55 protein-coding genes, 2 pseudogenes and 1 other annotated feature (1 of these 58 running past the window's edge) are annotated in these 57,671 nt (G+C 41.8%); of the genes and pseudogenes, 46 read left to right on the top strand and 11 right to left on the bottom strand.

Annotated features, from left to right (window positions below):
- The 10 genes and pseudogenes from NAF01_RS15980 to NAF01_RS15935 all read left to right on the top strand — a co-directional run.
- On the top strand, nt 1-384 hold the final stretch of the coding sequence (locus NAF01_RS15980) for an L-lactate permease (RefSeq protein WP_048011051.1). Its footprint begins 1,407 nt before the window's first position; only the last 384 of its 1,791 coding nucleotides appear in the window; the start codon falls outside the window, past its left edge; it ends in the stop codon at nt 382-384.
- Between the two features lie 160 nt (nt 385-544).
- A complete protein-coding gene (locus NAF01_RS15975) occupies nt 545-943 on the top strand; it encodes a GntR family transcriptional regulator (RefSeq protein WP_163144393.1) in 399 nt (132 codons plus the stop codon).
- Nucleotides 927-1,823 (top strand): ABC transporter ATP-binding protein, encoded by an 897-nt coding sequence (locus NAF01_RS15970; protein ID WP_250800792.1) that lies wholly within the window; start codon nt 927-929, stop codon nt 1,821-1,823. The genes NAF01_RS15975 and NAF01_RS15970 overlap by 17 nt, the downstream gene beginning before the upstream one ends.
- On the top strand, nt 1,777-3,753 hold the full coding sequence (locus NAF01_RS15965) for a DUF6449 domain-containing protein (RefSeq protein WP_197249374.1): 1,977 nt from the start codon (nt 1,777-1,779) through the stop codon (nt 3,751-3,753). The genes NAF01_RS15970 and NAF01_RS15965 overlap by 47 nt, the downstream gene beginning before the upstream one ends.
- Before the next feature lie 33 nt (nt 3,754-3,786).
- Nucleotides 3,787-4,308, top strand: coding sequence for an RNA polymerase sigma factor (locus NAF01_RS15960; RefSeq protein WP_226617545.1), 522 nt, complete (start codon nt 3,787-3,789; stop codon nt 4,306-4,308).
- Nucleotides 4,309-4,445: 137 nt separating this feature from the next.
- Nucleotides 4,446-5,212: pseudogene (locus NAF01_RS15955) on the top strand (3-hydroxyacyl-CoA dehydrogenase).
- Between the two features lie 162 nt (nt 5,213-5,374).
- The gene (locus NAF01_RS15950) at nt 5,375-6,520 is read left to right on the top strand and encodes an acyl-CoA dehydrogenase family protein (protein WP_048011070.1); all 1,146 of its coding nucleotides are present in this window, start codon (nt 5,375-5,377) and stop codon (nt 6,518-6,520) included.
- A 12-nt stretch (nt 6,521-6,532) separates the two neighbouring features.
- Nucleotides 6,533-7,684, top strand: coding sequence for a thiolase family protein (locus NAF01_RS15945; protein WP_048011055.1), 1,152 nt, complete (start codon nt 6,533-6,535; stop codon nt 7,682-7,684).
- A 19-nt stretch (nt 7,685-7,703) separates the two neighbouring features.
- The gene (locus NAF01_RS15940) at nt 7,704-9,272 is read left to right on the top strand and encodes a fatty acid--CoA ligase (RefSeq protein WP_250800791.1); all 1,569 of its coding nucleotides are present in this window, start codon (nt 7,704-7,706) and stop codon (nt 9,270-9,272) included.
- A 20-nt stretch (nt 9,273-9,292) separates the two neighbouring features.
- Nucleotides 9,293-10,390 carry a CaiB/BaiF CoA transferase family protein gene (locus NAF01_RS15935; RefSeq protein ID WP_250800790.1) on the top strand — a complete coding sequence of 366 codons (1,098 nt, stop codon included), beginning with the start codon at nt 9,293-9,295 and terminating at the stop codon, nt 10,388-10,390.
- Nucleotides 10,391-10,443: 53 nt separating this feature from the next.
- Here the strand turns inward: NAF01_RS15935 and NAF01_RS15930 are convergent, their stop codons facing one another.
- Entirely contained in the window at nt 10,444-10,935 is a 492-nt protein-coding gene (locus NAF01_RS15930; RefSeq protein WP_197216883.1) for a complement C1q domain-containing protein, read from the bottom strand.
- Nucleotides 10,936-11,118: 183 nt separating this feature from the next.
- On the opposite strand from NAF01_RS15930, the gene pssA reads away from it, so the two are divergent.
- Nucleotides 11,119-11,814, top strand: a complete 696-nt coding sequence (gene pssA / locus NAF01_RS15925) for a CDP-diacylglycerol--serine O-phosphatidyltransferase (RefSeq protein WP_197216881.1) — start codon at nt 11,119-11,121, stop codon at nt 11,812-11,814.
- 28 nt (nt 11,815-11,842) lie between these two features.
- Here the strand turns inward: pssA and NAF01_RS15920 are convergent, their stop codons facing one another.
- Complete coding sequence (locus NAF01_RS15920) at nt 11,843-12,217, bottom strand: nucleotide excision repair endonuclease (RefSeq protein WP_048011059.1); 375 nt, start codon at nt 12,215-12,217, stop codon at nt 11,843-11,845.
- Nucleotides 12,218-12,388: 171 nt separating this feature from the next.
- Nucleotides 12,389-12,853: a hypothetical protein gene (locus NAF01_RS15915; protein WP_048011060.1), complete on the bottom strand. Its 465-nt coding sequence runs from the start codon at nt 12,851-12,853 to the stop codon at nt 12,389-12,391.
- A 527-nt stretch (nt 12,854-13,380) separates the two neighbouring features.
- On the opposite strand from NAF01_RS15915, the gene NAF01_RS15910 reads away from it, so the two are divergent.
- The 7 genes from NAF01_RS15910 to NAF01_RS15880 all read left to right on the top strand — a co-directional run bounded on the left by NAF01_RS15910 (nt 13,381) and on the right by NAF01_RS15880 (nt 21,514).
- On the top strand, nt 13,381-14,151 hold the full coding sequence (locus NAF01_RS15910; protein ID WP_048011061.1) for an ABC transporter ATP-binding protein: 771 nt from the start codon (nt 13,381-13,383) through the stop codon (nt 14,149-14,151).
- Between the two features lie 53 nt (nt 14,152-14,204).
- Nucleotides 14,205-16,112: an AMP-binding protein gene (locus tag NAF01_RS15905; protein WP_048011062.1), complete on the top strand. Its 1,908-nt coding sequence runs from the start codon at nt 14,205-14,207 to the stop codon at nt 16,110-16,112.
- Nucleotides 16,112-16,996 carry a branched-chain amino acid ABC transporter permease gene (locus tag NAF01_RS15900; RefSeq protein ID WP_048011063.1) on the top strand — a complete coding sequence of 295 codons (885 nt, stop codon included), beginning with the start codon at nt 16,112-16,114 and terminating at the stop codon, nt 16,994-16,996. The genes NAF01_RS15905 and NAF01_RS15900 overlap by 1 nt, the downstream gene beginning before the upstream one ends.
- A 3-nt stretch (nt 16,997-16,999) precedes the next feature.
- Nucleotides 17,000-18,061 (top strand): branched-chain amino acid ABC transporter permease, encoded by a 1,062-nt coding sequence (locus tag NAF01_RS15895; protein ID WP_250800789.1) that lies wholly within the window; start codon nt 17,000-17,002, stop codon nt 18,059-18,061.
- A gap of 82 nt (nt 18,062-18,143) precedes the next feature.
- Nucleotides 18,144-19,325: an ABC transporter substrate-binding protein gene (locus NAF01_RS15890; RefSeq protein ID WP_048011065.1), complete on the top strand. Its 1,182-nt coding sequence runs from the start codon at nt 18,144-18,146 to the stop codon at nt 19,323-19,325.
- Between the two features lie 228 nt (nt 19,326-19,553).
- Nucleotides 19,554-20,342 carry an ABC transporter ATP-binding protein gene (locus NAF01_RS15885; RefSeq protein ID WP_035329545.1) on the top strand — a complete coding sequence of 263 codons (789 nt, stop codon included), beginning with the start codon at nt 19,554-19,556 and terminating at the stop codon, nt 20,340-20,342.
- Complete coding sequence (locus NAF01_RS15880; RefSeq protein ID WP_250800788.1) at nt 20,342-21,514, top strand: phenylacetate--CoA ligase family protein; 1,173 nt, start codon at nt 20,342-20,344, stop codon at nt 21,512-21,514. The genes NAF01_RS15885 and NAF01_RS15880 overlap by 1 nt, the downstream gene beginning before the upstream one ends.
- A 600-nt stretch (nt 21,515-22,114) precedes the next feature.
- Here NAF01_RS15880 and NAF01_RS15875 read toward each other — a convergent pair.
- Both NAF01_RS15875 and NAF01_RS15870 read right to left on the bottom strand, forming a co-directional pair.
- Nucleotides 22,115-22,717 (bottom strand): class I SAM-dependent methyltransferase, encoded by a 603-nt coding sequence (locus NAF01_RS15875; protein ID WP_250800787.1) that lies wholly within the window; start codon nt 22,715-22,717, stop codon nt 22,115-22,117.
- A 356-nt stretch (nt 22,718-23,073) separates the two neighbouring features.
- On the bottom strand, nt 23,074-23,871 hold the full coding sequence (locus NAF01_RS15870) for a DUF169 domain-containing protein (protein WP_197216869.1): 798 nt from the start codon (nt 23,869-23,871) through the stop codon (nt 23,074-23,076).
- Between the two features lie 169 nt (nt 23,872-24,040).
- Here NAF01_RS15870 and NAF01_RS15865 point away from each other — a divergent pair, with 169 nt between their 5' ends.
- The 7 genes from NAF01_RS15865 (at nt 24,041) to NAF01_RS15835 (ending at nt 30,871) form a co-directional block, all read left to right on the top strand.
- Nucleotides 24,041-24,457, top strand: a complete 417-nt coding sequence (locus tag NAF01_RS15865) for an SRPBCC family protein (protein WP_222499729.1) — start codon at nt 24,041-24,043, stop codon at nt 24,455-24,457.
- A complete protein-coding gene (locus tag NAF01_RS15860) occupies nt 24,457-24,780 on the top strand; it encodes an ArsR/SmtB family transcription factor (protein ID WP_197216865.1) in 324 nt (107 codons plus the stop codon). Before NAF01_RS15865 ends, NAF01_RS15860 begins: the two co-directional genes overlap by 1 nt.
- 118 nt (nt 24,781-24,898) lie before the next feature.
- A complete protein-coding gene (locus NAF01_RS15855; RefSeq protein WP_048009925.1) occupies nt 24,899-26,269 on the top strand; it encodes an MATE family efflux transporter in 1,371 nt (456 codons plus the stop codon).
- Between the two features lie 138 nt (nt 26,270-26,407).
- Entirely contained in the window at nt 26,408-27,421 is a 1,014-nt protein-coding gene (locus tag NAF01_RS15850; protein ID WP_250800786.1) for a hypothetical protein, read from the top strand.
- A 72-nt stretch (nt 27,422-27,493) separates the two neighbouring features.
- The gene (locus NAF01_RS15845; protein ID WP_048009926.1) at nt 27,494-28,180 is read left to right on the top strand and encodes a response regulator transcription factor; all 687 of its coding nucleotides are present in this window, start codon (nt 27,494-27,496) and stop codon (nt 28,178-28,180) included.
- Complete coding sequence (locus NAF01_RS15840; RefSeq protein WP_222499725.1) at nt 28,164-29,585, top strand: sensor histidine kinase; 1,422 nt, start codon at nt 28,164-28,166, stop codon at nt 29,583-29,585. Before NAF01_RS15845 ends, NAF01_RS15840 begins: the two co-directional genes overlap by 17 nt.
- 254 nt (nt 29,586-29,839) lie before the next feature.
- Complete coding sequence (locus NAF01_RS15835; protein ID WP_197216856.1) at nt 29,840-30,871, top strand: STAS domain-containing protein; 1,032 nt, start codon at nt 29,840-29,842, stop codon at nt 30,869-30,871.
- Nucleotides 30,872-30,928: 57 nt separating this feature from the next.
- On the opposite strand, the gene NAF01_RS15830 is transcribed toward NAF01_RS15835, so the two are convergent.
- On the bottom strand, nt 30,929-31,558 hold the full coding sequence (locus NAF01_RS15830) for a flavodoxin family protein (RefSeq protein WP_284709486.1): 630 nt from the start codon (nt 31,556-31,558) through the stop codon (nt 30,929-30,931).
- 132 nt (nt 31,559-31,690) lie between these two features.
- On the opposite strand from NAF01_RS15830, the gene NAF01_RS15825 reads away from it, so the two are divergent.
- The 6 genes from NAF01_RS15825 (at nt 31,691) to NAF01_RS15800 (ending at nt 35,769) form a co-directional block, all read left to right on the top strand.
- A complete protein-coding gene (locus tag NAF01_RS15825; protein WP_048009930.1) occupies nt 31,691-32,092 on the top strand; it encodes a VOC family protein in 402 nt (133 codons plus the stop codon).
- Nucleotides 32,093-32,161: 69 nt separating this feature from the next.
- Complete coding sequence (locus NAF01_RS15820; protein ID WP_222499723.1) at nt 32,162-32,617, top strand: GNAT family N-acetyltransferase; 456 nt, start codon at nt 32,162-32,164, stop codon at nt 32,615-32,617.
- Nucleotides 32,618-32,736: 119 nt separating this feature from the next.
- On the top strand, nt 32,737-33,414 hold the full coding sequence (locus NAF01_RS15815) for an NAD(P)H-dependent oxidoreductase (protein ID WP_222499721.1): 678 nt from the start codon (nt 32,737-32,739) through the stop codon (nt 33,412-33,414).
- 112 nt (nt 33,415-33,526) lie between these two features.
- Entirely contained in the window at nt 33,527-34,480 is a 954-nt protein-coding gene (locus tag NAF01_RS15810) for a hypothetical protein (RefSeq protein ID WP_222499719.1), read from the top strand.
- 6 nt (nt 34,481-34,486) lie between these two features.
- A complete protein-coding gene (locus NAF01_RS15805) occupies nt 34,487-35,296 on the top strand; it encodes a GNAT family N-acetyltransferase (RefSeq protein WP_250800785.1) in 810 nt (269 codons plus the stop codon).
- A gap of 29 nt (nt 35,297-35,325) precedes the next feature.
- Nucleotides 35,326-35,769 (top strand): GNAT family N-acetyltransferase, encoded by a 444-nt coding sequence (locus NAF01_RS15800; protein ID WP_222499715.1) that lies wholly within the window; start codon nt 35,326-35,328, stop codon nt 35,767-35,769.
- Nucleotides 35,770-35,862: 93 nt separating this feature from the next.
- Here NAF01_RS15800 and brnQ read toward each other — a convergent pair whose 3' ends face one another.
- Nucleotides 35,863-37,200, bottom strand: coding sequence for a branched-chain amino acid transport system II carrier protein (gene brnQ, locus NAF01_RS15795; RefSeq protein WP_226617551.1), 1,338 nt, complete (start codon nt 37,198-37,200; stop codon nt 35,863-35,865).
- Between the two features lie 46 nt (nt 37,201-37,246).
- Nucleotides 37,247-37,489 (bottom strand) — a binding site (T-box leader).
- Nucleotides 37,490-37,741: 252 nt separating this feature from the next.
- Here brnQ and corA point away from each other — a divergent pair.
- On the top strand, nt 37,742-38,698 hold the full coding sequence (corA, locus tag NAF01_RS15790; protein ID WP_222499711.1) for a magnesium/cobalt transporter CorA: 957 nt from the start codon (nt 37,742-37,744) through the stop codon (nt 38,696-38,698).
- Between the two features lie 104 nt (nt 38,699-38,802).
- On the opposite strand, the gene NAF01_RS15785 is transcribed toward corA, so the two are convergent.
- Nucleotides 38,803-40,002, bottom strand: coding sequence for an iron-containing alcohol dehydrogenase (locus NAF01_RS15785; RefSeq protein WP_226617552.1), 1,200 nt, complete (start codon nt 40,000-40,002; stop codon nt 38,803-38,805).
- 297 nt (nt 40,003-40,299) lie between these two features.
- On the opposite strand from NAF01_RS15785, the gene NAF01_RS15780 reads away from it, so the two are divergent.
- The 6 genes from NAF01_RS15780 (at nt 40,300) to zupT (ending at nt 46,193) form a co-directional block, all read left to right on the top strand.
- Complete coding sequence (locus NAF01_RS15780) at nt 40,300-41,238, top strand: ring-cleaving dioxygenase (RefSeq protein ID WP_250800784.1); 939 nt, start codon at nt 40,300-40,302, stop codon at nt 41,236-41,238.
- Between the two features lie 171 nt (nt 41,239-41,409).
- Nucleotides 41,410-42,012 (top strand): alpha/beta hydrolase, encoded by a 603-nt coding sequence (locus NAF01_RS15775; RefSeq protein WP_048009940.1) that lies wholly within the window; start codon nt 41,410-41,412, stop codon nt 42,010-42,012.
- A gap of 109 nt (nt 42,013-42,121) precedes the next feature.
- Nucleotides 42,122-42,733 (top strand): NAD(P)H:quinone oxidoreductase, encoded by a 612-nt coding sequence (gene wrbA, locus NAF01_RS15770; protein WP_048009941.1) that lies wholly within the window; start codon nt 42,122-42,124, stop codon nt 42,731-42,733.
- Between the two features lie 61 nt (nt 42,734-42,794).
- Nucleotides 42,795-43,640, top strand: a complete 846-nt coding sequence (locus tag NAF01_RS15765) for a pirin family protein (protein WP_250800783.1) — start codon at nt 42,795-42,797, stop codon at nt 43,638-43,640.
- 135 nt (nt 43,641-43,775) lie between these two features.
- A complete protein-coding gene (locus tag NAF01_RS15760; RefSeq protein ID WP_048009943.1) occupies nt 43,776-45,128 on the top strand; it encodes a glycosyltransferase family 2 protein in 1,353 nt (450 codons plus the stop codon).
- 255 nt (nt 45,129-45,383) lie between these two features.
- Nucleotides 45,384-46,193 carry a zinc transporter ZupT gene (gene zupT, locus NAF01_RS15755; protein WP_048009944.1) on the top strand — a complete coding sequence of 270 codons (810 nt, stop codon included), beginning with the start codon at nt 45,384-45,386 and terminating at the stop codon, nt 46,191-46,193.
- 431 nt (nt 46,194-46,624) lie between these two features.
- Here the strand turns inward: zupT and NAF01_RS15750 are convergent, their stop codons facing one another.
- The gene (locus NAF01_RS15750; RefSeq protein ID WP_250800782.1) at nt 46,625-47,491 is read right to left on the bottom strand and encodes a YitT family protein; all 867 of its coding nucleotides are present in this window, start codon (nt 47,489-47,491) and stop codon (nt 46,625-46,627) included.
- 149 nt (nt 47,492-47,640) lie between these two features.
- Here NAF01_RS15750 and NAF01_RS15745 point away from each other — a divergent pair, with 149 nt between their 5' ends.
- Nucleotides 47,641-48,174 carry a P-loop NTPase family protein gene (locus tag NAF01_RS15745; RefSeq protein ID WP_250800781.1) on the top strand — a complete coding sequence of 178 codons (534 nt, stop codon included), beginning with the start codon at nt 47,641-47,643 and terminating at the stop codon, nt 48,172-48,174.
- Nucleotides 48,175-48,204: 30 nt separating this feature from the next.
- Here the strand turns inward: NAF01_RS15745 and NAF01_RS15740 are convergent, their stop codons facing one another.
- Complete coding sequence (locus NAF01_RS15740; RefSeq protein WP_250800780.1) at nt 48,205-50,253, bottom strand: molybdopterin-containing oxidoreductase family protein; 2,049 nt, start codon at nt 50,251-50,253, stop codon at nt 48,205-48,207.
- Nucleotides 50,254-50,450: 197 nt separating this feature from the next.
- On the opposite strand from NAF01_RS15740, the gene NAF01_RS15735 reads away from it, so the two are divergent.
- The 7 genes and pseudogenes from NAF01_RS15735 (at nt 50,451) to NAF01_RS15705 (ending at nt 56,449) form a co-directional block, all read left to right on the top strand.
- A complete protein-coding gene (locus tag NAF01_RS15735; protein WP_048009949.1) occupies nt 50,451-51,131 on the top strand; it encodes a response regulator in 681 nt (226 codons plus the stop codon).
- Nucleotides 51,132-51,283: 152 nt separating this feature from the next.
- Nucleotides 51,284-52,798 (top strand): AcpB/EbpR/MafR family transcriptional regulator, encoded by a 1,515-nt coding sequence (locus tag NAF01_RS15730; protein ID WP_197249401.1) that lies wholly within the window; start codon nt 51,284-51,286, stop codon nt 52,796-52,798.
- Between the two features lie 74 nt (nt 52,799-52,872).
- Nucleotides 52,873-53,067, top strand: a pseudogene (locus NAF01_RS15725) (NADH-dependent flavin oxidoreductase); the annotation flags it as partial.
- A gap of 370 nt (nt 53,068-53,437) precedes the next feature.
- Entirely contained in the window at nt 53,438-53,719 is a 282-nt protein-coding gene (locus NAF01_RS15720) for a DUF3219 family protein (RefSeq protein ID WP_048009952.1), read from the top strand.
- 22 nt (nt 53,720-53,741) lie between these two features.
- Complete coding sequence (locus tag NAF01_RS15715; RefSeq protein WP_048009953.1) at nt 53,742-54,722, top strand: LLM class flavin-dependent oxidoreductase; 981 nt, start codon at nt 53,742-53,744, stop codon at nt 54,720-54,722.
- A 181-nt stretch (nt 54,723-54,903) separates the two neighbouring features.
- A complete protein-coding gene (locus NAF01_RS15710; RefSeq protein WP_206701441.1) occupies nt 54,904-55,050 on the top strand; it encodes a hypothetical protein in 147 nt (48 codons plus the stop codon).
- Between the two features lie 337 nt (nt 55,051-55,387).
- Nucleotides 55,388-56,449 carry an SDR family oxidoreductase gene (locus NAF01_RS15705; protein WP_250800779.1) on the top strand — a complete coding sequence of 354 codons (1,062 nt, stop codon included), beginning with the start codon at nt 55,388-55,390 and terminating at the stop codon, nt 56,447-56,449.
- Nucleotides 56,450-56,486: 37 nt separating this feature from the next.
- Here NAF01_RS15705 and NAF01_RS15700 read toward each other — a convergent pair whose 3' ends face one another.
- Nucleotides 56,487-57,596, bottom strand: coding sequence for an aromatic acid exporter family protein (locus NAF01_RS15700; protein WP_048009956.1), 1,110 nt, complete (start codon nt 57,594-57,596; stop codon nt 56,487-56,489).
- Nucleotides 57,597-57,671 lie beyond the last annotated feature (75 nt).

The raw sequence follows: 57,671 nt of genomic DNA, 5'->3' as shown, positions 1-57,671 counted from the left end.
ATGATGTTTGCATTATTCCAATATGACGTCGGCTCACAGATCGGGGTGGATGCAACCTGGATTGTAGCCCTTCAGGCAGTCGGAGGAGCAGCTGGAAACATGATTTGTGTGCATAACGTCGTTGCTGCATCAGCTGTTGTGGGACTTGTTGGAAAAGAAGGCGCTGTCATCCGCAAAACGTTATTCCCATTCTTCTACTATGCCCTGCTGGCAGGATCTGTAGGTTACTCGATTGTCTGGTATTCGCAAAAAGGGATTTTCAATATCGGTTCCTTCATTGCAGTTGCCATCGCAGTCGCAGCTGTTTATATAATTGCAACAAATAACAGGCGTTCCAACATGATTTTGCCTCCGCCACCGGTGAATGTGAAATCTGCTAAATAAGAACACTTTTGACTGGTTTAGCCCTTTGGCTGAACCAGTTTTTTTCTTTTTATAAAAAGTTTAATTTTCCCCTTCTCTTTTCCAATTACTTGTAATATAATCTAACTGTGTCAACTGTACTAGGAATCATAGTACACTGCATACAGATGGGAGGGCAAGCATGTTTGAATTGGATGTAAGGAGCCGAAAACCTATATATGAACAGCTGGTTGAGCGGCTTAAAGAGCTGATCATCACAGAGGTCTTAACAGCAGATGAACAGCTGCCTTCCGTTCGAACGCTGGCCCAGCAGCTGACGATCAATCCTAATACCATTCAGAAGGCATATAGGGAGCTTGAGTCCCAGGGCTATATTTATTCCATAAAAGGGAAAGGCAGTTTTGTCAGTGCAGCGACACCCAATCTGAACAGCGAAAAAATAGAAAAAGTGAAAAATGAACTTTCAAAGCTTTTATCAGAGGCTTTATACCTTGGAATCACAAAAAATGAATTATACAAGCTCATACAGGAAATAGAAGCAGCTATAGGGGGAGGGATAGAAGATGATCAAAATCCGTAATGTGCGCAAATCTTTCGAGGAGATGGATGCTGTCGAAAATGTCTGCATTGAAGTGAATAAAGGGTCCATATACGGCTTGCTTGGTTCCAATGGAGCCGGAAAAACAACACTTTTAAAGCTGTTGGCAGGCATCTATGCAGAGGATGAAGGAAGCATTGCCATTGACGGCCAGCCGGTGTTCGAGAACCCGCAAATGAAAGATAAGATCTTTTTTATTCAGGATCATCCCTATTTTCTGCCTCAATATACAGTTAAGCAGATGGCGCAATTCTATAAAAATATTTACAGCATGTGGGATGAAGAACGATTTGAAGAACTGGCTGCTATTTTTGAAATGGATATACATAAAAAGATTCATAGATTCTCCAAAGGCATTCAGAGGCAGGCTGCTTTTATCCTTGCTTTGTCTGCCAGGCCGGAAGTGTTAATTTTGGATGAGCCTATGGACGGGCTTGATCCCGTAATGAGGAAGAAAGTGAAAAGCCTGCTGATCGATGAGGTTGCTGAAAGAGAAATGACAATTCTTATTTCCTCTCATAATCTGCGCGAAGTGGAAGACCTATGTGATTTTATAGGCATTATGCATAATGGGCGCATGATTCTTGAAAAAGATCTTGATGACCTTAAAACAGATACACATAAAATTCAGGTTGCCTTTAAAGGATCTGTACCAGCCATTTTCGATTCGCTGAAGATCCTTCATAAAGAAAAAAGAGGCAGCATTGTGATCTGCATTGTAAAAGGAGATGCAAAGGGAATATCGTCATATGTAGAACAATTTAAACCTGTGATTTTCGATATGCTTCCCCTGACATTAGAGGAGATTTTCATTTATGAAATGGGGGACATTGGATATGCAGTCCAAAACATCCTTGATTAAAAGGGAAATTTTAAAAACGATTTTCAGAAGTGTCGGCTGGGTCTCCATTGTGTATTTTCTCGGCCTGTTCTTTGCCATTCCTCTTGATATCATAATGAATTCTTCAGAGGAACAGCGGAAATTCCTGGACATTGACAATCTGTTTCAATACAACTTCCAGCTCCAATTTATTTTTAGTATATCAGTACCGGTGGCCTTGTCTGTGTTCTTATTCAGGTATACACAGGTAAAGCAATATAGCGATTTAATGCACAGCCTCCCGGTTAAAAGGAAATCCATTTTCCATCAATATGCTTTAACAGGAATCATGCTATTAATTTTGCCGGTTTTACTCATTGCTTTGATTATCCTGGTTCTTTACCAGCCCATGAATTTGCAGGATTTTTATTCAATGGGGGAGATCCTCAATTGGGTGGGCATCACGCTTTTATTTAATATTGTAATTTACCTGACAGGTGTTTCTGTAGGAATGCTGTCGGGATTATCGGCGGTACAGGGTGTGTTAACTTATATTTTTCTCCTGCTCCCTGTAGGTCTGATCATTTTAGTTTCTATTAATTTGCCTTTCTATTTATTCGGTTTTCCAGGCCAATACTATATGACAAGCAAATTTGAAAAGTTCTCTCCTTTGATTGCATTTACTCAGATGAATATGCGTACACCGTCAAGTGTGGAGGCTGCCGTTTATCTCTTACTTATTGTATCTCTGTATTTTCTTGGCTTGCAGATCTATAAAAGGAGAAGAATGGAGGCAGTCTCCCACGCGCTTGTTTTTCCGATAACAAAGCCCATTTTTAAATTTGGTGTGACGTTTTGCACGATGCTTCTTGGAGGGGGTTATTTCGGTGAGATGCAGGGCGGCACGAGCTGGATTATCGCGGGATATGTTTTTGGAGCACTAATTGGATATGCGGCGGCCGAAATGGTTCTCCAGAAATCATGGCGAGTGACTATTCATGTAAAAGGATTGATGGTCTATACAGCCATAATGGCGGCTTTATTCCTCTTATTCCAAATTGACTTGACTCAGTATGAAAAAAGCATACCGCAGAGCAATGAAATTGAGCGGGTCCATTTCAGCGAGAGTTTTCACCTTTATAATGATATTGATCATGAGGAACCGCTATATTTAAAAGAATACGAGAATATTGACTTGGTCAGAAGGTTTCATGAAAAGATTGTAAAGGATGAAAACAGAAAGGCTCAGGATTCAGGCCGCGGTTCCGTTTTTATTGTGTATGAACTAAAGAATGGCGAAAAGCTGGTCCGCGATTACAGCATTAACAAAAGGGAATATAAGCCATATCTTAAGCTGATTTATGAATCGAATGAATATAAAATGGCAACAAATGAAATCTATCAGGTACCGGAAGATGAAACTACGAAAATCACGATTACCCCATCAGGGCCAGTTACAAAGCGGGCGGTCATTACAGACAAAGAAGAACTTAAAGAAGCTGTTCAGATATTGACTGAGGAAGTGGATACTGCTTCATATGAGGAGCTTCAGGGAATTGATGAGCCATATGCTCATATTGAGATTTATTATAATGACAGCAAAAAAGCCTATATGACCTGGAATCCTTCTTATACGAGGTTTGAGGAATGGCTGAAAGAAAAGTCTTTGCTGAATGATGCAAAAGTGAATAGCAATGATATTTCTTATGCACTGGCTGCAAAAGCGGAGGATATCGATATTAACTTTGCGGCAGGGTACTCTTATGAGGAAGTTTTTGAAAAGATGAGTGACAGTAAATCATCAATCAAAATTACAGATAAAGAACAAATAGAAAGCAGTTTGAGTAATTCAAATGGGTACATTGAAGAAGAATATATAATTGCATTCTATTTTGATGAACAAAGGACAATGGATATTAAGAGCTTTACTGAAAAAACAGTGCCTGAATTTATAAAGGAACGGCTTCAATAATACGGGAGAAATTTACAGGAGAGGGGGATTACAGTGATAAAACCTTCAATGGATATGAGAGAAATCTGCAGACTATACAATAAGCGGCTCTATCATATTGCTTACAGCATTACCCGGGATCATTATCTTGCGCAGGATGTTGTTCAGGAAACACTGATCAAGGCTTATAAAAAAATGGACAGCATAGATGATCAGGATAAGCTGGGAGCATGGTTATCATCAATTGCGACCAGAACTGCAATTGATTTTGTGCGAAAAGAAAGAAGGACTAATGAGAGGATACAGGATTCCGTTGATTTTGAAAACTGCATGGAAAGCAGGTACAGCGATACCGGGCAGGAAGCAGAGATTAATATGCTTCAGGAGCAGATATACGCATATGTGGATTCCCTCTCCTATGAACAGAAAAGGGTGTTCCTGCTTAAAACAAAGCATGGACTGAAGGAAAGAGAAATAGCGGACATTCTTCATCTCAACCCAAACACTGTCAAAACAAAATTATATCGGGTCAGACAGCATCTGAGAGAAATCCTTGCTGACAGGAATTTGGCATAGAAAAACAGCTTCTGAAAAGGAGCTGTTTTTTTGTGCAATAACAAGAATTGATAATTAATCAGCCATTCAGCAGGAAAATCACCTTTTCAAATGGAAATGACTTCATAGAAAACCTGATTAATAAAAGGAGGATCATTATGGAAGTGAAAGAATGCAGAGCCATAATCACAGGCGGTGCATCAGGGCTTGGAGAGGCGACAGTGAGAAAAATAGCCGGATGCGGAGGGAAGATCCTAATTGCAGATTTGGCGGAAGATCGGGCAGCTCACCTTATCAGGGAACTGGGTGAAAATGTTCTTTTTATGAAAACGGATGTTACAAAAGAAGAAGACGTACAGAGGGCAGTGGGATTTGCTTCTGAACAATTTGGCAGCATCAATACTGCAGTTAACTGCGCCGGCATCGGAATTGCCGCGAAGCTTTTAGGCCGAAAAGGCGTCCATTCTCTGGACATGTTCCAAAAGGTCATAATGATAAATCTGGCGGGACTTTTAATGTCATTCGTCTGGCTGCTGAACAAATGGCAAAGAATGATCCGAATGATCAAGGTGAAAGAGGTGTGATTATTAATACGGCTTCAGTCGCAGCCTTTGAAGGACAAATTGGCCAGGCAGCATATAGTGCATCCAAAGGCGGAGTGGTTGGCATGACCCTGCCGATCGCCAGAGAGCTGGCGGGTTATGGGATTCGTGTAATGACAATTGCCCCCGGGTTGTTTAACACTCCAATGTTTGAATCACTGCCTCAGGAGGCAAGGGATTCATTGGGGAAAATGGTGCCTTTTCCTTCAAGACTGGGTTATCCTGAGGAGTATGCCAGGCTGGCTGAAAGTATTTTAGTGAATCCGATGCTGAATGGAGAAACGATCCGTCTGGATGGCGGTATCCGCATGCAGCCGAAGTAAATGAGAGAACCGTCCTTTTTAGATATATATTTTTAAAAAATGAATTTTAAATGTTCTTAAAATATAGATAATTATTGTACAATATAATTGTAAGCCTTTACAAAGACAGTATATATCACTTTGTATTATGCCAAAAAAATTTTAGTTTCGGAGGTTCATATTATGGCTGCGTCATACCTGCAGGAAGAGCATGAAATTTTTAGAGAATCTCTGCGTAAGTTCTTAGAGAAAGAAGCCTATCCTAACTATGAAAAATGGGAAGAGGATAGAATCATACCCCGTGAATTTTGGCGCAAGATGGGGGAGCAGGGTTTTTTATGCCCTGATATAGACGAAAAGTATGGCGGAAGCAATGTCGATTGGGGCTTCTCAGTCATAATTAATGAAGAACTTGAACGGGTTGGGTCCGGCATGGTGGGAATTGGGCTCCACAATGATATCGTCGTCCCATACATTACTGCTTATGGAACCGATGAACAAAAGGAAAAATGGCTGCCAAAGTGTGCAGCGGGTGAAATCATTACGGCGATAGCCATGACTGAACCTGGAGCCGGCTCTGACTTAGCAGGCATCAGAACGACAGCAAGGCTTGATGGGGACCATTACATAGTGAATGGCGAAAAGACCTTTATTACCAACGGAATTCATTCCGATTTAATCATCATAGCCTGTAAAACAGATCCCCATGCCGTCCCACGGCATAAAGGCGTAAGCCTGCTTGCGGTCGAGAGGGGAACTGAGGGGTTTTCAAGAGGGAGGAAATTAAACAAGGTCGGTCTTCATTGTCAGGATACGGCAGAGTTAATTTTTGAAGATTGCAGAGTTCCGAAAGAAAACCTGATCGGCGAAGAAGGAAAAGGTTTTCTATATTTAATGGAAAAGCTGCAGCAGGAAAGGCTTGTCGTGGCAATTGCTGCCCAGGTGGCTGCAGAGGAAATGCTTAATTTAACAATAAATTATGTGAAGAATCGCGAGGCATTCGGAAAACCGGTTAGCCAGTTTCAGAACACTCAATTTAAAATTGCCGAAATGGCAACAGATATTGAAATGGGAAGGGTGTTCCTTAATCAACTGATCACAGAGCATATGGCAGGAATAAATGTAGTTACAAAGGTCTCCATGGCGAAATGGAAGCTGACAGAAAATGCCCGTAAAATTGCAGCTGAATGCATGCAGCTTCATGGCGGCTATGGCTATATGGAAGAATACGAGATTGCAAGGAGGTTCAGAGATATACCAGTCGCCAGCATATATGCAGGCACAAATGAAATCATGAAAACGATTATTGCGAAAAACATGGGTTTATAGGGAGGAGTATATATGCGTGAAGCTGTTATTGTCGAAGGGGTCAGAACACCAGTAGGAAGAAAAAACGGCTTACTAAAGGACATCAGGGCGGATGATTTGGCTGCAGAAGCGTTAAAGGCACTTGTGAAACGTGCAGGCCTGAAGCCGGAAATGATTGATGATGTCATTCTTGGCTGTGTCTCGCAAATAGGCGAGCAAACAGGCGATATTGCAAGGGTAGCTGCATTGATCGCAGGGTTTCCAATCGAAGTGCCAGGTACAACCATTGACCGCCAATGCGGATCCAGCCAGCAGGCTGTTCACTTTGCAGCTCAGGCTATTTTAGCAGGGGATATGGATATTGTGATCGCAGGAGGGGTCGAAAGCATGTCCCGTGTTCCTATCGGCTCCAGCTATCAGGGGGTCGGGTTCAGTGAAAAACTGACAGACAGACATGAAATCATCCACCAGGGCTTATCTGCTGAACGCATTGCTGAAAAATATGGATTTACAAGAGAAGAGCTGGACCGCTATTCATTTGAGAGTCATCAGAAGGCTTTAAATGCCCAGGCTGAAGGCCGGTTTGAGAGAGAGATTGAACCATTGGATGTGACAATGTCTGATGGACAGCTTTTGACGGTAGCAGAAGACGCTGGACCGAGAAAGGAAACCTCTCTGGAAGCATTGGCAAGCTTAAAAACTGTTTTTAAAGAGAATGGAGTGATTCATGCAGGAAATTCCAGTCAAATCAGCGATGGAGCAGCAGCACTACTTATTATGTCACGTGAAAAGGCAGAGGAGCTTGGAATGAAACCCAGGTTCAGAATACTGGCGCGTACAGCAGTGGGCTCCGATCCTGCTTTAATGCTGACTGGACCAATACCAGCAACAGAGAACGTGTTAAAGAAAGCTGGACTGGCTATAGAGGACATTGATGTGTTCGAAGTGAACGAAGCATTCGCTCCTGTACCGCTTGCCTGGCTGAAAGAAACAGGAGCGGATCCGGCAAAGCTTAATCCAAATGGGGGTGCCATTGCACTTGGCCATCCTTTAGGCGGAAGCGGTGCAAGGCTGATGGTCACCATGATGCATGAACTCGAAAGAACAGGGGGGCGCTATGGACTGCAGACCATGTGTGAAGGTCTTGGTATGGCGAATGCGACTATTATTGAACGATTAGATTGAAAAATGGGGAGGAATGAAAATGACTACTACTATAGGAAGAATTTTTGATCTCACGGCCGGAAAGTTTCCGGATAAAGAAGCTTTGTATGATGTCAGAAAAAATCTGCGTTTTACTTATAAGGAATGGAGTTTTGAGATCAATAAATTGGCCAATGCCTTAATAAATGCAGGCGTCAGGAAGGGTGACAGGGTTTCAACCTGCCTTTTTAACACCGAGGAACTTGCTACAGCATTCTTTGCCTGTGCAAAAATCGGCGCCGTATTTAATCCGATCAACTTTAGGCTGATGTCAGAAGAAATTGCTTATATTCTCCAGGATGCAGAGCCAAAAGTAGTGTTATTTGAACAAATGCTGGAATCCGGCATCACCCCCATCGCTAAGCGTTTTCCGCATACAGAGTTCTGGTACATTGATGACAATGCTCCTCCATACGCTTCATCCTATCACGAAAAGGTGGATGCAGCATCGAATGATGAAATTGATATTGAGATAAATGAAAATGATTTGTACGCAATAATGTACACAAGCGGCACTACGGGAAGGCCAAAGGGTGTAGTCCACAGACACAGGGATATGGCTGAACAAAGTCTGATTGTTATAGGAGCGACAAAGCTTGAAAGTAATGACAACGGACTCGTGACTGCACCTATGTTCCACTGCGCAGAGCTTCATTGTGCCTTTTTGCCAAGGGTGCATGTGGGTGCTGCCAATACCATCCTGCATCACTTTGATGCAAAGGAAGTATTGCGGTTAATATCTGAAGAGAAAATTACAAAGTTTTTTGCAGCTCCGACCATGTGGAATATGCTGCTTCAGGAAAACTTAAGCCATTATAATCTGGAAAGCCTTAAGCTGGGATTGTATGGAGCGGCACCGATGGCTCCTGCTCTTGTTTATGCGTGCCGTGAAAAATTAGGCATCTCCCTGGTACAGGCATATGGAATGACCGAGATGGGTCCTGCGATTACGTTTTTATCGGAAGATGACCAAATCAGGAAGGCCGGGTCTGCAGGACAGGCCTGTTTAAACCATGAAATCAGGATTGTAAGGCCGAATGAGAATGGTCCATCAGATCCTAATGATGTGATGCCTTCTGGAGAAACGGGTGAAATCATCGTAAAAGGCCCATGCATGATGAGTGGTTATTTCAATCGGGACGCGGCAACCGATCATGCCATGCATGGAGGCTGGTATCACTCTGGTGACATCGGATATCTGGATGACGAAGGCTTTTTGTACGTCAAAGACAGAGTCGACGATATGATCATTAGCGGCGGAGAAAATATTTATCCCCGTGAAGTGGAGGATCTTTTATATACACATAAGGGCGTACTGGATGTGGCAGTAATTGGCCAGCCTGATGACCGCTGGGGTGAAACCGTCACAGCTTTCGTTGTCAAAAAAGATCCGGCACTGTCTGAAGAAGAACTCGATGAATTGTGCCGGAATAGTGATGAACTCGCCAATTATAAGCGTCCTAGAAAATATGTATTCTGTGAAGCTCTTCCAAGAAACGCGAGCGGCAAAATTCAAAAGTTCATGCTCCGAAAACAGCTGGAGGATCTGTTCGCTGAAGGAAAAATCTAGCCGGAAGAAGGGAATGCAAGATGTTAAAAGGCATAAGAGTGATTGATTTTTCCAACTATCTCCCTGGTCCGTTTGCTTCCCAGAGGCTTGCAGAGCTTGGTGCAGAAGTGATAAAAGTGGAACCGGAATCCGGTGACCCCGGAAGGCATCTCGATATTAAAATAGAGGGTACAGGTGCAGTGTTTGCCGCCAATAACCGCGGCAAAAAAAGCATTACACTTAACCTGAAGAGCGAAGAAGGAAGAAATGCTGCCCTTATGCTGATTTCAGAAAGTGATGCGGTGCTTGAAAGTTTTCGGCCTGGGGTAATGAAAAAGCTGGGCCTGGATTATGAGACTGTGAAAAAGCATAAACCAAATATCGTTTATTGCTCTCTTACAGGCTACGGTGAGAATGAAGACTATCAACATTTAGGAAGCCATGATTTAAATTATTTGGCTGTAAGCGGGGTCCTTGCCCAGCTGAAGGACCGCAGCGGCCGTCCTGTTCACCCGTCCAACACAATAGCGGACTTCATGGGAGGAATGGCAGCCAGTGAAAGGATACTGGCTGCCCTGCTTTCCAGCAAAATGTCCGGCCAAGGCGGGCATCACTGCATTTCCATTGCGGATGTGATGGCTTCCACCATGGGGAACCATTTGCTGATTGAGAATAAGACAGGATATCCTAAAGGACTTTCGGTATTGAACGGTGAAGTCGTTGCCTATTCTATTTACGAAACAAAGGATAGCCGGTTTGCTGCACTTGCCGCTCTGGAGCCGAAGTTCTGGATAAACTTCTGTAAGAGTGCAGGAAGAGAGGATTGGATTGATTATCATCTTTCCACTGCCTCTGCTGATAATCCTGTCTTTATGGAGATAACCGAATTCTTTAAAAGCAGGACATTAAAAGAGTGGACTGAATTTGGCCAAAGAGCAGATTGCTGTCTGACTCCTGTATTGGAGGCCGGCGAATTGCAAGACTTTCCGCTATTTAATGGAATTTTAAATACTGCCCAAAATTACCCTTTGGTAAAAATGCATGGCGGAATAGAATCAGCAATGGGAGGTCCTCCAAAATTAGGAGAACATAATGAGGAATTTCTAAGCAATATTGCAAAGAGAAATATTAAAATATGACCGTATGATTAAAGAGTCCCTAATCATGAGGATGATTAGGGATTCTTCATTTATTATGCCTCAAAAATGGTGACACTGGCGAAATCCAGGCGAGTCACTCTTCCTTGAGGGAAAGGCGAAGGGCCGGATAGTACAAGACGGATCTTATCTCCCTTCTCCAGCTCCTCGAGCAATAAAGTGGATGTTGCATAGTCAACGTCAAAATTATTGTTATTAAAAGAGGTTTGGGAGTTGATGAGAGTTCCGCCATTCCGCTGAAGCTCAAATTTTAACGGCAGATTCGCCTGTCCTGCAGCAGCAAATACTTGTACGCTGAACTGAAGAAAATAAAAGCCTCTCTCCTTAACTGTAATCGTATTGTTCACCGGGTCAAAGTGAAAATGGGATTTCCCTTTAGCGCTGTTTAGATTGACTGTGGATGGAATGGATGTGTTTTGGTCAAAAAATTGGGGAATGAAGTCATTGGTGACATAAATCTTACCTGGAGCTTTTGAATATTCTTCTTTACCCGAGCAGTAGTGGTCCTGGGAATAAAAAGATAACAAATGAATCACCTCCTACTATATTTAATGATAAGTTTTAAAATTGGTATAGGACAAGTACCTAACACAATGGATTTTTGCCTTGGAATTTTCGAAAGGGAAGGATGCAGCTGAGATTAAATGGTATAATGAAAGGGAATATATATTAAAATAATCTTTACAATTTTTGGAGTGTGATGGTCACTAGTGCGTTTTATTAAAACAATCCCCAATATGGTCACTTTGGGTAATTTATATTGCGGTTTTCTTTCAATCGGCATGGCTGCCAATGGAGAATTTAAAAATGCAGCCATATTAATTTTAATTGGCATGATGCTTGACAGCATGGACGGCAGGCTGGCCAGAATGCTGAAAGCGGATAGTATACTGGGAAAAGAACTTGATTCACTGGCAGATATTGTTACATTTGGTGTAGCCCCTTCATTTTTGGTCTTTTATACATACTTTTTTCAATTTGGAATTCTTGGATTAGCTGTTTCAGGCCTTTTTCCTTTATTTGGGGCATATCGGCTTGCCCGATTCAATATCAGTCCGCCAAAATCCTCTTTGAACTATTTTATTGGAGTTCCGATAACAGCAGCAGGCGGGATCATGGCCATACTGACCCTTTTTGGTGAGCATATACCCAATATCATTACAACGGTTGTATTCACCGCACTCTGCTTTCTTATGGTAAGCAGGATCCGGATTCCCAGCTTTAAAGAAGTTCCCCTTCCGAAATACGGAACGATTGTTACCGTTTTTCTGGGAAGTGTCCTTTACGTCATTTATAAGGGTTCGTATGGGCCGTTTCCCGATTTGATTTATATTGCAATACCGCTTTACATTGCGTATTTGACATACCGATTCATAAAAGGCAAAAACAAAAAAGAAATTGATTAAATAAAAAAAAGGCCCCGATGGCCTTTTTTTATTTGTAAAATACTTTGTCGATATTATATTTTGCCTGAAGGGCATTGATGATATAGGTCTCATAAATCTCGCGCTCCATGCTGTCTTCCACGTAAATGACCGCAATTTTATGGACATCATCACGATGATTTTTTATAGGAGAAACATTGTCTTCAAAATGCTTTTTAACCCGCTGTCTTAATTTGCGGGCCTTTCCTACAAAGAGCAGATCTTCTTTCGCATCAAAAAACAGAATCATGCCGCCCTTGTCTCTTGGTATCTTATGGTAATCTGTGAAACCATAGACACTGCTAAGGTCACTTTCTGCTGCCTGTCCCGTTTGCCTGCTTCGTGTAATGACGAGATTAGGCTCTGGTATTTCAATTTTTATCAATATCATCACTTCCTATTCTAAGATTATAGAGTACCATAAATTTCATATGTAATCCACATTAAAAGTATCATTGGATCCTGCCTGGCCACATACACACCGTGAATTGCGGGTTACCCGCCACTCTTCGGAACATTAAGCACTAAGATATTTTGAAATGCTTGCATCTGCTCCTTATATGAAGTGTAATTGTTTTTGTCTTTCCTTTGTCATATTCAGCAGCACTTCATTGTTGAGCGAGTGTGCCATTTTAAGGGTGAGATCCAAAATTTTTTTGATTCCTTCCTCCTGGCCGTAATCAATAGCTATCCGATCACATTGAACTTCAGTATCTGTACAGATTATATTCTTTCCAGCCGGAAAGGTAATATGTCCAATTTCATGCCATATTATGGCTTCTTTTATTTCTATGTCTGAACAAAACTTTTCATAGTCATAGACGACAATAAACCAGTCGTATTTCGCATCCAGGGATTGATAAAGCATAGTCAGGAGTCTGGAGTCAATATTCCAAAAGCTCAGCCAGTTTCCATCGTTTAGTCCAAAGTTTTTTAAAACTGTATGTTTATCTTCTAAAATGGCGATTTTTCCGTCCAGGCCGCATCGGGATAAGGAAAGCTCTTCACACAAACAGATCAAGTCAGATTCTCCTTTTAATTTGGTTTTACTAGCATTGTTATGTAAGTAGCATTTTTTTAATCACCATCCAATAAGAAAATTAAGATATTAATGGATTAGATTGCAAAACTGCCATATGGATTCCAAATGCAAAGAAGTAGCAGCAGATACATTTAAGGAAAAAAGCGAGCTGGAAAGGGATTTAGGTGTGGAATTAACTAGTAATCCAAAAGAGGGACTTCAGCAGCCTTCTTGCAGGGTGAAGCTGGAACGGGACTAAACTTAGCTCGGCACATTTGTGTTCAGCTTTTTTTTTCTATTTGCATAAAGAGTTTGCATAATATTTATCACTTAGCTCATAGTGAAAAATACTTACACATAAGGATTTTGTCATATCAATATTTCCATTCACATAAAAATGAAAAATAGCTCAGGAGTGAAAAATATTTTAAATACTAAAAGGAGAAAATAAATATATAAAGAATATTTAAATTATTCATAATTTTGTAAAAAATATTTTGCCAATCGAAATATAGGGGGTTGGAAGATTGGGAATTTTGGAGATTAAGGATGCAACTTTAAGGTTTGGAGGTGTAACAGCTCTAGACCATGTCTCCTATGAAGTGCAGGAGGGTGAGATTTTTTCGCTGATTGGTCCAAATGGTGCAGGTAAAACTAGTATGCTGAATTGCATAAGCGGGCTGTACAAACCATCATCTGGATCGATTTATTTTAAGGGTGAAGATATAACCCGGTATAAACCTCACAAAAGAGCCAGTATGGGCATTGCCCGTGCATTCCAGAATATCGAGCTTTTCCCGCATTTGTCTGTCTTGGACAATCTGATGCTTGGCAGGCATGTGAGAATGAAAACCGGACTGCTTGCAGGAGGGCTCTATTGGGGGAAAGCGCAGAGAGAGGAAATTGAACATCGGAAAAAAGTTGAGCAGGTGATCGACTTTCTTGAAATCGAGGATATCCGTAATACCCCCGTGGGAACTCTTTCATATGGGCTGCAGAAAAGGGTCGAAACCGGCAGGGCTCTGGCACTGGAACCTGAAATTCTCCTTCTTGATGAGCCGATGGCAGGCATGAACAGTGAGGAAAAAGAGGACATGGCCAGATACATTATTGATATTCACGAAGAAATGAACACAACCATTATATTAATTGAACACGATATGGGGGTTGTAATGGACTTATCCGATCACATTGCAGTTCTTGATTTCGGGAAGCTGATTGGCTATGGGACACCGGAAGAGATTCAAAATAATCCTAAAGTCATAGAGGCCTATCTTGGAGAAGAGAATGCCGTATAAAAGATATACCGGCTAAAGTGATTTTCATATTTTTAGGAGGGGGGAGCGATTCTATGAGCAAGACGTTTCCGCAGCTGCTGATTGAAAGGGCTTACAGGAATGGGTCACAAGTTGCTTTAAGAGAAAAGGAATTTGGAATTTGGAATGAAATCACTTATGAAGCGTTCTTGGACAATGTAAAGAACTTCAGCTTGGGTTTAGCATCGCTGGGTCTGAAAAGAGAAGATAAGCTTGCTATTATTGGCGATAACAGGCCCGAATGGGTAATCAGTGAGCTTGCTGCGCAAAGCTTAGGCGGCATTTCAGTAGGAATTTATCAGGAATCCCTGTCTGCTGAACTAAGTTATATTATCGATAATTGTGACGCAACCATAATCGTTGCGGAGGACCAGGAGCAAGTCGATAAACTGCTGGAAATTAAAGAATCCATTCCGAAAGTCAGAACAATTATTTATTATGATTCACGCGGCATGAGGGGTTACCGGGAGGACTTTCTGCTGGAATTTAACGAAGTTCTTGAAATGGGACGAAGTTTTCACTCAGGGCAGCCTGGCTTATTCTCAGAGGAAGTTGATAAGGGGTCTGCAGATGACGTGGCGATTTTATCCTATACTTCAGGAACAACAGGCAATCCAAAAGGAACGATGCTTACTTACCGAAATCTGATCGATATGGCTAAAAATCTGTCAGACATTGATCCGCTGACAGATAAGGATGAATATGTTTCATTCCTTCCGCTTGCCTGGATCGGGGAACAGATGATGACCCTTGCCATGGGCTTATATAATGGGATGACGATAAATTTCCCTGAAGAGCCGGCAACCGTATTGGAAGACCTGCGTGAAATTGGACCACAGGTTATGTTTTCGCCACCCAGAATCTATGAAGATATGGTATCGCGTTTTCAGGTCAGAATTCAGGACAGCGGCTGGCTGAAACGAAAGATTTATAACTGGTGCAAGCCAATCGGCGAGAAGGTAGCAAAGGCCCATTTTGAAAATAAACCAGTCAGTACGGGTACGAAGGTTCTTTATAAAATGGCCGATTACCTGATGTTCAGTGCCATCCGCGATCACTTTGGACTCTTGAAGATCAAGCGTGCCTATACAGGCGGTGCACCTTTAGGACCTGATGTATTTGAATTTTTTCATAGCATAGGAGTTAATGTGAAAAGCATTTACGGGCAGACAGAGGTAGCCGGCATATCCATTGTGCACAGGGACGGCGATATTAAGCTTGATAGTGTTGGAATTCCAATACCGGGTACAGAAGTGAAAATTTCTGAAGAAGGGGAAATTCTCATCAAAAGCTCCAGTGTCTGCAAGGGGTATTACAAAAATGAGAAAAGCACAACGGAAACCATTCAGGATGGGTGGCTTCATACCGGGGATGCAGGGAGGCTGGATGAGGGAGGACATTTGTATATCATTGACCGGATTAAGGATGTTATTCGCCTTGATACAGGGGAAATGTTCTCTCCGCAATTTATTGAAAACAAGCTGAAGTTCAGTTCGTTCATACAGGAAGCGGTAGCTATCGGGAAGGACCGTCCATATGTGGTTGCCATGATTAATATCGATATGAAAAATGTAGGGCGCTGGGCAGAGAAAAATCAAATTAGCTATACCACTTATACCGATTTATCTTCCAAGCCGCAAGTGCTGGAGCTGATTGAAAAACAGGTGCAGGAAATCAATCAGACTCTGCCTGAAAAGGCCCGGGTGAAAAAATTTGTTCTGCTTTATAAAGAACTGGATGCAGATGATGAAGAGCTTACAAGAACTAAGAAGGTCCGCAGGCAGTTTGTTGCTAAAAAATATCAGGCCTTAATTGATGGACTTTATACAGAAGACAAAAAAATACGTGTCAATGGCACCATCAAGTATCGTGATGGCATGGAACAAACCATCCAGACAACGCTTCAGGTGATTTTTATGGATGAAGGAGAGGGGGCAGCTTAATGACATTTTTCTTGCAAATGCTTGTAACAGGCATCGTGGTAGGAAGCGTTTATGCACTTGTCGCACTGGGTTTTGTGCTTATTTATAAATCCAGTGATGCTATCAACTTTGCACAGGGTGAGTTCCTTTTAATTGGAACATATGTCTGTTTAACGCTTATCACAGCCTATAACATTCCATTTATAGCAGCACTGTTAATTGCACTGATGTTCAGTGCTGTTTTAGGATTTGTCATTGAACGGATCGTTCTAAGGCCGTTTATTGGAGAGCCCGTCATATCCATGATTATGGCGACGATCGGATTATCGAGCGTTCTTGCCGGGATTGTTCATATTATTTGGGGCCATGAAACACGTGTATTTCCTAAGATTTTCTCTGAGCAGCCTGTTAACCTTGGTGAGATCGTCATTGCGCCGGTCTATTTATGGTCACTGTTAATCGTTGTGGTGATGCTTGTCATTTTCACCCTCTTTTTCAAATATTCCAAGCTCGGAATTGCGATGAGAGCAACCGCAGATGATCAGCAGGCGGCAATGTCAATGGGAATCAGCGTAAAAATGATTTTCGCAGTTGCCTGGGCGATTGCAGCCATTGTTTCAGCCGTTGGGGGAATCCTTCTTGGAAACATTAACGGTGTGAATGCATCCCTTTCAGCGATCGGCTTAAAGGTGCTTCCGGTTGCCATTCTTGGAGGACTCGACAGTATTCCCGGTGCCATCATCGGCGGGCTGATCATCGGTATTCTTGAGAGCCTGACCGGCGGGTATCTGGATCCTTTGGTTGGCGGGGGTCTGAAAGAGGTTATGCCGTTTGTCATCCTCGTATTTATCCTGATGTTCAAGCCATATGGCTTGTTCGGAAAAAAAGAAATCGAGAGGGTGTAACCGATGAGAAATCCTTTTGTAATGGATTGTGGAGAGTTCCATGTGAATTATAAACAAGATATGGCGATCTGGAAGATCACCAGAGTAAGGATGCGCATGTTCATTCTTCTGGCTGTATTTGCAGTCTTCCCAATGTTTGCATCCGATTATATCATTGGACTGGCTACACTTTGCGGAATTGCCGCTATTGGTGCGATCGGTCTGAACATCCTGACTGGCTTTACTGGACAGATTTCCATAGGGGTAGGCGCGTTTCTCGGGGTAGGCGGGTATACATCGGCTATTCTGACAGCAAAGCTGGGATTGAGCTTCTGGATTGCCATGCCGACAGCCGGTATAGTAACGGCGATTGTCGGTGGACTATTCGGGCTTCCATCCTTAAGGCTTAAAGGTTTATATTTGGCGATTGCCACCCTTGCAGCACAGGTAATCATTTTATTTGTTATTTCCCGCTGGGATGCGCTGACTGGCGGAACAGCTGGAATGGTCCTATCCAGGCCTGAACTTGGCAGTTTTGCCTTTTACAGTGAACGGAGCTATTACTACCTTATGTTTGCTGTGCTGGTTATTACGGCCCTCTTCACCCTGAACCTTTTCAGGTCGCGGGTCGGCAGGGCATTCATAGCAGTCCGTGACCGTGATGTGGCAGCAGAGGTTATGGGGATCGATTTGTTTAAATATAAAGTATTGGCATTTATTGTAAGCTCCTTCTTTGTGGGCATTGCCGGTGCTTTACTGGGCCATTATACAATGGTTGTCAGTCCTGAGCTTTACAGCATTACAGTGTCGATCGAATACTTAGCAATCATACTGGTCGGTGGCCTGGGAAGCGTATTCGGGTCAATTTACGGAGCTGTATTTATTACGTTGCTTCCAGTTGTACTAAGATCAGGGGTTGAAATGATGAGCGGGGTATTCCCTGACTTATCAGCTGTCTTAATCGGGATGAAAGAGGTAGTATTCGGCCTTGTGATTATCTTATTCCTGATCTATGAACCGCAGGGTCTCGCGAAAATATGGAAAAATATCAAAGACTATTTTAAGCTCTGGCCATTTTCCTATTAATTCCCGGGTAATAATATCTGAAAATTTTGAAAGTAAATCTTTCAAATTTTTATAAAAAAGAGGAAAAATGAGGGGGAACATTATGAAGAAGGTTTGGAAGGGTTTATTGGCAGCAACATTAATGGCTGGAATGCTGGCAGGCTGTTCTGGAGGCAGCGAGGAAGCATCAGCTGACAAGAAAGGCGGCACAGTTAAAATTGGCGGTATCTTTGACCTTACGGGAGGTACCGGTGATGTTGGAACACCATATGCAGAGGGTGAAAAAGCATTTTTTGAATCCATTGCAGGCGAGGAGATTAACGGCTATAAGCTCGAATTAATTGGTGATGACTATGCTTATAAAATCCCGGAAGCCCAAAAGCTTTATCAGAAATTAAAATCAAAAGATAAAGTATCAGCCATTTTGGGATGGGGAACAGGGGACACTGAAGCCCTTCGCCAGCAGGTGGCAGCCGACAAGCTTCCATTCATCTCTGCTTCATACTCAGAGAACCTGAAAAATATTGACGAAAGCCCATATAACTTCCTGGCTGCGGCTTCTTACTCCGACCAGGCAAGATCCGTACTGAAATGGATAAAAGACAATCACACTGGCGGCACACCGACTGTAGCATTAATTTACAATGATACGGCCTTTGGAAAATCGCCAATTGAAGATGCCAAAAAATTTGCCAAGGAAAATGGCATTGAAATTGTAGATGAACAAATTGTTGATCTGAAAACACTTGATGCAACATCCCAATTGCTGAACATGGAAAAGAAAAACCCTGATTATGCAATTATTAACCAAACTTGGGGTGCAACAGCAACTATACTAAAAGATGCTAAAAAGCTTGGTTTGGATACACAATTCATCGGATTAAACTGGGCTACCGGAGAAGGCTTGCTTCCTATTGCAGGTGATGCGGCTGAAGGATTTATCGGAGTCGTCACACATGCCTTCCCATATGAAGATCTGCCTGGAATGGAAGAAATCAAGAAGTTCGTAGAAAGCAAGGGTGAAAAGCTGGAAGACAAGAACCAGAAGTTTATCCAGGGATGGGTGTCAGCCAAAATCATGGTTGAAGGCATGAAGCTTGCTGAAGACCCGACTTCAGGCGAAGGCATCCGAGCCGGCCTGGAGAAGATTTCAAATCTTGACCTCGGCGGTTTAGCCGCTCCGGTTACTTTTTCACCTGACAATCATGCCGGTACAAACCAAGTTCGATTGGCAGAAGTGAAGAACGGCCAGTTTGAAGTGTTCACTGATTATATCGGCTACTAACAAAATGGGGGGCGAGGTTTTATACCCGCCTCCTGTTCACTTTTAAAGTCTTGGTACTTATGAATTAGCAAATAAACTCGAAACTTGGCAAATAAACCCGAAAATTGCAAACAAACGCTTGAATTTGCAAACAAATTTTTGTTTGTGGAAATAAACAGAGAAGACCACGAATGATTCAGGACATGACCTGGGAACGAAAAAAAGGGAAATAGCGGGGAGGAAAGATGCATGCTGACAATAAACAATGTCGAAGTGATGTACGACAAGGTCATCCTTGTATTAAAAGGGATGTCAATGGTGGTGCCAAAAGGGAAAATTGTCGCTTTGCTCGGCAGCAATGGCGCCGGGAAAACGACCACTCTTAAGGCGATTTCCGGCCTGCTGAAAAGCGAAAACGGTGAAGTGACAGATGGCTTTATCGAGCTTTATGGCGAGCGCATTGATGTAAGCGATGCTGAAACCATCGTAAAGAAAGGCATTTTTCAGTGCATGGAAGGAAGACGCGTGTTCAAGCATCTTTCTGTTGAAGATAACCTGATCGCAGGCGCACATACCAGGAAAGACCGGAAGAATATTAAAGGCGATATCCAAAAAGTCTATCATTACTTTCCGAAGCTTGAAATGCTGAAGCACAGACAGGCCGGATATCTGTCAGGCGGAGAGCAGCAGATGCTTGCCATTGGAAGAGGAATCATGGCAAAGCCAAAGGTGCTGCTTCTCGATGAACCTTCATTAGGGCTGGCGCCGCTTTTAGTCAAAGAAATCTTCGGCATTATAAAGAAAATCAATGAAGAAGAGGGAACCACGATACTGGTAGTGGAGCAAAATGCCAATGTTGCCTTATCGATTGCCGATTATGGATACATCATGGAAAACGGCCGGATTGTCATGGATGGAACGGTGGACCGGCTCCTTTCCAATCAGGATGTGCGTGAATTCTATCTTGGAATGGGAGATAAGGGCCGGAAAAGCTATAAAGATATTAAATCTTATAAAAGAAGAAAGAGGTGGCTATAGTGGAAAAGCTGAAGAAAGTAATTTACCATGCATATAAAAATGCAAGCGGATTTAAAAAGCGCCTTGATGATGCCTGTATTTCTCCAGGTGACATACAAACTTTAAAAGACCTGGAGAAAATCCCAGTGCTTAAAAAAGATCGATTGCCGGAATTGCAATCTGCAGACCAGCCTTTTGGAGGCTTTGCAGCTGTAAAGCCAAATGAGATGGAACGAATTTTTATGTCGCCAGGTCCGATTTACGATCCGCAAACGACAGGGAAAGATTTCTGGCGTTTCTCAGAAGCTCTCAAGAAGGCAGGCTTTGGGGAAGGGGATATCGTACAAAATACATTTTCCTATCATCTCTCACCGGCAGGCTTTATGTTTGACTCCGCACTTCGTGAATTAGGAGCAACTGTTATCCCTGCCGGAACCGGGAATCGGGAGCTGCAGATTCAGATTATGAAGGATGTCAGGGTAACCGGCTACGTGGGAACTCCGAGCTTCTTTAACCTTTTGCTCCATTCCATTGAAGAGAAAGGATGGAAGATTGGTAACGAAATAGCGGTTAACAAAGTATTCTTCACTGCTGAAATGCTGACTGAACAAATGCGGAAAAGGTGTGAAGATAATGGGATTTCGGTATATGAAGGCTATGGAACTGCCGATTGCGGGTGCATTGCTTTTGAAGACAAGCAGGGCCCTGGACTGAGAATCACAGATTCTGCCATTGTTCAAATCTGTGACCCGCAGACTGGATCGGAAGTTACAGATGGAGAAGGAGAAGTGGTTGTCACTTTATTTGATAAAAGCTACCCGCTTATCCGCTTTGGCACAGGCGACCTTTCCCGCTGGGTTAAAGGGAATGAGGGGAAAAGGATTGCAGGAGTGCTGGGGCGTGTCAGTGATGGGATAAAGGTAAAAGGAATGTTTGTAAGAGAAAAACAGCTGGCGCGGGTATTAAATGAAGCAGGGTTTCCGGTATTCCAGGCTGTGGTAACAAATGAGCAGGGGCAGGACCAGATTAAGATTTTCATAGAATCGGAAGAAGGATTAAATTCTGAGCTTGCCTCAAAAATCCAGAATGTGATCAGGGTTAAGCCGATTCTTGAATTAACAGCGTCAGGATCTATTAAAAAAGATGAAAAGAAGCTGGTGGATAAGCGCAACTACGAATTAAAGAGGGTGTAGTCTAAGGGGGCTGATTGAATCGGCCTTCTTTTTTTATGAGGATTTGAAATAGTTAACTTTGATTAACGCCGAAAAGGAGTGAAGGAGAGGGAAATGGTAGCTAATCAGGAGGATTAACGCCGAAAAAGGAGTGAGGGAGAGGGAAATGGTAGCTAATCAGGAGGATTAACGCCGAAAAAAGGGCGAGGAAGAGGAAAATGGAAGTTAATCAGCTGGATTAATGCCGAAAAAGAGATGAGGAAGCGAAAAATGGTAGTTAATCATATGGATTAACGCCGAAAAAGAGGTGAGGGAGAGGGAAATGGTAGCTAATCAGGAGGATTAACGCCGAAAAAGAGGTGAGGGAAAGGAAAATGGTAGCTAATCAGGAGGATTAACGCCGAAAATAGGGCGAGGAAGAGGAAAATGGAAGTTAATCAGCTGGATTAATGCCGAAAAAGAGATCAGGAAGCGAAAAATGGTAGTTAATCATATGGATTAACGCCGAAAAAGAGATGGTGAAGAGAAAATGGCAGATAATCATACGGAGTCATTCAGCGACTGCCAAAAATATCAGGCAAAAATCCTCAATATAATCACCAGTGGCGCCGCTAATGAAAATTAACGGCCGACATCCGGATTCACACACTCCACCACTAGAAACAATCCTTTATAATAGGGAGTCACCTTCGTTATCTTCATTCCTGAATCCCTTATAGCCTGAAGTGTGTCTCGGTTCAGGTGGCAGCCGTCGCATATCCTTTTCCATAGTGGGTTGAGGGCTTCCTGGGCAAATGCGAGAGCGGGCTGCTCCATTTTCACATGTTCAAAGAATAGTATTTTTGCCTGTGGCTTGCAGACTCGTTTGATCTCTGTGAGTGCTTGTTCAGGATTTGGGATTGTGCAGAACACCAGAGTGGCAACTGCCGAATCAAATGTATTGTCCGCAAATTCAAGTTCTTCAGCAGACTGCTGGTGAATGAGAATAGGAACTGAAGCCACATTTTTCCGGGAAAGTGATTTTTCAATCATCGCCTGATTCGGTTCAATGGCATCAACCCGGTCAGCCTTTTTATATAAGGGGAAGTTAATGCCTGTACCGGCTCCAATCTCGAGAACACGGCCACAAGCCATGGTAAGAATCTCTCTTCTGATTCTCTGGAATTTTCTTTTCTCAAGAGGCTGCATGGCCAGATCATATAGCGAAGGGAATAAGCTGCTCAATTATTTCACTCAATTCTTAATAGCTGTTTATCGCAGTCTAACGGGCAGTATGACCCCCCACTTCAAGACTCAGAGGAATCAAAGGAGGATAAGTGGGGGTCAAACTGCCCGTAAAGGCCCGATTGGTGAGATACAGTGAAACTTGCCGACGCGCAGGCAGAGGCTTAGTTGAACCAATCGGGTTCGTAGTGTCGATTGATCGAAGCGCTAGCGGAGATCTTAGCGACACTAGAACGCGACTAACAATCAGTAGGGGATAAGGAAAACCCCCACTGATTGAAGTTTCACTTTATTCTATTTTACCCTTTTCCCAAAACGAAACAAGCCGGCACCTCGATTGGAGACGCCAGCTTTAATCAGGGCATGCTGTCGAACATCTCGTTCAGCTTCTCATATGTGTCAGGATATTTTGCCTCATATTGAAGATAGGCTGGAACAGGGTAACGCACTCCCCCTTTGTGGGTTTGCTTTAATCCATCTGCAAATTCATCTGCCATGGAAAAAGGAATGGTGAAGGCCATTTCGTGATCATGCGTCTGGCCGAAAACCCGGTCTCCATAGCATGGGAGGATTACCTGCGGCTTACCGGTTTGAATGGTCTTTATAACTATATCGGCGCAATCTGCCCGGGCTGTAAAAGTGGAAGTAATTTCGCCGCCCGTGTGATAAAGTGCGCCCGCCACCATTCTCATGACTTGTGCTGAATTTCCATATACTGTGATTACATCAGGTTCAAATGATGCTCTTCCCAGAGGAGACATCAGCACTGTACCGGCTTCCTCTTTTGTAAACTTGGGTACGGCCGCTTCGGTTAAGGCCCCAAGATCACAGGTTTTGGTGTACATCCCATCTGTTAAGTTCCCCTCTGAGTAATAATCGAGTTCCTCTTCAAACCCGAAAGCAATCTTGGCAATTGGGCATGACAAGTCTTCTTTGCCCATGGCAATCGACCAGCCATATCTTCTTGACATTGTTACCCCCTGGCAGATACTGAAAGTTTTGTTAAAGTCTCTTGCCGGCCGCTTGACCCTGTCAGGCATAGAATCTTCCTTTTTCATAACCCTAATGGCAAGCGGAAAGGTGTCAGGACGCACATATGTATGTATCGCAGTTTCCAGATCAGATAGCTTTTGAGTGTGAATGGCTCCCTGCATTAAAATCCCTCCTTAAGATATAATAAGTATTCTATAGATTATATGGATCAACCTGCATAGTTAGGCGTTTATTTTTTTGTAAATATCAGTTGACATGAAACCAAAAGGTTATATATTATTTGAAATGAAACCAAAAGGTTTTATTTTAATTGAAAAGGAGTTTTATTAAATGGAAACAATTCAGGATATTAAACAAACCGTAATACTGAATGCGCCTATCGAAAAAGTCTGGAAGAAAGTTTCTACATCAGAAGGAATCGAAGCGTGGTTTATGCCAAATGATTTTAAGGCTGAACTTGGCTATGAATTTCATATTCAGTCCCCATTTGGCCCGTCTCCTTGTAAGGTGACAGAATTGGATGAGCCAAACCGGCTATCTTTTAGATGGGATACGGATGGATGGTTTGTATCTTTCATTTTAAAAGATTTGGGCGGCAAAACTGAATTTACGCTTATACATGGCGGCTGGAAACAGCCTGATGAATTGGTTGAGAAAGCTGGACAAGAGAGTGCAGTAATCCGTGAAAGAATGTCTCAGGGATGGACTGGTATTCTCGCGAAGCTTGGCAAGGCTGTTGAGGTATAATGGGTGCTTCTGCCAGGAAACATGATGTGTTTCAGGCAATCGCCGACCCTACGAGAAGAGAGGTTTTAAGGCTGCTGGCTGAAAAAGAACGCCCGATCTCAGAGATAAGTGCTCATTTTCCCATAAGCCGGACCGCTATATCAAAACATCTTCATATTCTCTCGGAAGCCCAATTAGTAAAAGGGGAAAAGGCGGGGAGAGAAAGAATCTATCAGCTCCAGCCTGAGCCGCTGACAGAATTGAAGCAATGGCTGTCCTTTTATGAGCAATTCTGGAACAATAAGCTGCAAAAACTTAAATATCTAGTTGAAGAAGATGAATGATTTTCTGAAAAAAGAGCTTCCGCAGCTCTTTTTTCTTTTGAACGAAAATGAGGTCTTTCTTATAAAAGATATAATATAATAATGTTTGTGTTTACTATTTTGTGAAGGAGTCTCAAGGATGTATCAGACATTTACTCTACAGGAGAAGATCAGGCAAATAACAATCATGTTAATTCCTATATTAATCACTCAGTTTGGCATGTTTGCGATGGTCTTTTTTAATACGATCATGTCGGGAAGATATAATGCTTCAGACCTTGCTGGCGTAGCGATTGGCTCCTCCATTTGGAATCCTGTCTTTACCGGGCTTAGCGGAATATTAATGGCTGTATCCCCAATTGCGGCTCAAGCGATTGGAGAAAAAAAGAACAAAGAAGTTTCATCTATTGTAAAAAATGGAATCTTATTGGGTTTTATCATTGCCTTTGCAGTCATTCTATTGGGTTCAGTTTTGCTTGACCCTCTGCTTAATAACATGAATCTGCCTGATGATGTGGAAGCAACAGCCCGTGGCTATCTTGTAGGCCTCAGCTTTGGAATCATCCCTTTGTTCATATTTAATGTTTTAAGATCTTTCATATATGCACTCGGCAAAACAAGAGTTGTGATGGTGATTTTATTTTGTTCACTTCCCATCAATTTCTTCCTGAATTATGTCCTTATTTTTGGCTATTGGGGATTTCCTGAATTGGGGGGTGCAGGAGGAGGGTATGCAACTTCTTTTACTTATTGGTTCATCCTTGTTATGACTGCACTTATAATCAAAACGAAGGATCCTTTTTCAAGCTATGCCATTTTCAGCGGCCTTAAGGAATTTTCGTGGAATAAATGCAAAGAAATCTTAAAGATAGGCGTACCCATGGGACTGTCCATCTTTTTTGAAACGAGTATGTTTGCCGCGGTGACCATCTTAATCAGTAAGTTTAATGTAACAACTATTGCTGCATATCAGTCTGCATTAAACATAGTTTCCTTCCTGTATATGATCCCAATCAGCATTTCCATGGCACAAACGGTGTTAGTCGGATTTGAAGTGGGGGCTGGCAGGTATAAGGATGCAAAATCATACAGCTGGCTGGGTGTCTATCTGTCTATTTTAATTGCGCTGTTCACAGGCCTCCTGGTTGTATTTTTCCGCTATGAGGTTGCAGGCTTTTACTCTACTGATCAAGCGGTTATTGCCCTGACTGCCCATTTCCTGATTTATGCGCTGTTTTTCCAGATTTCCGATGCCATCCAGGCTACTGCACAAGCGGCTTTAAGAGGATATAAAGATGTGAATATATCTTTTGTTATCACACTGGTTTCTTATTGGCTGATCTGTCTGCCTGCTGGTTATGTTCTTGCACACTATACAGACCTTGGCGCAACTGGTTACTGGCTTGGCCTTACGTTTGGGCTTCTTGCTGCAGGAGTTTGTCTTTCAATCAGGCTTGTTTATATCCAGAAGAGAAAATTTATCATCGAAGAAATCAGGGAAGCAGGCTAAAGCCGTCTATCCGCTTATTGCGGCATGGGCGGTTTTTTTTGTTGACTTTTTTTTTGACATATTCCTGACATATTGCACCGTTATAGTAAAGTCGAGGTTAAGGATGCTTGGCCTTCAAAATGATCAGGAGGTATAGTAATGAAAAAAACAATCATTGGTTTTAGCCTTGCAGGTTTATTACTTGCAGGGGGATATGCAACAACATCTTTTGCAGCAGATACAGAAGCTTATGCAGAAAAAGGCGAGTTAAGCTGGAAATTTAAAAGCAGGGGGTTTGGCCATCATGGCAGAGGGGTTACCAATGACTCTGAATCTATCCTTCAAAGGGCTGGAGAGCTCGGCATTCAAACAGAAGGAAAAGATGCCGAAACTTTAATTGGGGAAATCCGGGAAGCTGAAATTCTGAAAGAAGCGAAGGAGCTTGGGATAAAAACGGATGGAAAAGACACTGAAGACCTTATGGAGGAAGTAATGCTTGCTAAGCTGAAAAAGGAAGCTGCAGAATTGGGCATCAAGACAGAAGGAAAAGATGCAGAAGCTCTCCATGAAGAAATCGGTACAGCAAAACTGAAAGAGGAGGCCAATGAACTGGGAGTGACGACTGAAAACAAAGATTTGGAGACCTTAAAGAAGGAGATTCAGACAGCTTCTTTGAACAAGCAGGCAAAAGAGCTTGGAATTTCTGCTGATGGCAAAGACCTGCAGACTCTAAAACAAGAGATATTCACAGCATCTGTAAAAAAAGAGGCTGAAAAGCTTGGAATCTCCATAGAAGGCAAAGATATCAGGGAAGCTGCACAAGAGGTCTTTTCCGTGAAGGTCAAAAAAGAGGCGAAGGAACTGGGCATATCAATAGATGGGAAATTCATTCAGCAAATTGCTCAAGAGGTTAGGGAGAAAAAAGTGGCTAATCTCGCTAAGGACTTAGGTATTTCCACAAAGGATAAATCAACAGCAGATCTTCTAGCAGAAATAGAAGAGAAGGACAATGCTAAATTACAGGACGTTCTCGGAGAAACTTTTATGGGGATCAAAGGATTTGGCAAAAAGGAAATGAAAGGCAATCAGGGGCATGGAAAAGATAGCAGCATGGAACAGCGGGCATCTAAAGAAGATCCAGCTGATATAAGTACGGATTCAGGCTCTATGTAATAAGTTTTAAAAAATCCCCGTGTACAAATTCGGGGATTTTTCTGTATAGTTAACTTATTGGAGGAAGGTAATATGAAAAAAATCCTTGTGGCAGAAGATGAATTGGCTATATCCAAAGTTTTAAGCGCCTATTTGCATCGAGAAGGGTTTGAGGTTCTAACAGCATATGACGGCAGCAATGCCCTTGAGCAATTTTTCAATCACTCCCCTCACCTTGTGATCCTGGATATCATGATGCCTGGCATGGATGGCTGGAGTGTGCTCGAAAAAATTCGTGAAAAAAGCGCATGTCCTGTCATCATGCTTACAGCGCTGGGGGATATTGATTATAAGTTGAAGGGCTTGAATACAGGTGCAGATGATTATATTTCAAAGCCTTTTATCGGGGATGAGGTAATTGCACGTGTGAATGCCGTATTACGGCGAACAGCAAATGTGTATACGGATGAACATATAAAGCATTATGGAAGCTTAACGATAAATTTTGATGCACATACCATTTTTCTGAATGGCAAGGAAGTAAGTTTGACTCCGCGAGATTTATCTTTGCTGATGTTTTTGGCTGAAAGGCCTAACAGAACTTTCACCAGGGACCAGTTGATTGAACATGTCTGGGGAATGGATTATGACGGAAGCGACCGTGCTGTCGATTTGGCCGTAAAGAGGATACGGCAGGCATTAACAGACTGGCCGGAAACAGAAGGTGAAATAAGGACGCTCAGAGGAATGGGGTACCAATTCCATGTTTATGAAAAATAACAAAAGAACAACCCTGCTCCGCTATTGGACAACCCGCTATCTTTTTACACTTGTCATCGGACTTATCATACTAGCAGCAGGATCTATGTGGTGGATTAGGCAGACAACTCTTGAAAACAGACTGAATTTGCTCCAGTACGTTGCTGTCGAAACAGCAGATCGTGTCGTGCAGCAGGACGGCGGCATCGAATTTGATCCTTTTTTTAACAGAATGCTGGAGGAAAGAGCGAAGCTGCTGGAATTTAAGTTTGAACCCCAAGTCTTTATAAGCGATTTAAATGGCCAAATATTATATAAGAAAACCGGACGGATGCAGAGAAATAACCAGACTGGCCCTGATCTTGGAACTCTGCCTGCAGATTTGCTTGAGAACCAAAAGAATGTTCAAAAACTGGATACACAGGATGGGCAAGCCGTGTATGCAGTCAAGTCGGATATAACATTCGATAATAACCAGGTGGGATGGGTCGTAGTGGTCCAAAGCGCAGATGATTTGACGAACGTAAATCAGGAATATACCCTGTTATTTATCATGCTCACAGGATTGGGTCTTCTTGGATGGAGTGTCATTTACTTTCTTTCCAGGAAAATTTCGAGGCCCATTCAGGAAGTTGCCCAGGCTGCCTCGAAAGTCAGCGAAGGTGACTATAAAATCGATCTGAAAGCCAGGGCCAATGAGGAAGAGATTCATAATTTAATCATATCGTTTAAAGAAATGACAGAGCGGCTTATGCACCTTGAAAAACTTAGGGCAGAATTGCTGGCCGGGGTCACACATGATTTGAAAACACCTGTCACATCTATAAGCGGTTTAATTCAGGCGGTGCGTGATGATGTTGTAAGCGGTGAAGAAAAAGAGGAATTTCTTGATATTTCTTTAAAAGAAGTCAGCCGTTTGCAGAAAATGATTGAGGATTTACTCGATTTCAATTCACTTTCGGCTGGTGCCTTTTCAATTAGGCCTGAAAACTGTGATATGAATAAGCTCGTTAATGATATTGTGAGGCAATGGGCACTAGCACAGAAAGGCAATTTTCACTATAGTGTGGAAGCGCCAGCTGAAACCATCTGCAGATCAACAGACCCGTACCGTCTGCAGCAGATTATGATTAATTTGTTGAATAATGCTTATCATGCCATTGATGAAAATGGCAGCATTACTGTTATTTTGAGTGAGGGATTTATTGAGGTTCATGATAATGGATCGGGAATAGCCGAAGAGGAGCAGCCTTATATTTTTGAACGTTTTTACAGGGGGAAACAGAAGAAGCTGAAAGTAAGAGGGCTCGGCTTGGGGCTTCCATTCAGCAAACTGCTGGCCAATGCTCTGAACGCAAATTTATTTTTAAAAGAAAGTTCGGCAAAAGGTACTGCATTTGCGATTAAGTGGAATGAAGAAGGGTAGGTATAAGCGGGGAGGATTTGCATGCCTATTCTTTTTTGGGGGTGAATAAAAACGGTGCATGCGAAAAATTAGATAGATTTTGTCTGTTTCGAAGCAATTTTCAGCAGCTATACTATATGGATTTTATTATCTTCGATAAGGTTTTCCCACCAGCATATACATTTTTGACTCCGAACTAACCTCGAGGTTAGAATATTATTGTTCTTTAAATAGATGACTAGACAGCAATGATTTATTAGATAAGGAGGACATTTATGGAGACTAATTCTTCTAAGTATGAAATAAATGTGAATGGATCTCTGTTTGATTGGGATCTGGATAATGCAACGTTTAAATTCGAAAATGACGAAGTGGTAGTGTTTTGGGTAAACACAGCTTTTAAGACTCTCCTGGACTCCATTGAGGAAATCTCTGGTGAAAAATCAGCCGAGCTTGTTCTTGAAACCGCTGGCTACAGGACAGGAAAAATTGTCAGCAAATTTTATTTGGAATCGAATAAAGAAAAAGAAGACATTATTAATCATTTACCCAATATGTATTTAACTGCCGGTTGGGGGAAAACAGATATTGCATCCTTTAGCCTCGAAGAAAAGAAGGCGATCATTCGTGTTAAAAATGGGTGGGAGTATAAGATTAATGTGGAACAAAAAAAAGAAGCAGAAGGCACTTTTTTGCCTGGACATTGGGCAGGGGTGCTCAGCGGCCTGTTTGAAACAAATATATGGTATAAAGTGAAACAAAGCCAGGTTAAGGGAGATTATTATTCCGAATACGAATTTTTTGAGTCCGACATTACGCCCTCCCAGAATATCAGTGCCTTGATTAAAGAGCAGAATCAAAGCGCCCAGAAAAAGCTGGAAAAGGAAATTGCTGAGCAGACCAAAGTAATGTCTGAAATAATTAAAGAGATATCTTCTCCTATAATTCCAGTGATCGATTCCATTCTGGTCATTCCTTTAGTGGGAAGATATGAAGAGCTGAGGGCGGAGGAACTGCTGAACAGAACCTTACTGAATCTTCCCCGGTATAAAGCAGAGTATTTAATATTGGACTTAACTGCTTTAAAGGGTGTTGATCAATATACTTTAGATTTTCTGCAGAAATTCGTAAAAGCAGCTTCCCTATTGGGCACAAACTGCATATTTGTCGGGATTTCACCCGAACTTAGCCTGCAAATCATCGAGAGCGGAAACAAGGAAACACAAATTCCATGTTTTTCAGTTCTGCAGCAGGGAATCACCCACGCGTTAGATCAGGTAGGATTACAAATTTCTCCAAAAAAATAAAGAGTAAAAAACCAGCATTTAGGGCTTATGCTGGTTTTTTACTGCATATTAATGTAACTAGCCTTTGACAACATTACCTTCGGCTGGTATCGGATGAGCTTTTAATATTCTAGCAAAATGGAGTAAATTATAGGCCATTATTTTGGCATGCTCTCTTGTGAAGTCATTGTCATAGCCCTTTGCTTCAATAAAGGATGGTCCGGGGCCAGCCTCACCAACCCAATAGGTGTCAACGTTTGGAGGGATGGTGAATCCCATATGGGAAAGTGAATATAGCACGGAGCGGGAAACTTGTTTGGCCCCATCTTCATTGCCGGTCACCACAACACCGCCAACCTTGTTGTAAAAAATATACTGTCCTTTTTCATTTGTCAGACTGCTTCCTCCATATAATCTTTCGATTACTTTTGTGGTGATGCTGCTCTGCTCGCCAAGCCAGATGGGAGAACCAACGATAAGGATATCTGCCTCTTCAACCTTCTTAAAAATATCCGGCCATTCATCCTCCTGATCTACAGCTTCAGAAGTAATACCGGAACCAATTTTAAAGTCTGCAGCTGTAACAACCTCTGTTTTCACTTCCGTTTTATCAAAAAATTTAACAACCTCATCTATAAGTGCACCGGTATTGGAAGGTTCACTGCTTTTTTTTAGTGTACAGTTTAAAACTAAAGCCTTAATTGACATGTTTCATACAACTCCCTTTCTATTATTCACTACTCTTAATTCCCTGTGCTCAGGAGCAAAAACAATCTAAATGAAGGAAATGTGATAAATTCAACGAATTACATAATTTTGTGCGAGATTGGAGGGACTGAAATGATCTATGAAATGACGGTTCAATTCCGGGTACTGGATATGAAAGAGGGACTGTTGTGGTATGAAACATTGCTTAATAAAAAACCTGATCTCATTCCGCATGAAGGATTTGCAGAATGGGAACTCATCACAGGGTGCTGGCTTCAGATAGCTGAGGGTTCACCCAGTATAGGAAGCGGTCCAATTAGGCTTGGGGTGCCTGATCTTGAGCAGGAACGTGAAAGACTAATCACAGAATTAAAAATAACACCATTTGAAATCCATACGAGAAAAGAAGTTCCTGTTAAGTGGGCTACATTTGCTGATCCATGGGGAAATAGAATTGGATATTTTGAATATATCGATATGCATGAGAAAGAAATCCAAATAAAAAAGGTAAACAAAGAAGACTGGGGGAGATGACTGCTATGGATCATCGTTATACAGAAAGAGAAGGTTATTTTGGAAGCTTGACATAAAAAGGAGGACATAATGAAGATACGAAAAATGGACCATTCAGAGCCCCCTCCAATGAATCTGCTATTATTGGCAGATCCTTCAATTGAATTTATTAAAGGTTATGTAAATCGAGGGGAAACATATTTTGCTGAAATAAACGGAGAAGCAGTCGGCGTTTATATCCTTCTAGCCACAAGACCAGGAACTTGTGAGATTATAAATATTGCCGTTAGTGAAAAATATCAGGGTGAGGGCATCGGCAGAAAACTTCTTGAGCATGCAATAGAGCTTGCGTTTCAAGGTGGATATAAGACCCTTGAAATTGGAACGGGGAATTCAAGTATTGGGCAGCTGGCTTTTTACCAAAAATGCGGTTTTAGAATCACAGGGGTCGACAGAGATTTTTTTGTGAGGCATTACAAAGAAGATATCATTGAAAATGGAATCCATTGCCGGGATATGATCAGGCTGTCTATGGATTTGCAATGAAATTGCCCCAAATGATTAGGAACAGCAGTGAAAAGGGCAGACTAAAAGCTGATTTCATGAATGTTATGATGTAATATGTTACGTTAAAGTTAGAACAGTCAGAAAAGGAGTGTTTGGTTTTGCGTGAAAAGGAAGTTTTAAAGGAAGAAATCCTGAATGCCTATCAATTCAGGCATGCGACAAAGGAATTTGATCCAAATAAAGAAATCCCCGAGGAAGATTTCCGGTTTATATTGGAGACAGGCCGTCTGTCACCAAGTTCATTTGGTTTTGAACCATGGCGTTTTGTGGTTGTTCAGAACCAGGAGCTCCGTGAGAAAATTAAGAATGCCTCCTGGGGCGCATACGGGAAACTGCCTGAAGCTAGCCACTTTGTTTTAATCCTGGCAAGAACGAGAAAAGATACAAAATATGATTCCCGCTATCTGCAGGATCATTTTAGAAATACCCTGGGCATGCCGGAAGAAATGATGGACAAATATCTGCAGCGGATTGAGGAATTCCAGAAGTCCGATTTTGATCTGCTGGAAGGAGATCGCCCACTCTTTGATTGGGCCTGCAAGCAAAGCTACATTGCACTTGGGAATATGATGACCGCCGCTGCACAAATTGGTATAGATTCCTGTCCCATTGAGGGGTTTGACATTGAAAAAATGAATAAACTCCTGAATGAGGAAGGCTTGCTTGAAGAAGGAAGCTTCGGATTGTCGGTAATGTGTGCCTTTGGATACAGAGTGAAAGACCCAAGACCAAAAGCGCGCAGACCATTCGATGATATTGTAAAGTGGATTGATTAGGAAAAGAGCATTGGCTCTTTTCCTTTTTTTATTGTTTAAAAAAGGAAATTGGTATTATAGCTAGAAAAACTAATAAGAAATCAAAGCTCCTAATTAAGAAAGGATTTTATATATGAAGATAACGAAAGAAAAATTTCAGAACACAAGCAGATGGATAAAAAGAAATGCAAGACCGCTTGAATCTGCTTTATGGTCGTACCATTTTGAGGATCGTAATGATGAAGGGGTAATAAAATGTATAGAAGCGTTTCAGAATGAAGACGGGGGATTTGGCCATGGCATTGAACCTGATTTCTGGTCACCTTACTCGTCACCGATGGCTTCCTGGGCTGCCGGTCAAATCTTAATGGAAATTGAAGCAAAACCCGAGTTGAAAGTTGTACAAAAACTAGTAAATTATCTAGAACACAGCTATATCCATGAGAATAAAATGTGGCCATCTGTGATGACTTCAAACAATGAGTACCCACATGCTCCTTGGTGGCATTGGACAGAGAATATCCAGGATAATTGGGCTTATAATCCAAGTGCAGAGCTTGCAGGGTTCTTATTGCATTGGTCGCCATCTGGAAGCAGTGCTGCTGAAATAGGATGGAAAACCGTAAAGAATGCAATTGCATATTTAATGGAAGTTGATGAAATGGATAGACATGAAATAAACAATTTTCAGCAGTTGGTAAAGCTAATGTCCAAGCAGGAATCTGAATTTGATTCAAGACTTAATTACCCGCTCAAGGAGACGGCTGAAAAAGTGAATGCTCTTGCTTACAAAGCTGCCGGGAAGAATAAATCAGTATGGGCAGAAGGCTATGTAGCCACTCCCTTGGATTTCGCTGAGCAGCCAGAAGATTCTCTTTCTATGAGATTTGGAACGTCAATAGATGATAATCTTGATTTCTATATTGAGCAGCTCTCAAATGAAGGAACTTGGGACATTCCCTGGAGCTGGGGACAATATGAAAATGAATTCCAGGTTGCAAGCAATCATTGGAAAGGAATACTTACTGTTAAGCGGTACAAAATATTGGATTCTTTTGGAAGGCTTGACGTTAAATATATGAGGTGAAAAATTATGAATCTAGTGATGAAAAGTGACTTAGCTGAGAGATTGGACAAGACAGAGACAAGTGTGCTGCTCTCCAGATTGACGGCAATTAAAAATCGGGATGGAAACCCAATGGGCGTGGAAATTAAAAGGATTGGCGGGACAACCGCTTTCGCTGCCAGGAATATTCCGGGTCCATCCTTCAATCTTGTAAAAGGATTTAACGCAGCAGATGCCGAAGCTCTGGATCAAATTATTGATTTCTATCAGGGAAAAAGAATTCCCATACGATTGGAGATTACACCTTCAAACGGATCATCAGATTTACTGAGGATCCTTCATCAAAAAGGGTTCTATCAATGTGATTTCCATACCACTTTGTTTGCGGAACCTTCAGATCTTGTGGACATTCCCATTAATGCCGATATTGATATACGCAGGATGCAAAGAAGCGACTTTGATCTTTTCGGTGAGCTATATACAAAGGGGTTTGGAATGCCTGGATTCCTTAGCCAAGGAATAGCTGAAAATAATGAGGTTCTTTATGACAATAGAAACTGGTCCTTTTATCTTGCCTTTGTAAACAATGAACCAGCTGGAATAGGTGTTATTTATATCATAGAAAAGGCAGCGAATCTTGCGGCTGCGGCTGTTTTGCCTGCCTTCAGAAACAGAGGGGTCCACAGCGCGCTTATTCAAGCCCGAATCTATCAGGCGATTACACAAAATTCAGAGCTTGTGACAGGTCAGGCAAGGTTTGGTTCGGCAAGCCAGAATAATATGGAAAAAGCAGGTTTGAAAATTGGATATACAAAAGCAATCTGGGTAAGGGAATAAAACTATGCATAAAGGCAGGATGGTGCCAAATGGAGCTTAAAATACATACCAGGAAAGCAGCTATCGGGGATATTCCCCAGCTTGCAAGCTTAATGGGGGATCTGGGCTATCCAGTGTCGAAAGAGCTGATGGAAAAGAGGCTTAATAACATCGGTGCACATCCTGATTACTATTCATTAGTGGCTTGTCTAGAAGATAAAGTAATTGGAATGGCTGGATTCCATACAGGTCTTTTATATAATACTGACGGCATTCATATCCGAGTTATTGCTTTCGTTACTGATAAAAATTACAGAGGGATGGGTGCAGGTAAGAAGCTGATGCAGGCTGTTGAAAATTTTGCAGAACAATTGGGGGCTGCCGGAATTGTACTAAATAGCGGAAACAGGACTGAACGCGAAGACGCTCATCAATTTTATATTAGTTTAGGCTATCAGGCAAAGAGTACCGGGTTTGTGAAAACCCTCCATTAGAAAGCGGAATCCATATTAAGTATTTATTGGAGCCGTCTTATAATGAAGTGAAGGAATAGGAAAACCAGGCTGTTTAAGCAGCCTGGCTTTTTATCAAGAAGCTTTTACATCCATCTGTTTTGCCGAATCCGGCTGTTGCCTGTCAGTTTTGCTTAGAAGGATTCCCAGTGCAGTACCTGCTGCAGCTGGTACAACCCATTCCATTCCAACCGATGCGAAAGGCAATACTTCCCTAAGGGATTGAAGGGCTCCGAGATCAAAGCCAAATGTGCTTAAAGCTCCCAGCGCTGCAAATACTCCAGTGAATAATAGCGCACTCCCGTAAACTTTTCGCGGATTTCGGAAAAAGCCATTAAAGAAGCTCAGCGTAATCAGCACAATGGTTAAAGGATAAGCTGTTACCAGGAAAGGAACAGATACTTTGAGAATTTGATTTAACCCAAGATTTGATAAGGTAAAACCAATCAAGGTTACGGCACTGATGACTAATTTATAGCTTACCTTTGGCAGCAACTTTGAGAAATATTGTCCGCAGGCTGATGTTAAGCCTACTACAGTCGTAAAACAGGCAAGAGTGAAAATTGCACCTATGAATGCCGTTCCAGCTCTTCCGAATAACAGGGTAGCGGCAGATGATAAAATGGCTGTCCCGTTTTCAAAAGTGCCGTTCGCAGCTATTTTAGCTCCTAATAAACCAAGGGAAATATAAACGGCTGCCAGCAGCACGCCAGCTATTACTGCAGCTCTTAGTGTATAGAGGGATAATTGCTTTTCGTCATGTACACCTTTTTTCTGGATGGCAGTAAGAATGACAATTCCAAAGGCAAGGGCGGCAAGGGCATCCATTGTGTTATAGCCTTCAAGGAAACCCTTAAAGAATGCGCCGCTGTCATAACCGCCAGATGGAGCCAGCTGCTTTGTGCCGAAATTCATGATTGCAGCTGTACAAAGGATAACAACCGACAGCAGCAGAACAGGAGTAAGCCAGCGGCCCATAAATCTTTCCATTTTGGCCGGATTTAAACTGACAACATATACAAGCAAGAAAAAGACTGCTGAATACGTAAACAATATTAGTGATAGGTTCCATGAATCATTAATAAATGGCATGACACCCATCTCGAAAGCAACACCTGCATTTCTGGGAATAGCCAGGAAAGGACCAATGGACAGGTAGATGATAACCATAAATAAAGTGCCGAAAAGAGGATGAACCCGGCTGGCAATCGCTTCAATTCCACCCTTTGCCATGGAGATGGAAAGCAGTACAATAAATGGCAAGCCTACAGCAGTCAGAATAAAACCTGTAATCGCAAGCCAAAAGGAGGTACCTGATAAAGCACCAAGGTAGGGAGGGAATATTAAATTACCTGCTCCAAAAAACATTGAGAATAACATGAGACCGATAAAAAAGCTGTCAAATTTCTTCATAAGCTGCTCAAACTCCTTTTTTTAAAAATAAAAAGACCCGTCCCCAGAAAGGGACGAGTCTATACTCGCGATACCACCCTAATTCCGCAGTTCAAAAAACTGCAGCACTCAGCTGCGTACAATCATACGCGTTCCATTGTAACGGCGGAAAACCCGTCAAAGCTTACTGTATTTCAGCTTTGCATCTCAGAGATGATCTTCGGATCAGGTACTGAACACCGGATTTCACCATATGCCGGCTCTCTTTGGAACAGCATTCCTGTCTTACTCTTCTCTTCAGCGATTTATTATTTGAAAATAATTTATCAGATAAGTTTAGATTAGTCAATATTTTTTGTTAATTAAAATTACTTTTCGCGGTAAAAGCGTTAAAGCAGCCGGTTACTGAGTGTATATTTTTTATAATTACCGAGAAAAGTAAATTCTTGTTTAACAGAGCAAGAAAAAGAGGTAGATAATAAATACACCAATGGAGAGTTAGGATATCATTATTAAAAATGGAAAAAATATGTTTTAAGATTGGAAAGACTAGGAGACATTCATGATAAGAATACAAGCTGTTAACAAGAAAAATGAACTCAAACAGGATATTACTCTAGAGAGGCTGAAAGCTGAGTGGGAAAGCTATAAGTGGTTTTGGGTTGATTTTGATCAGCCAACCGAGGAGGAAACTGCTGAACTCGACAAGACTTTTCACTTTCACCCCCTGGCAATAGAGGATTGTGTTGTCAAACTCCAGCGCCCCAAAATGGACTATTATGAAGACTATAGCTTTTTTGTCACCCATAGCCTAAATCATATTAACGAAGATAAACAGGAAATTAACTTTTTTATTGGCTCAAATTATATAGTATCCTACCATCATGAACTCTCCAGGGAAATGAATGATGTTTGGGAAAGGCTTAGCTTAAGTAAGAAGATTAGTAAATGGGACCCTTACCTGGTCATGTACCACATCATTGATAAAATAGTGGATAATTACTTTCCTATCGTTTATCAGCTGGAAGATCGTTTGAGTCTCATTGAAGATAACCCAAATGATGAAACGATGGAAGAATTATTGGAGAAGTTATTTGATATCCGCCATCATTTATTGCAGATAAGATATACTGTGATTCCGATGCGTGATTTAATATACCGTGTCATTAATTCCCATAGACTTAAAGGTGTAAAGGAAAGATACGAATACTTTGCTGATATTCATGACCACTTATTGAAATTGACTGAAATGATTGATGGAAACAGGGAATTGACGAACGATATCCGTGACAGTTATTTATCGATCAACTCCCATCAGACGAATCGGGTAATGAGAGTCCTTACCGTGATAACAACCATTTTCATGCCCTTAACTTTTATAGCGGGCATATATGGGATGAATTTTGAAAACATGCCGGAATTATCGTGGAAATATGGATATTTTGAAACACTGTTATTAATGTTTATTATTGCCTTAGGCATGTTTTGGTGGTTTATGAAGAAGGGCTGGTTCAGATAAAGCGTTAAAGGCAGAATGCATTTAAATGTGCATCTGCCTTTTATTGGTGTGAGCCACTGAAATTTTTAGCGGAAAGCCATGAGTTCAAAAGGTGTGCCAGAATATTATTCCTTTATAATCTGATACAGTTTTAACATATCATTTCTGCCGAAGATTTTCGGCACAGGATACAAGGGATTGGCTTCCTTTAAGGCACGTTCAGCCATTACGGGAATGTCACTGTCTATTATTCCACTCACCTTTTGGGGGATCCCCATTTTATGGTTGAGGGATTTTATGCTGCTTATAAAGCTCTTTGAATTTTCTTCAGCCGAAGCTCCCGGATCACCTATGCCCGCCGCCATTGCGAGTTCATCTAGGGGTGCCCAGACTGCCTCGCCGTAATGCTCCAGTACATATGGAAGAATGATAGCATTAGCCAAACCATGAGGAACAGAGTAAAATCCTCCCAGCGTATGGGCGATAGCATGAACATTGCCTACATAGGACCTGGTAAAAGCCAGTCCTGCCAGATAAGCAGCTTTTTGCATACGGGCTCTTGCCTCCAGATTTTCGCCATTCTGATATGTTTCGTAAAGATTATCATATATCAGCCGGACTGCATCTATGCTCAATTTTCTCGTCTCTGCTGTACTGCTTCTCCCAATGTAGGCTTCGATGGCATGGGTTAGTGCATCCATACCGGTTGCAGCCGTTATATGAGGAGGCAATTTTATAGTAATCAAGGGATCTAAAACTGCATAATGCGGAATTAGACAAAGGTCAATAATGGCGTATTTCTCATGTGAACGGCTGTCGGTAATGACCGCTGCAACAGTGGCCTCACTTCCTGTACCTGCTGTAGTCGGGACTGCAAAAAGGGGAGGTAGCTTTTTTCTGACTTTAAATTGGCCTTTCATTTGCGGGATGCTTTTCTCAGGCCTCACAACTCTTGCACCAACGCCTTTAGCACAATCCATCGGTGAACCCCCGCCAAAGGCAAGAATACCCTGGCAATTATTCTTCATGTATTCTTCAAGTGCTTCTTCAATATTAGTAATTGTCGGATTTGGAACCGTTTTATCATAAATATAAAATTCAATATTCCATTTCTGTAAATTTAATAGCAAACCATCCATCAGCCCAAGAGAAGTGATGCCGCTGTCCGTTACAATCAAAATTCTGCTTATGCCTGTTTTCTTAATAATATCGGGAAGTTTGTCCAGGCTATTAGCGCCTTCTAAAAGTTCCGGTTCCCGCCAGGGTAAAAGAGGCGATACCAGCTTGAAGGTTTTCTGGTACATTCGGCAGTATGCATTGTACATTTCCTTACCTCCAAATATCCGTCTGAAAATTCTAATATTATAATTAATATATACCTTTATGTTTTAGGTGATGTCAATATGCTCAATCAAAATATTCCAGTTTCTGCTTCAATCCGAAAGATTGACAGCAGCGTGAGTATATTTTATAATTATCTTGAATTCGAGATAAATTAATTCGAGGCATTCAGTTGTTTTTCTGATTGAGAAAAGAATTTTATCTTGAAGTGAAAATATTTGATTTAAAATGAGTTTCATAGATTGAATTTTGGTTACATTAATGAGAAAGAGGTGTGAATAGTGAACAAAGCCACAAGTGGAATTCATCATATCAGTGCGATCGTCGGCCACCCTCAGGAGAATATCGATTTTTATGCAGGTGTTTTAGGATTGAGGATGGTCAAGCAGACTGTGAATTTTGATGATCCCGGCACTTACCACCTGTATTTTGGCAATAATGAAGGGAAGCCGGGGACAATCATTACATTTTTCCCATTGGCAAATGCCTTCCAGGGAGAGATTGGGGATGGCCAGGCTGGCGTCACCTCCTATGCAATTCCCAGTGGTGCTCTTGAATTCTGGAAAGACAGATTTAAGAAATTTAAAATTTCTTACACAATGGAAAGAAGATTTAGTGAAGAATCAATAAGATTTCAGGATCCTCACGGTCTCATATTGGAAATGGTGGAAAGAGATGAGGGTGAGACGAATATTTGGACATTTGGAGGAATTACTCCTGATGTTGCAGTAAAGGGCTTTGCAGGGGCGACTCTTTATTCATCCCAGCCGGAACAGACAGCACATCTGCTTGAAAGTGTTATGGGTCTTGAACGCATTGGGGAAGAAGGAGAAATAATCCGGTTCCAATCCTCAGCCCCAATCGGCAATGTCATAGACCTGAAAAAGACTTCCGGCAAGCGAGGCCGGATGGGTGTCGGCACTGTCCATCATATCGCCTGGCGGGCTGAAGATGATCAGGATCAATTGGAGTGGCGGGAATATGTGAGGTCAAATGGCTATGGGGTAACACCAGTCAGGGACCGGAATTATTTTAATGCCATTTATTTTCGGGAGCACGGGGAAATTCTTTTTGAAATTGCAACTGACCCGCCAGGATTTGCACATGACGAATCACCCGGTGAAATAGGGGAGAAGCTGATGCTTCCTGAACAATATGAGAATATGAGAGATCGCATCGAGCGAAAATTAATCCCTATTGAAGTCAGGGAACTGGAATAAAGTGAAACTTCAATCAGTGGGGGTTTTCCTTATCCCCCACTGATTGTTAGTTGAACCAATCGGGCCTTTACGGGCAGTTTGACCCCCATATCCTCCTTTGATTCCTCTGAGTCTTGAAGTGGGGGTCTTACTGCCCGTTAGACTGCGATAAAACAAAGAGAGGAAGATACGATGAAACATATTTTTCAAAAAGGAAAAGATCCTTCCAAGCCTGTATTATTGCTGCTTCACGGAACGGGAGGTACAGAAACTGACCTGCTTCCGCTTGCAGGTCATATTGATCCGGAGGCTTCTGTTCTAAGTGTGCGCGGTAATGTGCTGGAGAATGGGATGCCAAGATTTTTCCGCAGGCTGGCAGAAGGTGTCTTTGATGAAGAAGATCTGCTTTTTCGCACAAAAGAATTAAACGGCTTTTTAGATGAAGCCGCACAGAAATACGGTTTTGAACGAGACAACATTGTGGCAATCGGCTATTCAAATGGAGCTAATATTGCAGGAAGCTTATTATTTCATCATGAAAACGCCTTAAAAGCAGCGATTCTGCATCATCCAATGGTTCCAAGGCGTGGTGCTGAATTACCTGATCTCAGCGGAACATCAGTATTTATCGCGGCTGGGACCAATGATCCGATTTGTCCTGCAGAAGAATCCACTGATTTACAGTCATTATTGGAAAGTGCAGGAGCGAAAGTCGAGCTTCACTGGGAAAGTTTTGGCCATCAATTAACCATGGGTGAAGTGCAGGCTGCAGCCCGATGGTATAAAAAAATTTAATAATAGTTAATCTAATGAATAATAAGGGAAGAGAATGAAAGAAGGGAGTGCTATCATGGGTATCCTATCAAGGTTATTTGGAAATTCAACTAAAAAGGAGACGATTAATATGGAAAATGTAAAATTGGCAGTCATTTTTTACAGCATGGGCGGAACAAACTATCAATTGTCTAAATGGGCGGAGGAAGGCGGCAAAGAAGCTGGTGCGGAAGTTAAAGTTTTTAAGGTCCCGGAACTGGCGCCGCAATCAGCAATTGAAGGCAATCCTGCATGGAAAGCTACTGTCGAGGCGACAAAGGATGTGCCTGAAATTAAGCCGGACGATCTTGAATGGGCAGACGCCATTATATTCAGCGTACCGACCCGTTTCGGCAATATGCCTTCCCAAATGAAGCAGTTCCTTGATACAACTGGCGGTCTCTGGGCAAAAGGAAAGCTTGCGAATAAGGCAGTTAGTGCAATGACATCAGCACAAAATCCGCATGGCGGCCAGGAAGCAACGATTCTTTCACTTTATACTACGATGTACCATTGGGGTGCGATTGTGGCTGCTCCTGGTTATACGGATCCGGTTCTTTTCGGAGCTGGCGGCAATCCATATGGAACAAGCGTAACGGTTGGCCAGGATGGAAAAATGATTGAAGATGTGAAGGAAGCTGTTAAACATCAGGCGAAAAGAACTGTCACTGTTGCTGGGTGGATTAAAAGAGGTAATCAATAATCATAGAGGGAGCAATTGTTTTGCAATTGCTCCTTTTACATATAAAGGGGAGAAATGGCGGATGCAGAATGAAAAAGTAACAAAGCGGGAGATTGCTTCCATCAGGAAAGTAAAATTGCAGGAGCACAGTCCCATTCATGCAGCAGGTCCTGTGATAGAACCGGGAAATTGGGAGAAGTATGACCCCTTTCTGCTGATGATGGAAGATAAGTTTCAAAAGGGAGCGTTTGACATTCATCCCCATTGCGGGATTGAGACGGTAACTTATGTCATTGAAGGGGCCATTGAGCACTATGACAGCCATTCAGGTGAGGGCGGTTTGTTAGGTCCTGGTGATGTTCAATGGATGACAGCAGGGAGCGGTGTCGTTCATAATGAAGTGCCATCTGAAGGAATTACTGCCCATTCGCTGCAGCTGTGGATCAATCTTCCACGGGAAAAGAAAATGACAGCACCAAGATACCAAAACCTTAAAGGCAGTGAAGTACCTGCCCGGGAGGAAGAGGGTGCAGTTTTTAAAGTCTTCTCCGGTTCCTCTAGAGGAGTTGTATCACCAACCTTAAATCATGTGCCTGTCACAATGGTTGAAGTAAGGATGGAAAAAGGCGCTGCAGCTTCACAGGAACTGCCTGGCAGCTACAAAGGCTTTATTTATATTATAGAGGGCAGCGGTATTTTTGGAGAAAATGAAGTTCATGGGGCCAATGGCCAGGTCCTTGAATTGGGGGAAGGCAGGAACGGTGAAAGCGAAATAGCCGTTAAAGCCGAAGAGCAAATGCGTTTTCTGCTATATGCAGGTGAGCCGGTCAAAGAACAGGTTGTGGCCCGTGGACCGTTTGTCATGAATACGGAAGAAGAAATACGGACCGCTTATAAGGAATATATGAATGGTACCTTTCTAAAATAAGATACGGGTCAGGAGCAGTCTAAGGCTGCTCTTTTTGCCGGTGCTTCTGCCTTGAAGGATAGTATAAATTACCAGGTTACTTAAATGATAAAATACTATATTTTTTAATTAACTATATTCATTGAGGGTGAACCTATGGAGCCGAGTTCCATCCCTGCAGATCCGTTCATAAAACGCAGGAGAAATAAAGTTTATTTATCCATAAATAAGAAATTTGTCATAAGTCACCTGATTTCTCTATTATGGATGGCTTTTTCTATATATCTATCATTGCCCTGGCTGAAGGATCTATCAGACATTGTCACACTCCCGATCAGCATTCTTATTATTGGGGGTATTGCCTATGTACCGGGCTATATGAATGCCTTTCTGTTGATGAGCCTGCTTTTGGACAGGCAGCCATCTTTTAAGAATCCGGATCCTGATAAGGAAGTGACATTGCTGGTAGCCGCCTTCAATGAAGAAAAAACAATCTTTCAAACGTTAAGCTATGTGGCAGGCCAGGACTATCATGGGAAGATTAAGGTCATCGTTATAGACAATCGTTCTACAGACAATACTCACCTTGAAATAGTAAGAGCACAAAAAGAGCTTAACCTTGCGATTGATATTTTGAAGGAACCAAAGACCGGGAAATTCCATGCATTAAATAAAGGCCTTCAGCATGTGACAACAGAATATGTTATCACACTTGATGCAGATACCCTGCTGCACCCTTCAGCTGTCCGCTTTTTAGTATCACGCATGGAAAGCAGTCCTGAAGAGGTGTGTGCGGTAGCGGGCTCGATGCTTGTACGCAATAGCCGGGAAAACCTTTTGACGAAAACACAGGAGTGGGACTATTACCTGGGTATAGCCTCAATAAAAAGACTGCAGGGGTTATATCAGGGAACACTGGTTGCACAGGGGGCTTTCAGTTTATACAAAACTGACTCCGTCCGCCAGGTAAATGGCTGGCCAGATGCCATTGGCGAAGATATTGTATTGACTTGGAGGCTGCTTCAGAAGGAATGGAAAGTATATTTTGAGCCGCTGGCTGCAGCTTTTACAGATGTTCCTTCTACGTTATCCCACTTTGCAAAGCAAAGATCAAGGTGGGCAAGGGGAATGATTGAAGGCCTGAATGAAATCAAGCCATGGAATCAGCCGCAAATATACACAAAATATTTAACAGGTGTTAACCTGGTTATGCCATATCTGGATATGATGTATACTTTTTTCTGGATTCCCGGATTAATGCTTGCGTTCTTCGGCTACTTCTGGATAGTTGGCCCGATGACCTTGTTTGTGCTGCCGCTTACCATGTTAAGCTACGGAATCTTATACATGTATCAAAAGCATTATGTGTTTAAAAATCTGAATCTGAAAGTCAGAAAGAATATTTTAGGATTCTTTACGTTTATCCTGTTCTATCAAATGATCATGTCACCCATATCTGTATGGGGGTACCTTCAGGAACTTTTCAAATCAAAACGAGTCTGGGAATGATCCTTCGCTGCTTAAAGGGCGAAGGTTTTTGTTTTTTTATGCACATTTTCCTCAATCCTTCTTATAATATTGAAGAAAAAATAATCGAATAGTCCTTTTTTATTGCTTTTGGTTTGGGTTGGAGATAAAATGTTTACCAAAGTAAACTTTTTAAGTTAGGCGCATATACTTATAGTAATTTGGCATATATATTTTTTTAACGCAAAAGTTGCCCTGGAGAAACTTTTTGGCAATAGAGAAAAAGGAGAGAGTGAAATGTCGCAGGAAGTATTATTTGCATTAGGTCTTACTTTGTTTGCCGGCTTAGCGACAGGTATTGGCAGTTTAATGGCTTTTTTTACTTCTAGAACGAATACGAAGTTTTTATCATTGGCACTTGGCTTTTCCGCAGGAGTGATGATTTATGTCTCCATGATTGAAATCTTTGTAAAAGCCAAAGATGCACTTGTAGGAGCATTAGGTCAAGTAAGCGGAAACTGGGCAACTGTTGGAGGTTTTTTTGGGGGGATTCTCCTTATTGCAATAATTGACCGGTTTATTCCTAAAAAGGATAATCCCCATGAAGTGAGGACAGTTGAAGAAATGAATGATTCCGGAAACACCGTCAAGGATCCGGCACTCTTAAAAATGGGGACCTTTGCGGCATTGGCGATTGCGATTCATAACTTCCCGGAAGGAATTGCAACATTTACTTCTGCACTCCAGGATCCTTCGCTTGGAATCGCCATTGCGGCAGCCATTGCCATTCATAATATACCAGAGGGGATTGCTGTCTCAGTTCCTGTCTATTATGCCACAGGAAGCAAGAAGAAGGCTTTTAAACTCTCATTTTTATCAGGGCTGTCAGAGCCGGTTGGCGCATTAGTGGCCTACTTGATTTTAATGCCATATTTAAACGATGTCATGTTTGGTATCATTTTTGCCGCAGTTGCCGGAATAATGGTGTTCATTTCACTTGATGAATTATTGCCGGCTGCCAAGAAGTATGATGAAGCTCATACCTCCATTTATGGTCTTGTGGCAGGGATGGCCGTCATGGCGCTCAGCCTGCTGCTGTTTATATAACAAAAAAGCAGTTTCCCGCACTGATGAATGTGTGAGGGAGGCTGCTTTTTTTAAAAGATAAGAAAGTATATAATTTTTGAACGTCGATTACTGTCTAGCTCCACAAGGAACGCTTCGACAGCATCATCATCGCACGGTGAAAAGCGTTAGCTTTTAGTAGGAGCGCCTACCCCCTCGAGGTCACAAGCTTGTCTTGTTTCGGCTCCTAGGGACTCGGGCTCATAAGCCGTTTCCTTTCAGAAGGAAAAACGCCTTCTTACAGGAACCGTCTTATGCCTGAGGCCCGCAGGATGCGGGTCATGCAGACGTTGCCACAGGACAAGGAAAGCTACGGCAGCGATACATCGCACGACCGAAAGCGGCAGCTTTTGGGAGGACGTGGCGTTCTTAGTCTGCGTTCCTTCGTGGGCAAGGCGCTTGCGCTTTTCTTATTAGTGCGCTGTACCTTTATCAAAATTGCTGCCGCTGACATCGGCAATATTTTCAATAGCCACTAATGCCCTGGGATCAATATCTTCCACAATGGAACGGAGCGTGGATAACTCAATCCTTGTTACAATTGTATAGATGATCTTTTTAGGCTCTCCGGTAAAAACACCCTGGCCCTGAATATAAGTCATTCCGCGTCCCAATTGCTTTTGGAGCTCTGATGAGATTTCTTCAGGCACATCAGAAATGATCGTAACCGACTTCAGCTCTTCTATACCTTCTACAACGATATCAATCATTTTGTAAGCAATATAATAGGTGATAATGGAGTACATGGCTGTTTCCCAGCTGAAAACGAGGAAAGCTGCAAGTATAAAGATAAATACGTTGACAATCATGATAAATTGGCCGACAGATACCGGACGCTTCTTGCTGACCAGGATGGCGATAATCTCTGATCCATCCAAAGCTCCGCCAGTTCTGATCACAAGGCCAACCCCTGTTCCCAGAATGACTGCTCCAATGACTGTTGCCAGAAATAAATCATCTGTAACAGGCTCAAAATGATGGAGATATGCGGTACTTGCGGATAAAACAATTACTCCGAATAAGGTATGTATCGTGAATTTCATTCCTATTTTGCGGTAGCCAATATAAAGAAATGGGAGGTTAAGAAGGATTAAAAATATACTCATGGTCATCCCGGTCAGCTCTGCGGCAATTATGGATAGACCAATAACACCGCCATCAAGGATGCTGTTCGGAACGAGGAAAAACTCAAGTCCTGCTGCTGCAATCATCGCACCTATCGTGATCATGATTAGCTGTTTTATCTCTTTTACTACCCGTTTTTTCTTCGTTAATGCCATATAATCATGCCCCTCTATTTAAAATACTTACATATTATAGCACTTATTAGGATGAATTTTTAAGTAAGAATAACTTTGGCTTTTAAAGAGGGAATATAAGCACAGATGTTGAATGTAATTAAGCGGATTCGGCAAGGGAAGGTGATTATTTGAAAAGAGTGATGGTGATTGGGACTTCAGCAGGCGCAGGAAAATCAACCTTCGCCAGAAAATTGGGCGAGAAAACAGGCATTGAGGTACATCATCTTGATGTTTTATACTGGAAGCCCGGCTGGGTGGAAAGGGAGCTTCAGGAATTTTCGGATGCACAGCGTGAAATAGTAAAAAAAAAGCAGTGGATTATTGAAGGCAATTACAGCAATACTTTTGAAATCAGGGCAGCGGCATGTGATACAGTCATATATCTGGAAATTCCCCTGTATCTCTGTCTGTACAGGGTATTAAAAAGGTGGGTGACCAATCTTGGCAAAACCCGGCCAGATATGGCTGCCGGGTGCACGGAGAAAATGGACTGGAAGTTTATTAAATTCATTGTGACAACATACGAACTCCGTAAAAAGAAAATGGCTGAGCGGCTTGACAGGTTTGCTGCAGAAGGAAAAAAGGTCGTTGTATTAAAGAACAAAGCGGATATGCATTCATACATAGATGATCTTAATTTTAAGAATAACAATGCTTCATAGCATACAAAAACCCCTGCATTTTTGCAGGGGTTATTCTATTATGATTTTCGAAACGTTTACCCGGCCTGAAAAGAACACGGCACCGCCGCCCATATCGGAAAGACGGTCCGGTGTCAGCGAATTGACCAAATGTTTGGTTCCCGGAATATCTGCCCAGATTCCCTGAGAAACTGCCGTGCCTGGAAGGACAAGCTCCCCAACAGCCGCTTTGAGTTCGCATTCTCCGCGCTCATTCCAAATGCGGACTATCTCACCATCCTCAATACCAGCATTCTTCGCATCCTTACTATTCAAGTGAATGCGGGGCTCCTTCTCCATAGCTGCATGTTTTTCATTATGTGAAAAGGTTGAATTCAAAAAGTTATGATTGGGTGCAGGCACAAATAAAAACGGGAAGGTGTCGTCTTCCTTCAGCTGTATATAGGTAGGCAAAGGAGGATGTCCATCATCTTTCATTCCCTGCGAATATAATTCAATTTTTCCGCTTGGCGTGGGGAGCCTGCCGGGAAACAGCGGTTTTACCCTCGCTTTGATAAACTTGTTTTTCCTTAGGGATTCAGCATTGATTTCTTCAATGAAAGGGTTAGCTGGAAAATCCAATGCGGCATTAATCATTTCTTCTTCCGTTTCATAAAATACCGCATCATGATAGCCCATTCCTTCTGCAAGAAGCCGAAACACTTCGACATTTGACTTTGACTCGCCGTAAGGTTCAATGACTGGCTCCTGTATTTGCATGTAGTGATGCCAATACGATGAATATATATCCGTATTTTCAAAAGAAGAAGACGCCGGAAGCACAATATCAGCATATTTAGCCGTTTCGGTTAAGAACAGATCATGGACCACAAGGAACAAATCCTCCCTTTGCAGCCCTTGTCGGACTTTATTCCCTTCCGGTGCCACAACAGCAGGGTTGCTTCCATAGACATACATCGATTTAATCGGTTTTTCCAGTTCAAGCAATGCAGAACCAATCCGATTCATATTAACAATGCGTGTATTCTTTTTGTGCAGGAGATCAGGCCTTTGAAGAGCTCCAGTATTAAAAGCAAGATAGCCGGAGTTTCCCTTGATGGCACCGCCGCCCCTTATGAGCCATTGTCCTGTAATGGCAGGAAGACATGCGATGGTGCGGATGCACATTCCTCCATTGTCATGATGCTGAGGCCCGTTGCCGATACGGATAAAAGCTGGGGAAGTTTCTCCATACATACGGGCTAATTTGATAATATCCTCTTTCGGCACACCTGTTATCCCGGCTGCTGTTTCAGGGTCATATTGCTTCACATGTTCGCGAAGTTCCTGATGGCCAATCGTAAACTCCTCGAGAAAGGCCTCATCCACTAAATTTTCTGCAAACAGAACATGCATGATACTAAGTGCCAGAGCAGTATCGGTGCCGGGTGTAATGGGTATAAACCAGTCGGCCATTTTCCCGGTCTGGTTTTTATGGACATCAATTACAACGATTTTCGCACCGTTTTTCCTTGCTTTCTGGGCGAGAATCATTTGATGCATGTTTGTGCTGACTGCATTAATGCCCCATAAAATAATGAGCTTTGAATGGATGGTATCCTCCGGGTCAATCCCAAAGCTGCCTCCCATTGTATACGCATATCCTGCTGTACCGGCAGATTGGCAAATCGTCCTGTCTAGACGGGATGCTCCGAGTTTATGGAAGAAACGGCGGTCCATTCCTTCTGCACTTAATCTGCCCATATTACCATAAAAACTGTATGGCAGGATGCTCTCAGGACCGTTTTCGGCAATTAGGTCCTTCCATCTGGATGTTATCGTGTCTATAGCTTCTTTCCATCCAATCTGTACAAAATGCCCTTCACCTTTGGCTCCGGCACGCTTCATTGGATACTTGAGCCGATTCCGATCATAAATCCTTGAAGGCATGCTGCGGACCTTGGTGCATATATTCCCCTGTGTGACAGGATGATTGGGGTCTCCTTCAATCTTAACGATTTTTCCTTCTTTTTTATGTACCAAAAGGCCGCATTGATCCGGGCAATCCAAGGAGCAGACAGATGGGAAAACACCATTTAAGGTACTGCTGTAAGAGTTCATATCAGAATACTCCTTCCTCATAGTAAATCGATCATACCATAAAATTCAGATTATTTGCTGGGTGTCAGGAAGCAGCAGGGAAATTTCTAATTTGAAACAGCAAACCTCATAATTGAAACTGTGCTATGAAAAAACTTTTGTAAAATAGGTTTTATAGATTTTTTGGTTCAGAATAAAACTGAGCAGGTGAACAGGAAATGGCGCTGAAAATTGCGATTGTAGATGATCATAAGCTCTTCAGAGAAGGGGTCAAACGGATACTGGAAATGGAAGAGGACCTTGAAGTAGTTGCTGAAGGGGAAGATGGCCGTGATGCTCTCATAATTGATAAGAATTATAAGCCTGACGTTATAATTATGGATATCGATATGCCTAATATGAATGGCATCAAAGCAACGGATAAGCTGAATGAAAACAAATCAAAAAGCAAAGTCATTATTTTATCTTTTTATGATGATGAGAATTATGTCACGAGGGTGCTCCAGAATGGTGCAGCCGGATACCTGCTTAAAGATATTGGTGCAAAAGGGCTAATCGAAGCGATCAGGATTGTTGCCAGTGGAGGCAGTTATCTGGATCCCAAGGTTACGCAAAATATTATAAAGGAATACAAAAGGCTTACAGAATTAAATTCAGGCAGCAATCATGCGTCAAGTCAGAACTATCAGCGTCCACTGCATATATTGACTCGCCGCGAATGCGAGGTGCTTCAGCTGCTGGCAGATGGGAATAGCAATACTGGCATCAGTAAAGCACTTTTTATTAGCGATAAAACGGTTAAAAATCATGTAAGCAGCATTTTGAGAAAGATAAAAGTTCATGATCGGACACAGGCAGTCCTTCTTGCCATCAAAAAGGGCTGGGTCAGAATCAGTTAGAACCAATGTGTAATTCGAAATTCACCCTTTACTTTAAGGGCATGTTCTCCTGAGCATGCCTTTTTTTACGTTGAGATAGCAGTAAAAGATGAGTAAGCAAAGACGGTAATAGAAAAGATAACTTGGAAGAGCTTGAAAAGATAGGTGATAAAATGAACCGGTTTTATAAACGCTACTCAGATTTAATCTTTCATTTGCTCAGTGAAAATAAATGGATCAGTTTAGCTCAGCTGGCAGAACGAACAGGTTTTTCAAAAAGCACGATATGGCGTGATCTGGAATTCCTGGAGACGATACTACCGGAGGATTGGAAGCTGGAAAAGCATGATACTTTTGGCGTTAGGCTGAGAAAACCTGAAAGCGGGACTCTGGAGAGCATTTTAAGAGAAATTCGCGATAAGAATACTTATTTCCATACGTTAAAGCTGATTTTATTAAGCGATGGAATAGATATTTCTCTGATATCCAAAGAGGTGCATATAAGCCGTTCGACCGCATACCGCCACATTGAAAAGCTTCAGGAGGTTCTTCAGGAATCACAGCTTACTTTAACTTCGAGTCCTTTCAAAGTAATCGGTGATGAAAGAAATATCAGGCGTTTTATCATGCAATACTTAGATTTAATGAGCTTTAAACCGGAAGCTGAGAAGGATTGGCTGTATTCCGGCGATTTTCAGTCGGCGCTGCTGGAGCAGACCTCGAGCTATTCGATGACTCTCCGGACAGGAGCCGTTCAACGCCTCAAAATGATCTTATATATTTCAAATCTGCGTATGTCTATGGGCTATTTTGTTTCGTTTCCAAAAACTTTGGTGGATGCATATAAAGAAAGTAAATTTTTTCTCTCTGCTAAGGAAATAGTGCATTTTATGGCTAAAGCCAATATTCCTTCCAGGGAAACACAGCTCCAGGAAATACTTTTCTTTGCCATTTATTTAATGAGTGAAGAAAGGCCGACGAATAGATCGCAGCATCTGCGTTATCTCCGCAGGAGGAGGATAGGCGAAAGGGAACATCCTTTTTCTGTCTACTTAGAAAACCTTTCGAATATTGCTGGCTTTAATTTAACAGATGATGATATCTTTCTTTTTCACATTTACCAGACATTCAAGAGAATTTATCTTGAAAAAGAATTAAATACCGAAACACTCCATAGCTCAATGATACAATATCTTCCATATTATGAGACTAATCCACTTTTCAAAACAATAGAGGACCTGGGAGTCAAAACATTCTCGAAAGTCCCCCTTATTTTTAAAAAGCTGGATGTTCTTGAAATCTTTACTCTTCTCCAGGCTGCTATTCTGCGAAGGAGGAATAGGCATGTAATACAAGCTGCGCTTGTATGCCGGACATATTATGAAAAAGATTATATTAGGGAAGTGCTAAATTATCATTTTGGAAAACAGCTTTCTATATCAACGCTTGATTCATCAAGCATCGATTTAATTTCAGAATATGAAGAGTTTGATCTGGTCATTTCAACCGATCTTGATCATTCATCCAAGCTGATAGGGGATCTGCCAGCCATAAATGTTTCTGCATTTCCGACAGGATCAGAGCTTATGGAAATCAGGCAATTCATTCATGATCATTTTTTAAAACAAATGGACCTGGACGAAGAGATGATCTATCCCTATGAAAAGCAGGATGAGACATACAAATAAGGAGACGCCTTCAAACTGGAGGTGTTTTTTTATTTATTTTTTAAAACGTGTTAATTTTGATAATCATTATCAATTTCATTAACCAAATAGTTGATGCTGTTACTGAGGTCGTGGATAATTCAAATGTTCAAGATTTTATTGTGGGATATCGTTTTTCTCCAGAAGAATATGAAGAATCTGGAATAAAAATATCAGATACCCTTTATCTTGTTGATAAATTAGCTGATAAAAAGTTAGACTATTTGCATATATCATTGGGTGACTTTAAGTGAGTATCTGTATCTGAAGATTATAAAGAAAAATCTATTATGCATCAGAAGAGTACTAGTTGACCAAGATAGAGAAGAACTCATGATAGGGAATGGGATTGTAGATTTCCTGAGTATTATGATGCCTGATCGATTACGCTAAACCAAATTCAATAAAAGCGCGGGTCACAAGTAAGTTGGTTACATTCTTGAAAATACAGCTAACGGGGGTATTAACGGTTGATTAACTTTTTACATGGTTGTGAAGAACGCAGAAAGTTTACGTTCGTCACATATTCTAGAAAAATCATATCATACGGCGTCATTTCGAAGTTAGAGTACGTTAAAAGTATTAGGAATGTGTTACCTTATAGAAAGGGACGATGATGAAATGGTTACAGAAATCCAACTAAATGATACTAAAATTAAAATCACACAATATGATGAAAAAAAGATAGAAGGTAAAACTCAGATATCGTTAACTTTTTATGTTACAAGTGACGACTACCATGACATAGCAACGTTACTTTACAAAGGAACATTTGATGTAATCGTACCCGAGAGACATCTTGAGTTCCGCGGAACGATTCAAGAATATTCAACATCAATTACGAATCTATACGAAAAAGGGCAAATTGGTGAATATAAACTGACTTTGAAAGAAGCGGAATAATACAAAAGGGGATTTTCATCTTATGAAATTAAGCATTTTAGATCAGTCTCCCATTTCAACTAATCAAACGGCAAATGAAGCATTACAGGAATCAATGAAACTCGCACGCATAGGGGAGACATTAGGATATTCACGTTATTGGATTGCTGAACATCATGCAATGCCAGGGCTTGCATGCTCCGCGCCCGAGGTAATGTTAGGGTATATTGGGGCAAATACAAAAAATATACGAATTGGCTCTGGGGCAGTTTTATTGCCATACTATAAGCCGTATAAAGTAGCAGAAACCTATCACATGTTATCCACTCTATTTCCTAATCGAATTGATGTAGGGATTGGAAGGGCACCGGGTGGTCCTGCTGAAGCAACAAATGCATTATCGGATAACTATTTGCAACATGTCTATAAAATGCCTGATTTAGTAAATGAATTAATTAAATACATAGATAATGAAGGGACCGTATTAGAGGCTTCTCCGTTACCGCAAATTAGTCCTGATCTATGGATGTTAGGTACAAGTAGAAAAAGTGGGATTTTTGCGGCGGAAAACGGTTTAGCCTATAGTTTTGGACAATTTATGAGTGATGAAAACGGAGCAGAAATCGTCCAACAATATCGTCAGTCATTTCAACCAAGAAAAAAAGGCCAAAAACCATACGTCATTATGGCTTTGTCAGTAATATGTGCAGAAACTACTCAAAAAGCAGAAGAAATTGCTTTAAGCTCAATTGTTTGGGAACTACAAAATGAGAGTATGGAAGGAAACAAAGGAGTTCCCTCTGTTGATGAGGCAAAAAAAATTCTATTAAATCTACGTAATCAAAAGTCTATTGAAAGAATAAAAAAGAAAATGATTATAGGTACTCCTAATGAGGTGAAAAGTAAAATATTAGAAATTCAATCTCATGTATTAGCAGATGAAATCATGATTTTAACTATCACTTATTCATCAAAGGATAAGCATCAATCATATCGATTAATCGCAGAGCAATTTATTAAATGAAAAAGATAAGGTTAAAAGGAGGAAATTGTCATGAACCAGACTACAAGGAAAAACAGGGATCATCACCGGTGCCAGCGCTGGAATAGGGGCTACTATTGCTAAGGAATTAGCTGTGGAGGGAGCAGATGATTGATGTAAATTCATAGGTGTGCTTTATGGCATTCATGCTGTATTGCCATCTATGCTGAGCCGCTCAACAGGCCATATTATTAATATTGCTTCGGTTGCTGGACCTGAAGTTTCAAAAACAAGTATCGTCAGCTGCAGGTATTTTGCGATATGCAAACTCGGAGAATTAATGAGGAAGCTGCAAAAATGGATAACGTAGAATTTCTCTCTGTAAGCGTAGAAAGATAGCCTTGAAGGGGAATTAAACTATCTGCAGATGATGAAGACGCTTCTTGAAGACACAAAGCAGTTTTCGGATTTGTACAATATGAATGAGTGTCCAGCCTGTCCTTTTCAGGGAGTATGCGACAGGGATGAAAAGAATGAGAGAAAACAAAAATACTTATCCTAAAAATGGCGCCTGGGGAAAAACCAGGCGCTTCTGTTATTTATGAACATGCAAAACCGATTCAGGTGAATGTATTTCCATTGCTTTTAAATGCATTTCCCGCTAAAGTTTTTACAGGGATGTTAGATAGAAAGGCTGTGATTCTTCTTTGAATATACTAATTACAGGTGCAAACGGATTTTTGGGGAAAAAGCTTTCATTAAAGCTTTTGGAACAAGGTCATAAACTTTATTTACTAGTCAGAAGCAGAAAGCGGCTGGATGCCTTCATGCAAAGCGAAGGAAGCGGCTTTTCCAAGCAGATTCATATTTTGGAAGGCGATGTTACAGAAAAACATCTTGGATTAAATAGAGAACTTGTGGGTTTATTAAAAGGAAAGATAGATGCCTTATACCATAGTGCAGCACTTCTGTCATTTGATGAAAGAGATCGGGAAAAGACTTTTGAAGTGAATGTGAGTGGAACAGAAAATGTTCTGAAGCTTGCTTTGGAAATAAATTGTCCTAAGGTTTTATATATCAGTACAGCTTATACGGTTGGGACAGAGACTGAGGGGGCGGAGGCTCTTTATTCAGCCGACAGGCATTTTGTAAATCCCTATGAAGCTTCCAAATGCGAGGCAGAGCACCTGGTATATACATTCCGGGATAAATTGGATATTGTAATTCTCCGGCCCGGGATTATCATCGGAGATTCCAGAACAGGTGAAGCTGATACAAACTTCGGTTTATACGGATTTTTAAAAGGCATTAAGATCTTAAAAAAACGGTCCCTGCGAAAACCAAACGGCCAAACCTGCAGAATCTATCTGGATCCTGAAGTGGCCCAGAATTTCGTGCCGGTGAATTATGTGATAGATACACTGCATGCCGCCTTGATTCATGCAGAGAATGGCGGGATTTACAATATTACAAACCCTAACCCGCCTCTGCAATCAGATGTGTATGAAATAGTAAAAGAGGTATTGGATTTTACGCAATTGGAGATGTGTGTGCCTGTAGAATCTGCAGAAATGACAAGTGAGGAAAAGGCATTTCATGATTCAATGAGCATCTTCCACAATTATTTCCAGCGGACCATTGATTTCCCGTCAGACAATACGGAAAAGCTGCTTGCAGTTGCAGGGATTCCCATGCTGCAAATGGATCGTGATGCTTTAACGAGAATCATAGCAGGATATTTGATGGGTAGAGCGAGTATATCTTCATAATGGAAAAAGACCGGGGATTTGAATTCCCGGTCTTCCTTTATTCATTCATGCCTGTTTCCCGCTTTTTGGCCACCTGCTTCAATGGAGCTTTTAAAAGCTTCCGGTGTTTAACTTCCATAATTTGAATTTGATTTAATTCCTCAATTAAGTCATGGATAGAGAGAATTTCATAGAGAATGGCTGTTTCAGGCTGGACATGGTGGTGTGTGCGCGGTTTTAAACCGCCTGCAGGGTCCAGCTGTTTTTGCTCAATAAACCATTGTGTTACCTGGCTGATTTTTTCCCGCTGGGTTTCTGAAATAAGAAAGCCCGGATCATACAGACTGTCTTTTAAATCCTCAAGGACTGACAAGGCGAACTTCTTCCTGCTCTTCTCAATGTCCAGCCGGCCAGGCGCCAGAAAGATCAAGTTTCCGGTGTGATAGGTGATTTGTCTTAAGATGGTCAGTTTCTTATATTCATAATGAAAGTCGCGCATATCCTCACGGCTGAATCGGTGATATCTGTATTCAGCTTTTTGATAGTGGCATAATGTTTCGGTCTTATCGATATCTTTTATAAGTCTTTGAAAATCAGAGCGGACATTCCTATCAGATTCTTGTGAATTAAAAATCTCAATGCCTCTTTTAAGTAAAATGTCACCGGAACCTCTGTATAAGGCATGTATGTTTTTTATGATTGATTTTGAGTAATTGGGAGGCATGACAAAAAAGTTAACTGCCGTGGAAACGACAATACCGGTTGTGGTAGTCCCCAATCGAATGAAAAAAGACGACAAATAATGGTCATGAACGGTAGAAATCATAGCAACTCCAGTCAACGTAGCCACCAGCATCCCGTCATGAAGCTTCAGCTTATGGCAAACGATGATTGTCGCAAGCGAAACAGAAGCATAACTGTAAGGGCTGTCCCCGAAAATGAACGTAAATAATACAGCAAATCCCGCTCCAATGGCAGCCGCCGGAAACCTGACATATGCTTTCCGGATGGAGTCCGCAACAGTGGGCTCAATGGTAACGATGGCCGTAATTACAGCAAACATGGCTGGCCAATTCAGCATATGACAAATAAAAGCTGTTATAAAAACAGCCAGTCCGGTTTTGGCAATGCGTCCTCCTATAAATTTATATGGAATAGTCTGTTTCATAAAAAATCCTTCTTTAAATCTGTGTTTTTAATATAAATTTATATTAGTGCAAGGAACCAATAAGAGCAAATGCAA

This window comes from Cytobacillus firmus, from assembly GCF_023657595.1.
Lineage (GTDB): Bacteria > Bacillota > Bacilli > Bacillales > Cytobacillaceae > Cytobacillus > Cytobacillus firmus_B.
The sequence above is the reverse complement of the archived record's forward strand: the minus strand, read 5'-3'. Positions and strand labels throughout refer to the sequence as shown.

Coding starts and splice junctions, on each gene's coding strand:
- brnQ (WP_226617551.1), bottom strand. CDS start 37,200: ATGAAGAAATTTGACAGCTTTTTTATCGGTCTCATGTTATTCTCAATG.
- NAF01_RS15840 (WP_222499725.1), top strand. CDS start 28,164: ATGTTTATGAAAAATAACAAAAGAACAACCCTGCTCCGCTATTGGACA.
- NAF01_RS15950 (WP_048011070.1), top strand. CDS start 5,375: ATGGCTGCGTCATACCTGCAGGAAGAGCATGAAATTTTTAGAGAATCT.
- NAF01_RS15810 (WP_222499719.1), top strand. CDS start 33,527: ATGAAGATAACGAAAGAAAAATTTCAGAACACAAGCAGATGGATAAAA.
- NAF01_RS15825 (WP_048009930.1), top strand. CDS start 31,691: ATGATCTATGAAATGACGGTTCAATTCCGGGTACTGGATATGAAAGAG.
- zupT (WP_048009944.1), top strand. CDS start 45,384: ATGTCGCAGGAAGTATTATTTGCATTAGGTCTTACTTTGTTTGCCGGC.
- NAF01_RS15845 (WP_048009926.1), top strand. CDS start 27,494: ATGAAAAAAATCCTTGTGGCAGAAGATGAATTGGCTATATCCAAAGTT.
- NAF01_RS15805 (WP_250800785.1), top strand. CDS start 34,487: ATGAATCTAGTGATGAAAAGTGACTTAGCTGAGAGATTGGACAAGACA.
- NAF01_RS15710 (WP_206701441.1), top strand. CDS start 54,904: ATGCTGAGCCGCTCAACAGGCCATATTATTAATATTGCTTCGGTTGCT.
- NAF01_RS15820 (WP_222499723.1), top strand. CDS start 32,162: ATGAAGATACGAAAAATGGACCATTCAGAGCCCCCTCCAATGAATCTG.
- NAF01_RS15800 (WP_222499715.1), top strand. CDS start 35,326: ATGGAGCTTAAAATACATACCAGGAAAGCAGCTATCGGGGATATTCCC.
- NAF01_RS15775 (WP_048009940.1), top strand. CDS start 41,410: ATGAAACATATTTTTCAAAAAGGAAAAGATCCTTCCAAGCCTGTATTA.
- wrbA (WP_048009941.1), top strand. CDS start 42,122: ATGGAAAATGTAAAATTGGCAGTCATTTTTTACAGCATGGGCGGAACA.
- NAF01_RS15885 (WP_035329545.1), top strand. CDS start 19,554: ATGCTGACAATAAACAATGTCGAAGTGATGTACGACAAGGTCATCCTT.
- NAF01_RS15730 (WP_197249401.1), top strand. CDS start 51,284: ATGAACCGGTTTTATAAACGCTACTCAGATTTAATCTTTCATTTGCTC.
- NAF01_RS15830 (WP_284709486.1), bottom strand. CDS start 31,558: ATGTCAATTAAGGCTTTAGTTTTAAACTGTACACTAAAAAAAAGCAGT.
- NAF01_RS15700 (WP_048009956.1), bottom strand. CDS start 57,596: ATGAAACAGACTATTCCATATAAATTTATAGGAGGACGCATTGCCAAA.
- NAF01_RS15975 (WP_163144393.1), top strand. CDS start 545: ATGTTTGAATTGGATGTAAGGAGCCGAAAACCTATATATGAACAGCTG.
- NAF01_RS15855 (WP_048009925.1), top strand. CDS start 24,899: ATGTATCAGACATTTACTCTACAGGAGAAGATCAGGCAAATAACAATC.
- NAF01_RS15740 (WP_250800780.1), bottom strand. CDS start 50,253: ATGAACTCTTACAGCAGTACCTTAAATGGTGTTTTCCCATCTGTCTGC.
- NAF01_RS15945 (WP_048011055.1), top strand. CDS start 6,533: ATGCGTGAAGCTGTTATTGTCGAAGGGGTCAGAACACCAGTAGGAAGA.
- NAF01_RS15965 (WP_197249374.1), top strand. CDS start 1,777: ATGAAATGGGGGACATTGGATATGCAGTCCAAAACATCCTTGATTAAA.
- NAF01_RS15835 (WP_197216856.1), top strand. CDS start 29,840: ATGGAGACTAATTCTTCTAAGTATGAAATAAATGTGAATGGATCTCTG.
- NAF01_RS15970 (WP_250800792.1), top strand. CDS start 927: ATGATCAAAATCCGTAATGTGCGCAAATCTTTCGAGGAGATGGATGCT.
- NAF01_RS15865 (WP_222499729.1), top strand. CDS start 24,041: ATGGAAACAATTCAGGATATTAAACAAACCGTAATACTGAATGCGCCT.
- NAF01_RS15715 (WP_048009953.1), top strand. CDS start 53,742: ATGAAATTAAGCATTTTAGATCAGTCTCCCATTTCAACTAATCAAACG.
- corA (WP_222499711.1), top strand. CDS start 37,742: ATGATAAGAATACAAGCTGTTAACAAGAAAAATGAACTCAAACAGGAT.
- NAF01_RS15895 (WP_250800789.1), top strand. CDS start 17,000: ATGAGAAATCCTTTTGTAATGGATTGTGGAGAGTTCCATGTGAATTAT.
- NAF01_RS15935 (WP_250800790.1), top strand. CDS start 9,293: ATGTTAAAAGGCATAAGAGTGATTGATTTTTCCAACTATCTCCCTGGT.
- NAF01_RS15905 (WP_048011062.1), top strand. CDS start 14,205: ATGAGCAAGACGTTTCCGCAGCTGCTGATTGAAAGGGCTTACAGGAAT.
- NAF01_RS15940 (WP_250800791.1), top strand. CDS start 7,704: ATGACTACTACTATAGGAAGAATTTTTGATCTCACGGCCGGAAAGTTT.
- NAF01_RS15850 (WP_250800786.1), top strand. CDS start 26,408: ATGAAAAAAACAATCATTGGTTTTAGCCTTGCAGGTTTATTACTTGCA.
- NAF01_RS15860 (WP_197216865.1), top strand. CDS start 24,457: ATGGGTGCTTCTGCCAGGAAACATGATGTGTTTCAGGCAATCGCCGAC.
- NAF01_RS15760 (WP_048009943.1), top strand. CDS start 43,776: ATGGAGCCGAGTTCCATCCCTGCAGATCCGTTCATAAAACGCAGGAGA.
- NAF01_RS15900 (WP_048011063.1), top strand. CDS start 16,112: ATGACATTTTTCTTGCAAATGCTTGTAACAGGCATCGTGGTAGGAAGC.
- NAF01_RS15785 (WP_226617552.1), bottom strand. CDS start 40,002: ATGTACAATGCATACTGCCGAATGTACCAGAAAACCTTCAAGCTGGTA.
- NAF01_RS15720 (WP_048009952.1), top strand. CDS start 53,438: ATGGTTACAGAAATCCAACTAAATGATACTAAAATTAAAATCACACAA.
- NAF01_RS15765 (WP_250800783.1), top strand. CDS start 42,795: ATGCAGAATGAAAAAGTAACAAAGCGGGAGATTGCTTCCATCAGGAAA.
- NAF01_RS15870 (WP_197216869.1), bottom strand. CDS start 23,871: ATGCAGGGAGCCATTCACACTCAAAAGCTATCTGATCTGGAAACTGCG.
- NAF01_RS15890 (WP_048011065.1), top strand. CDS start 18,144: ATGAAGAAGGTTTGGAAGGGTTTATTGGCAGCAACATTAATGGCTGGA.
- NAF01_RS15750 (WP_250800782.1), bottom strand. CDS start 47,491: ATGGCATTAACGAAGAAAAAACGGGTAGTAAAAGAGATAAAACAGCTA.
- NAF01_RS15735 (WP_048009949.1), top strand. CDS start 50,451: ATGGCGCTGAAAATTGCGATTGTAGATGATCATAAGCTCTTCAGAGAA.